This is a genomic window from Micromonospora sp. NPDC006766, assembly GCF_040636055.1.
Lineage (GTDB): Bacteria > Actinomycetota > Actinomycetes > Mycobacteriales > Micromonosporaceae > Micromonospora.
Map to the genome: position 1 here is coordinate 226,445 of NZ_JBEYIX010000002.1, position 54,641 is coordinate 281,085.

61 protein-coding genes (2 of these 61 running past the window's edge) are annotated in these 54,641 nt (G+C 72.0%); 36 read left to right on the forward strand and 25 right to left on the reverse strand.

What is annotated here, in order from left to right:
- Window positions 1-239, reverse strand: partial view of a hypothetical protein gene (locus tag ABZ671_RS04800; protein WP_357851253.1) — the 5' portion only. The gene continues 34 nt to the left of window position 1, outside the view; the window shows 239 of its 273 coding nt (coding positions 1-239); the start codon lies at window positions 237-239; the stop codon falls past the left edge of the window.
- Between the two features lie 176 nt (window positions 240-415).
- On the opposite strand from ABZ671_RS04800, the gene ABZ671_RS04805 reads away from it, so the two are divergent.
- Together ABZ671_RS04805 and ABZ671_RS04810 are read left to right on the forward strand one after the other, a co-directional pair.
- Complete coding sequence (locus ABZ671_RS04805; protein WP_357851256.1) at window positions 416-1,453, forward strand: sensor histidine kinase; 1,038 nt, start codon at window positions 416-418, stop codon at window positions 1,451-1,453.
- The gene (locus tag ABZ671_RS04810) at window positions 1,450-2,112 is read left to right on the forward strand and encodes a response regulator transcription factor (RefSeq protein WP_357851259.1); all 663 of its coding nucleotides are present in this window, start codon (window positions 1,450-1,452) and stop codon (window positions 2,110-2,112) included. Before ABZ671_RS04805 ends, ABZ671_RS04810 begins: the two co-directional genes overlap by 4 nt.
- Window positions 2,113-2,118: 6 nt before the next feature.
- Here the strand turns inward: ABZ671_RS04810 and ABZ671_RS04815 are convergent, their stop codons facing one another.
- From ABZ671_RS04815 to ABZ671_RS04830, 4 genes are all read right to left on the reverse strand, one after another.
- The gene (locus tag ABZ671_RS04815) at window positions 2,119-2,727 is read right to left on the reverse strand and encodes an FHA domain-containing protein (RefSeq protein ID WP_357851262.1); all 609 of its coding nucleotides are present in this window, start codon (window positions 2,725-2,727) and stop codon (window positions 2,119-2,121) included.
- Window positions 2,724-4,541, reverse strand: coding sequence for a protein kinase (locus ABZ671_RS04820; protein ID WP_357851265.1), 1,818 nt, complete (start codon window positions 4,539-4,541; stop codon window positions 2,724-2,726). Before ABZ671_RS04820 ends, ABZ671_RS04815 begins: the two co-directional genes overlap by 4 nt.
- A gap of 167 nt (window positions 4,542-4,708) precedes the next feature.
- A complete protein-coding gene (locus ABZ671_RS04825) occupies window positions 4,709-5,185 on the reverse strand; it encodes a hypothetical protein (RefSeq protein ID WP_357851268.1) in 477 nt (158 codons plus the stop codon).
- Window positions 5,186-5,210: 25 nt separating this feature from the next.
- On the reverse strand, window positions 5,211-5,639 hold the full coding sequence (locus ABZ671_RS04830) for a hypothetical protein (protein WP_357851271.1): 429 nt from the start codon (window positions 5,637-5,639) through the stop codon (window positions 5,211-5,213).
- A 186-nt stretch (window positions 5,640-5,825) separates the two neighbouring features.
- On the opposite strand from ABZ671_RS04830, the gene ABZ671_RS04835 reads away from it, so the two are divergent.
- Complete coding sequence (locus ABZ671_RS04835) at window positions 5,826-7,052, forward strand: hypothetical protein (RefSeq protein ID WP_357851274.1); 1,227 nt, start codon at window positions 5,826-5,828, stop codon at window positions 7,050-7,052.
- Window positions 7,053-7,140: 88 nt separating this feature from the next.
- Here the strand turns inward: ABZ671_RS04835 and ABZ671_RS04840 are convergent, their stop codons facing one another.
- Genes ABZ671_RS04840 through ABZ671_RS04855 form a run of 4 tightly spaced genes read right to left on the reverse strand, consistent with a single transcriptional unit; the run spans window position 7,141 to window position 10,659 of the window.
- Window positions 7,141-8,340, reverse strand: coding sequence for an ABC transporter permease (locus ABZ671_RS04840; RefSeq protein WP_357851277.1), 1,200 nt, complete (start codon window positions 8,338-8,340; stop codon window positions 7,141-7,143).
- Window positions 8,337-9,017, reverse strand: coding sequence for an ABC transporter ATP-binding protein (locus ABZ671_RS04845; protein WP_357851736.1), 681 nt, complete (start codon window positions 9,015-9,017; stop codon window positions 8,337-8,339). The genes ABZ671_RS04840 and ABZ671_RS04845 overlap by 4 nt, the downstream gene beginning before the upstream one ends.
- A gap of 11 nt (window positions 9,018-9,028) precedes the next feature.
- Window positions 9,029-10,099 carry a peptidoglycan-binding domain-containing protein gene (locus ABZ671_RS04850; protein ID WP_357851280.1) on the reverse strand — a complete coding sequence of 357 codons (1,071 nt, stop codon included), beginning with the start codon at window positions 10,097-10,099 and terminating at the stop codon, window positions 9,029-9,031.
- Window positions 10,100-10,101: 2 nt separating this feature from the next.
- Window positions 10,102-10,659, reverse strand: coding sequence for a hypothetical protein (locus tag ABZ671_RS04855; RefSeq protein ID WP_357851283.1), 558 nt, complete (start codon window positions 10,657-10,659; stop codon window positions 10,102-10,104).
- A 131-nt stretch (window positions 10,660-10,790) separates the two neighbouring features.
- Here ABZ671_RS04855 and ABZ671_RS04860 point away from each other — a divergent pair, with 131 nt between their 5' ends.
- The 6 genes from ABZ671_RS04860 (at window position 10,791) to ABZ671_RS04885 (ending at window position 14,467) form a co-directional block, all read left to right on the forward strand.
- Window positions 10,791-11,447 (forward strand): response regulator transcription factor, encoded by a 657-nt coding sequence (locus ABZ671_RS04860; protein WP_357851286.1) that lies wholly within the window; start codon window positions 10,791-10,793, stop codon window positions 11,445-11,447.
- Entirely contained in the window at window positions 11,444-12,658 is a 1,215-nt protein-coding gene (locus tag ABZ671_RS04865; protein ID WP_357851289.1) for a HAMP domain-containing sensor histidine kinase, read from the forward strand. Before ABZ671_RS04860 ends, ABZ671_RS04865 begins: the two co-directional genes overlap by 4 nt.
- A gap of 137 nt (window positions 12,659-12,795) precedes the next feature.
- Window positions 12,796-13,503 (forward strand): hypothetical protein, encoded by a 708-nt coding sequence (locus tag ABZ671_RS04870; protein ID WP_357851292.1) that lies wholly within the window; start codon window positions 12,796-12,798, stop codon window positions 13,501-13,503.
- Window positions 13,504-13,516: 13 nt separating this feature from the next.
- The gene (locus ABZ671_RS04875; RefSeq protein WP_357851295.1) at window positions 13,517-13,774 is read left to right on the forward strand and encodes a hypothetical protein; all 258 of its coding nucleotides are present in this window, start codon (window positions 13,517-13,519) and stop codon (window positions 13,772-13,774) included.
- Window positions 13,771-14,178, forward strand: a complete 408-nt coding sequence (locus ABZ671_RS04880; protein ID WP_357851298.1) for a hypothetical protein — start codon at window positions 13,771-13,773, stop codon at window positions 14,176-14,178. The genes ABZ671_RS04875 and ABZ671_RS04880 overlap by 4 nt, the downstream gene beginning before the upstream one ends.
- 97 nt (window positions 14,179-14,275) lie before the next feature.
- Window positions 14,276-14,467, forward strand: a complete 192-nt coding sequence (locus ABZ671_RS04885; RefSeq protein WP_357851301.1) for a hypothetical protein — start codon at window positions 14,276-14,278, stop codon at window positions 14,465-14,467.
- 103 nt (window positions 14,468-14,570) lie between these two features.
- Here ABZ671_RS04885 and ABZ671_RS04890 read toward each other — a convergent pair whose 3' ends face one another.
- The 3 genes from ABZ671_RS04890 to ABZ671_RS04900 all read right to left on the reverse strand — a co-directional run bounded on the left by ABZ671_RS04890 (window position 14,571) and on the right by ABZ671_RS04900 (window position 17,989).
- Window positions 14,571-17,345, reverse strand: a complete 2,775-nt coding sequence (locus ABZ671_RS04890; RefSeq protein WP_357851304.1) for a BTAD domain-containing putative transcriptional regulator — start codon at window positions 17,343-17,345, stop codon at window positions 14,571-14,573.
- Between the two features lie 69 nt (window positions 17,346-17,414).
- Window positions 17,415-17,735, reverse strand: coding sequence for a GYD domain-containing protein (locus ABZ671_RS04895; RefSeq protein ID WP_357851307.1), 321 nt, complete (start codon window positions 17,733-17,735; stop codon window positions 17,415-17,417).
- A gap of 32 nt (window positions 17,736-17,767) precedes the next feature.
- Window positions 17,768-17,989 (reverse strand): hypothetical protein, encoded by a 222-nt coding sequence (locus tag ABZ671_RS04900; RefSeq protein ID WP_357851310.1) that lies wholly within the window; start codon window positions 17,987-17,989, stop codon window positions 17,768-17,770.
- Between the two features lie 570 nt (window positions 17,990-18,559).
- On the opposite strand from ABZ671_RS04900, the gene ABZ671_RS04905 reads away from it, so the two are divergent.
- Window positions 18,560-18,868 (forward strand): hypothetical protein, encoded by a 309-nt coding sequence (locus ABZ671_RS04905; protein WP_357851313.1) that lies wholly within the window; start codon window positions 18,560-18,562, stop codon window positions 18,866-18,868.
- A gap of 6 nt (window positions 18,869-18,874) precedes the next feature.
- Here the strand turns inward: ABZ671_RS04905 and ABZ671_RS04910 are convergent, their stop codons facing one another.
- Window positions 18,875-19,705, reverse strand: coding sequence for an aldo/keto reductase (locus ABZ671_RS04910; RefSeq protein ID WP_357851316.1), 831 nt, complete (start codon window positions 19,703-19,705; stop codon window positions 18,875-18,877).
- Between the two features lie 294 nt (window positions 19,706-19,999).
- Between ABZ671_RS04910 and ABZ671_RS04915 the strand changes: the two genes are divergently transcribed.
- From ABZ671_RS04915 to ABZ671_RS04930, 4 genes are read left to right on the forward strand one after another with little or no spacing between them, the layout of a single operon-like run.
- Window positions 20,000-21,598: a vWA domain-containing protein gene (locus ABZ671_RS04915; protein WP_357851319.1), complete on the forward strand. Its 1,599-nt coding sequence runs from the start codon at window positions 20,000-20,002 to the stop codon at window positions 21,596-21,598.
- Window positions 21,595-22,194 carry a hypothetical protein gene (locus ABZ671_RS04920; protein ID WP_357851322.1) on the forward strand — a complete coding sequence of 200 codons (600 nt, stop codon included), beginning with the start codon at window positions 21,595-21,597 and terminating at the stop codon, window positions 22,192-22,194. The genes ABZ671_RS04915 and ABZ671_RS04920 overlap by 4 nt, the downstream gene beginning before the upstream one ends.
- A gap of 9 nt (window positions 22,195-22,203) precedes the next feature.
- Window positions 22,204-23,346, forward strand: a complete 1,143-nt coding sequence (locus ABZ671_RS04925) for a hypothetical protein (RefSeq protein ID WP_357851325.1) — start codon at window positions 22,204-22,206, stop codon at window positions 23,344-23,346.
- Between the two features lie 13 nt (window positions 23,347-23,359).
- Window positions 23,360-24,667, forward strand: coding sequence for a toxic anion resistance protein (locus tag ABZ671_RS04930; protein ID WP_357851328.1), 1,308 nt, complete (start codon window positions 23,360-23,362; stop codon window positions 24,665-24,667).
- Window positions 24,668-24,692: 25 nt separating this feature from the next.
- Here the strand turns inward: ABZ671_RS04930 and ABZ671_RS04935 are convergent, their stop codons facing one another.
- Entirely contained in the window at window positions 24,693-25,430 is a 738-nt protein-coding gene (locus tag ABZ671_RS04935; RefSeq protein ID WP_357851331.1) for a LysR family substrate-binding domain-containing protein, read from the reverse strand.
- 197 nt (window positions 25,431-25,627) lie between these two features.
- Here ABZ671_RS04935 and ABZ671_RS04940 point away from each other — a divergent pair, with 197 nt between their 5' ends.
- On the forward strand, window positions 25,628-26,449 hold the full coding sequence (locus ABZ671_RS04940; protein ID WP_357851333.1) for a serine hydrolase: 822 nt from the start codon (window positions 25,628-25,630) through the stop codon (window positions 26,447-26,449).
- A gap of 154 nt (window positions 26,450-26,603) precedes the next feature.
- On the forward strand, window positions 26,604-27,614 hold the full coding sequence (locus tag ABZ671_RS04945; RefSeq protein ID WP_357851336.1) for an MBL fold metallo-hydrolase: 1,011 nt from the start codon (window positions 26,604-26,606) through the stop codon (window positions 27,612-27,614).
- Between the two features lie 19 nt (window positions 27,615-27,633).
- Here the strand turns inward: ABZ671_RS04945 and ABZ671_RS04950 are convergent, their stop codons facing one another.
- Window positions 27,634-28,173: a DUF1697 domain-containing protein gene (locus tag ABZ671_RS04950; protein ID WP_357851339.1), complete on the reverse strand. Its 540-nt coding sequence runs from the start codon at window positions 28,171-28,173 to the stop codon at window positions 27,634-27,636.
- A 131-nt stretch (window positions 28,174-28,304) separates the two neighbouring features.
- Here ABZ671_RS04950 and ABZ671_RS04955 point away from each other — a divergent pair, with 131 nt between their 5' ends.
- Genes ABZ671_RS04955 through ABZ671_RS04975 form a run of 5 tightly spaced genes read left to right on the forward strand, consistent with a single transcriptional unit; the run spans window position 28,305 to window position 32,075 of the window.
- On the forward strand, window positions 28,305-29,924 hold the full coding sequence (locus ABZ671_RS04955; protein ID WP_357851342.1) for an AAA family ATPase: 1,620 nt from the start codon (window positions 28,305-28,307) through the stop codon (window positions 29,922-29,924).
- A gap of 26 nt (window positions 29,925-29,950) precedes the next feature.
- Complete coding sequence (locus tag ABZ671_RS04960; RefSeq protein ID WP_357851345.1) at window positions 29,951-30,403, forward strand: hypothetical protein; 453 nt, start codon at window positions 29,951-29,953, stop codon at window positions 30,401-30,403.
- A complete protein-coding gene (locus ABZ671_RS04965; RefSeq protein WP_357851348.1) occupies window positions 30,400-30,612 on the forward strand; it encodes a DUF2997 domain-containing protein in 213 nt (70 codons plus the stop codon). The genes ABZ671_RS04960 and ABZ671_RS04965 overlap by 4 nt, the downstream gene beginning before the upstream one ends.
- Entirely contained in the window at window positions 30,596-31,411 is an 816-nt protein-coding gene (locus ABZ671_RS04970; RefSeq protein WP_357851351.1) for a helix-hairpin-helix domain-containing protein, read from the forward strand. The genes ABZ671_RS04965 and ABZ671_RS04970 overlap by 17 nt, the downstream gene beginning before the upstream one ends.
- Window positions 31,389-32,075 carry a 4Fe-4S single cluster domain-containing protein gene (locus ABZ671_RS04975; RefSeq protein ID WP_357851354.1) on the forward strand — a complete coding sequence of 229 codons (687 nt, stop codon included), beginning with the start codon at window positions 31,389-31,391 and terminating at the stop codon, window positions 32,073-32,075. Before ABZ671_RS04970 ends, ABZ671_RS04975 begins: the two co-directional genes overlap by 23 nt.
- Here the strand turns inward: ABZ671_RS04975 and ABZ671_RS04980 are convergent.
- The 3 genes from ABZ671_RS04980 to ABZ671_RS04990 are packed head-to-tail and all read right to left on the reverse strand — an operon-like array spanning window position 32,072 to window position 34,445.
- A complete protein-coding gene (locus tag ABZ671_RS04980; protein ID WP_357851357.1) occupies window positions 32,072-32,764 on the reverse strand; it encodes a hypothetical protein in 693 nt (230 codons plus the stop codon). The two genes, ABZ671_RS04975 and ABZ671_RS04980, sit on opposite strands and share 4 nt — an antisense overlap.
- A 2-nt stretch (window positions 32,765-32,766) precedes the next feature.
- Window positions 32,767-33,552: an ABC transporter permease gene (locus tag ABZ671_RS04985; RefSeq protein ID WP_357851359.1), complete on the reverse strand. Its 786-nt coding sequence runs from the start codon at window positions 33,550-33,552 to the stop codon at window positions 32,767-32,769.
- The gene (locus tag ABZ671_RS04990; RefSeq protein ID WP_357851362.1) at window positions 33,549-34,445 is read right to left on the reverse strand and encodes an ATP-binding cassette domain-containing protein; all 897 of its coding nucleotides are present in this window, start codon (window positions 34,443-34,445) and stop codon (window positions 33,549-33,551) included. The genes ABZ671_RS04985 and ABZ671_RS04990 overlap by 4 nt, the downstream gene beginning before the upstream one ends.
- 132 nt (window positions 34,446-34,577) lie before the next feature.
- On the opposite strand from ABZ671_RS04990, the gene ABZ671_RS04995 reads away from it, so the two are divergent.
- The 6 genes from ABZ671_RS04995 (at window position 34,578) to ABZ671_RS05020 (ending at window position 38,646) form a co-directional block, all read left to right on the forward strand.
- On the forward strand, window positions 34,578-35,825 hold the full coding sequence (locus ABZ671_RS04995; protein WP_357851365.1) for a histidine kinase: 1,248 nt from the start codon (window positions 34,578-34,580) through the stop codon (window positions 35,823-35,825).
- Entirely contained in the window at window positions 35,822-36,502 is a 681-nt protein-coding gene (locus ABZ671_RS05000; RefSeq protein WP_357851367.1) for a response regulator transcription factor, read from the forward strand. The genes ABZ671_RS04995 and ABZ671_RS05000 overlap by 4 nt, the downstream gene beginning before the upstream one ends.
- Before the next feature lie 63 nt (window positions 36,503-36,565).
- The gene (locus tag ABZ671_RS05005) at window positions 36,566-36,688 is read left to right on the forward strand and encodes a hypothetical protein (protein ID WP_357851370.1); all 123 of its coding nucleotides are present in this window, start codon (window positions 36,566-36,568) and stop codon (window positions 36,686-36,688) included.
- A gap of 143 nt (window positions 36,689-36,831) precedes the next feature.
- Entirely contained in the window at window positions 36,832-37,473 is a 642-nt protein-coding gene (locus ABZ671_RS05010) for a hypothetical protein (protein WP_357851373.1), read from the forward strand.
- Window positions 37,474-37,910: 437 nt separating this feature from the next.
- Window positions 37,911-38,135, forward strand: coding sequence for a winged helix-turn-helix domain-containing protein (locus tag ABZ671_RS05015; protein ID WP_357851376.1), 225 nt, complete (start codon window positions 37,911-37,913; stop codon window positions 38,133-38,135).
- Window positions 38,136-38,181: 46 nt separating this feature from the next.
- Window positions 38,182-38,646, forward strand: a complete 465-nt coding sequence (locus ABZ671_RS05020; RefSeq protein WP_357851379.1) for a PPOX class F420-dependent oxidoreductase — start codon at window positions 38,182-38,184, stop codon at window positions 38,644-38,646.
- A gap of 18 nt (window positions 38,647-38,664) precedes the next feature.
- Here ABZ671_RS05020 and ABZ671_RS05025 read toward each other — a convergent pair whose 3' ends face one another.
- Together ABZ671_RS05025 and ABZ671_RS05030 are read right to left on the reverse strand one after the other, a co-directional pair.
- The gene (locus tag ABZ671_RS05025; RefSeq protein ID WP_357851382.1) at window positions 38,665-39,306 is read right to left on the reverse strand and encodes an NAD(P)H-binding protein; all 642 of its coding nucleotides are present in this window, start codon (window positions 39,304-39,306) and stop codon (window positions 38,665-38,667) included.
- Between the two features lie 70 nt (window positions 39,307-39,376).
- Entirely contained in the window at window positions 39,377-40,609 is a 1,233-nt protein-coding gene (locus ABZ671_RS05030) for a serine hydrolase domain-containing protein (protein WP_357851385.1), read from the reverse strand.
- A gap of 65 nt (window positions 40,610-40,674) precedes the next feature.
- On the opposite strand from ABZ671_RS05030, the gene ABZ671_RS05035 reads away from it, so the two are divergent.
- The 3 genes from ABZ671_RS05035 to ABZ671_RS05045 all read left to right on the forward strand — a co-directional run bounded on the left by ABZ671_RS05035 (window position 40,675) and on the right by ABZ671_RS05045 (window position 42,117).
- Window positions 40,675-41,268, forward strand: coding sequence for a pentapeptide repeat-containing protein (locus ABZ671_RS05035; protein WP_357851388.1), 594 nt, complete (start codon window positions 40,675-40,677; stop codon window positions 41,266-41,268).
- Between the two features lie 106 nt (window positions 41,269-41,374).
- Window positions 41,375-41,683, forward strand: coding sequence for a hypothetical protein (locus ABZ671_RS05040; RefSeq protein ID WP_357851391.1), 309 nt, complete (start codon window positions 41,375-41,377; stop codon window positions 41,681-41,683).
- Window positions 41,684-41,835: 152 nt separating this feature from the next.
- Window positions 41,836-42,117: an adhesin gene (locus ABZ671_RS05045; protein ID WP_357851394.1), complete on the forward strand. Its 282-nt coding sequence runs from the start codon at window positions 41,836-41,838 to the stop codon at window positions 42,115-42,117.
- Here ABZ671_RS05045 and ABZ671_RS05050 read toward each other — a convergent pair.
- Window positions 42,106-42,804, reverse strand: coding sequence for a hypothetical protein (locus ABZ671_RS05050; RefSeq protein ID WP_357851397.1), 699 nt, complete (start codon window positions 42,802-42,804; stop codon window positions 42,106-42,108). The two genes, ABZ671_RS05045 and ABZ671_RS05050, sit on opposite strands and share 12 nt — an antisense overlap.
- Between ABZ671_RS05050 and ABZ671_RS05055 the strand changes: the two genes are divergently transcribed.
- The 4 genes from ABZ671_RS05055 (at window position 42,803) to ABZ671_RS05070 (ending at window position 47,483) form a co-directional block, all read left to right on the forward strand.
- Window positions 42,803-44,131, forward strand: a complete 1,329-nt coding sequence (locus tag ABZ671_RS05055) for a cellulose binding domain-containing protein (protein WP_357851400.1) — start codon at window positions 42,803-42,805, stop codon at window positions 44,129-44,131. The two genes, ABZ671_RS05050 and ABZ671_RS05055, sit on opposite strands and share 2 nt — an antisense overlap.
- 248 nt (window positions 44,132-44,379) lie before the next feature.
- Window positions 44,380-44,772, forward strand: coding sequence for a cupin domain-containing protein (locus ABZ671_RS05060; RefSeq protein ID WP_357851403.1), 393 nt, complete (start codon window positions 44,380-44,382; stop codon window positions 44,770-44,772).
- Between the two features lie 42 nt (window positions 44,773-44,814).
- Window positions 44,815-46,599: a glycoside hydrolase family 15 protein gene (locus ABZ671_RS05065; protein ID WP_357851406.1), complete on the forward strand. Its 1,785-nt coding sequence runs from the start codon at window positions 44,815-44,817 to the stop codon at window positions 46,597-46,599.
- A gap of 98 nt (window positions 46,600-46,697) precedes the next feature.
- Window positions 46,698-47,483, forward strand: coding sequence for an aldo/keto reductase (locus ABZ671_RS05070; RefSeq protein WP_357851409.1), 786 nt, complete (start codon window positions 46,698-46,700; stop codon window positions 47,481-47,483).
- A gap of 91 nt (window positions 47,484-47,574) precedes the next feature.
- Here the strand turns inward: ABZ671_RS05070 and ABZ671_RS05075 are convergent, their stop codons facing one another.
- A complete protein-coding gene (locus ABZ671_RS05075) occupies window positions 47,575-48,708 on the reverse strand; it encodes a cellulose binding domain-containing protein (RefSeq protein ID WP_357851412.1) in 1,134 nt (377 codons plus the stop codon).
- A gap of 245 nt (window positions 48,709-48,953) precedes the next feature.
- On the opposite strand from ABZ671_RS05075, the gene ABZ671_RS05080 reads away from it, so the two are divergent.
- Together ABZ671_RS05080 and ctaD are read left to right on the forward strand one after the other, a co-directional pair.
- The gene (locus tag ABZ671_RS05080) at window positions 48,954-50,060 is read left to right on the forward strand and encodes an FAD-dependent monooxygenase (RefSeq protein ID WP_357851415.1); all 1,107 of its coding nucleotides are present in this window, start codon (window positions 48,954-48,956) and stop codon (window positions 50,058-50,060) included.
- Window positions 50,061-50,202: 142 nt separating this feature from the next.
- A complete protein-coding gene (gene ctaD / locus ABZ671_RS05085; protein WP_357851418.1) occupies window positions 50,203-51,963 on the forward strand; it encodes a cytochrome c oxidase subunit I in 1,761 nt (586 codons plus the stop codon).
- Window positions 51,964-52,042: 79 nt separating this feature from the next.
- On the opposite strand, the gene ABZ671_RS05090 is transcribed toward ctaD, so the two are convergent.
- The 3 genes from ABZ671_RS05090 to ABZ671_RS05100 all read right to left on the reverse strand — a co-directional run.
- Window positions 52,043-52,810, reverse strand: coding sequence for an alpha/beta hydrolase (locus ABZ671_RS05090; protein ID WP_357851421.1), 768 nt, complete (start codon window positions 52,808-52,810; stop codon window positions 52,043-52,045).
- 76 nt (window positions 52,811-52,886) lie between these two features.
- Complete coding sequence (locus ABZ671_RS05095) at window positions 52,887-54,200, reverse strand: MFS transporter (protein WP_357851425.1); 1,314 nt, start codon at window positions 54,198-54,200, stop codon at window positions 52,887-52,889.
- Window positions 54,201-54,240: 40 nt separating this feature from the next.
- Window positions 54,241-54,641, reverse strand: the 3' portion of a protein-coding gene (locus tag ABZ671_RS05100) for an isochorismatase family protein (protein ID WP_357851428.1). The gene runs 181 nt beyond the window's last position; the window shows 401 of its 582 coding nt (coding positions 182-582); the start codon falls outside the window, past its right edge; its stop codon occupies window positions 54,241-54,243.

The window sequence follows — 54,641 nt, forward strand, 5'->3', positions numbered from 1 at the left end:
CGTTCCAGGCTCGCCAGCCGGTCGGCCACCGAGGCGCTCTGCAGCACCGCGGCGACCTCGTCGGCCTCGTCAAGGTCCAGTTCGATGCGGTCGACCGGTACGTCCGGATCACCCGCCCCGTAACGGAGCAGCGATCGTCGGCCGGTCTGATACACCAGTACGCCGAAGCGCTGCCCACCCCGGGTCAGGAAGTGGTTGACGACGCCGACGCCGGAAACGCTGGTTCGGGTGATCTCCACTGGGGTCTCCTTCGGGTAGGGGCGGCTGGTCCCCATCAACGTTTCGGGAATCCGGCCGGCCCGACCATGGGGTCCGACACCCATCTCGACCGGGGCGGAACATGCAGGTGAACGGGGGTGTGAATGGGTGCTCGACCGGATGGACAAACCGGCCGCTCCCGGGCGAGGCTGGCCCGGTGACCAACACCGCTGACCGGGCAGCCCGCCCCGATCCTGGCCGCCGGGCGGAGCCCGGACGCCGGACGCCGGCCCAGGCGTTGTTCCGCCGGCTGGTCCTGCTGAACGGCCTGGTCTTCACGATCGGCACGCTCGTGCTCGCGCTCTCGCCGGCCACCGTCTCGTCGCTGGTACGGCTGGCCGAGATCCCGGTGCTGGCCGTCGGGCTGGCGCTCATCCTGACGGTGAACGCCCTGCTGCTGCGGGCCAGCCTGGCCCCGCTCGCCGCGCTGACCGCGCTGATGCGCCGGGTGGACCTGCTGCGCGGCGGAGACCGGCTGGTGGACTCCGGCAACGGCGACCTGGCGGACCTGATCGCGACGTTCAACGCGATGCTGGACCGGCTGGAGGCGGAACGCAGCGCCAGCAGCGCGGACGCGCTCGCCGCCCAGGAGGGGGAGCGGCAGCGGATCGCCCGGGAACTGCACGACGAGATCGGGCAGAGCCTCACGGTCGTGTTGCTCGGCCTCAAACGGGCCGTGGACCGGGCCCCGGACGAACTGCGCGACGAGCTGCACGCCGTACAGGAGACGCTGCGATCCAGCATCGACGACGTGGGACGGGTGGCCCGCCGGCTCCGGCCGGACGTGCTGGAGGATCTCGGGCTGCTCAGCGCGATGAACGCGCTGGCGACGGACTTCTCCCAGCTCAGTGGGGTGCCGGTGGTGCGACGGGCAAAGCCGGACCTGCCACCGCTGAGCCCGGAGAAGGAACTGGTGATCTACCGGATCGCCCAGGAGAGCCTGACCAACGTGGCCCGGCACGCCCGGGCCGGCCGGGTCGAGCTGTCGCTGCGGTCCGAGGCCGACGCGGTGGTGCTGCGGGTCGCCGACGACGGCCTCGGCGAGGTGAGCCGGGAGGGGGCCGGCATCCGAGGAATGCGGGAACGCGCAATGCTGATCGGGGCCCGGCTGTCCATAACCGCCGTGCCCGGCACCGGCACCGAGGTCCGGCTGACCGTTCCCGTCGACTCGGCGATGGAGAGAAAACGGGGGTGAGCGTGTCCACGACCAAGACCCGGATCATGCTGGCGGACGACCACGCACTGGTCCGGCGGGGGCTGCGCCTGATACTCGACGCCGAGCCCGACATGACGGTGGTCGCCGAGGCCGCCGACGGGGCGGAAGCGGTGGAGGAGGTCCGCCGGACCGAGATCGACCTGGCCATTCTGGACATCGCCATGCCGCGGATGACCGGCCTGCAGGCGGCCCGGGAGATTTCCCGACGAACCCCCGGCGTACGCATCCTGATGCTCTCGATGCACGACAACGAGCAGTACTTCTTCGAGGCGCTGCGGGCCGGTGCCTCCGGCTACGTGCTCAAGTCGGTTGCCGACCGGGACCTGCTGGAGGCGGTCCGGGCGGCGATGCGCGGCGAGCCGTTCCTCTATCCCGGCGCGATCACCGCGCTGATCCGGGACTACCTGCACCGGGCCCGGCAGGGCGAGAAGCTGCCGGAGAGCATCCTGACACCCCGGGAGGAGGAAATCATCAAGCTGATCGCCGAGGGGAATTCGGCGAAGGAGATCGCCGAGGCGCTGGTGATCAGCGTGAAGACGGTCGACCGGCACCGGGCCAACATCCTCCAGAAGCTCGGCATGCGGGACCGGATCGACCTCACCCGGTACGCGATCCGGGCCGGCCTGGTCGAGCCCTGAGCGGGCTCAGGTTGCCGTGCCGGCGTGGGGTCGCCCCGCCACGCCCCGGCGGACGGCCTCGGCGGCCAGCTGCGAACGGCGCCGGTCGTCGTTCGTGACCAGGCCGAACTTGTCGTAGAGGCGGGTCAGATGCTTCTTGACCGCGCTTTCGCTGACGCCCAGCGTGGTGGCCAGGCAACGCAGGGCCGGCGGCTCGGGGAAGGCGCTGCCACCGGCCAGATACGGATGGCAGAGCGCGTCCAGCACCTCCCGCTCCCGCCTGGTCAGCGCCGGGGGCGCGGGCGGCGGCTCGACGCCCACCGTCCGGGTGTCGGTGAGCTGCGCGGGGGCGTGGAACACCAGCCGGGCCGGGCCGATCTCCACCCGGTCACCGTCGCGCAGCGTGCGGGCCTCCCGCAGCGGCACCCCGTTGAGCGTCGTGCCGTTGGTGCTGCCCAGGTCGCGGATGACCCAGCCGGACGGGAACCGCTCGACCAGCGCGTGCAGGCGGGAGACGGTTCGGCTGTCGACCGGCAGATCGTTGTCGGGCGCCCGGCCGATGGTCAGCGTGTCCACCTGGAGCGGCACGAGTCGTACCGCACCCGTGCCGTGCACCTCGAAGTAGCCACCGGTCACCGGTCGCACCACGGCTCGGTGGTCGCGCCGGTCACCGCACCCGAGCGGGCCGCGGTCACCGTCGCCGAGGCGGTGACGCACTGCCCGGCCGACCGGTACGGCTCGGTCCACAGCTCGTACGGCTGCCCGGCCGCCCGCTGCCGGGTGCCGGGCCCGCCGGCTCGCAACGACACGTCGATCGTCCAGGTGCCGCCGTCGGTCGCCACGTTGTCCCGGTACTGCTTCCACACCCACACGTACGCCATGCTCGCGCGGCAGCTCGGCGACCAGTACTGCTTGACCGAGATGGCCCGCAGGCCGCCCGCGTACCCGTAGGCGGAGGAGCCGATTTGGTAGGCGTCGGCGTAGCAGGGCCCGGGCGGGGCGTCGTCCTGGCTGGCTCTGCGGGGCACCGCCGTGCCGGCGATCGCGGTGGTGAGCCGCCGGTCGGCCACGGTCAGTTCCAGCACACCCCGGACCGGCCCGATCGTCCTCGGGACGACCACGAGCCGCACCTCGCACCGGCCACCCGGACCGAGCCGGTGGTTTCCGCACCCGTCCGCGACGATCCGCAGCTCGTCCCGGGACCGCCGCTGCACCGACACCGTCCCCAACGAAACCGGGTGGTCGGTGCGGTTGCGGACGGTCACCACCTGCACCGCCGATTCGGAGTGCAGCGTCAGGTCACCCAGGACCAGCCGATGGGGCAGTGTGACCGGAGTGGACGCCGGCAGGGCCTGCGAGTATCCGGTGGCGAGCACCGCCGCCACGGTGGGCAGCAGCCCGACCGATCGGCGCAGCCCGTGCCGGCGTACGCCGGAAGGCTGCTCGACGGTCGCGGACAACGCGAGGGCCGCGCGCCGCCGCGCGGACAGTGACAGCGCCGGCGTGACCTCCCGGGCCGGCGGCGCGGCGACGTCCTTCGGCGCGGCCACGTCGCCGAGCACGAACGGGGTCATCGGCACCCCGGCCGCCGCCTGCGCCGCCCGCAGCTCCGCGGCGAACCCGGCCGCCGAATCCGGGCGGCGCGCCGGGTCCTTGGCCATCGCGCGCTCCAGCGCGGCGCACACCTCGTCCGGCACGCCAAGCGGGCGGAGGTCCGGCACCGGGTCGGCGGCGATCCGGCGCAGCAGTGCCGCGGGCTCCTCGTTCGCGGGGGCGAAGGCGGGTGCGCCGCGGATCCAGTGCAGCATCGTCGAGGCCAGCGCGTAAACGTCGGCGGCCACGGAGGCCGGCTCGCCCCGCAGCACCTCCGGCGCCGCGTGCAGCACGCTCGCGGTGACCGAGGCCCGCATCGTCGGCTGATCCGTCCGAGGCCGAGCCTGGCCGAAGTCGGCCAGCTTCACCTGCCCGTACCCGGAGATGAGGATGTTCTCCGGCTTCACGTCGCGGTGCAGGAGGCCCGCCCGGTGCGCGGTCTCCAGGGCACCGGCCACGGCGATCCCCCCGGCGACGGCCTCCCGCCAGTCACCCGCCGTGCCGCCGCGCAGCCGGTCGGCGAGAGAGCCGCCCTCCTCGTACGCCATCAGCAGGTACGGGTTGCCGGCGGCGGTGCGGCCGGCCTGGTGCAGGGTCACGATGTGCGGGTGGTCGGAAAGCCGCCCCAGCGTCTGCAACTCCCGCTCGAATCGGGCGCGGGACGGGCCCGCCCAGTCGGCGGCGAGCACCTTGACCGCGACCCAGCGGGAGTAGTCGGTCTGCCAGGCCCGGTAGACCACACCGAATCCGCCCCGCCCGACCTCGACCGCGTCGGTGCACCCGTCGACCCCGAGGGCGACGTCCGGGCCGGCGCCGGGATCCGGGCGGCTTGTCACGAACTGCTCACTGTGGACCATCGCCGTCGAATGCTACCGATAGGCCGCGACGTGATCATGTCCTGCGTCCGCCACCGCCACCGCGCAGGTAGCCGACATGGCGGCGGCCCGCGCCTTGAACAGGGCACGGACCGCCGCCACCATCAGGTCTTGTGGGCGGTTGATCGCCCGCTACCGTTTCGTCTGGCTCAGCCGCAGTGGACGCGGTCGTAGCCGGAGGATCCGCCGCCGCCGGACGTGTCGAAGGCGCCGTAGATGTCGATGCAGGTGTGCGGGGCGTAGATGTAGAGCGGCCCCGCGTACTGGGTGAAGTGCTGGCCCGGCTTGTGGCCGTCGCTCTGCCAGGTGCCGCCGCTCGGGCGGGCCGCGACGTAGATGTCCCAGGCGCTGCTGATGACGCTGTCGTTCGCGCGGCTCATCACGCAGTTGTAGCCGTTGGAGCTGTTGTAGTAGACGTCGATGTAGCCCCCGGTCCGGGTCCGCCAGTCGATGGGCCATGACTTCAGGAACGCGTAGGAGCTGCCGCAGACGTTCGTCCGCGGGATGGCGTTGGCCGGGCCGGCCGAGAGACCGACCAGGCCACTGGCGGCCAGCGCGACCGCGCCGAGCAGCGCGGCGGCGCGGGTACGGACGGTGCCGGCAGAGGTGCGGCTCAAGCTGGGCATGGGAGGTCCTTTCCCCTGGTTGAGGTCAGCAGACGGTGCTGGTCGAACCGCCCGTCCCGTTCAGGTAGCCGGTGACGTGGGTGCAGTGCATCCAGGTCGGGGCCGGAGCGCCCCACAGCTCGGCACGGGTGGTCTTCTTCAGCTCGCCGACCCCGTAGTCCGAGCCGCTGTTGGAGTGGTCGATGACGTGAACGTAGAGGTCCCAGTTCGAGTGGGTGTTGCGGTACTGCTCCCACACGTAGATGTAGGCGTAGTTGGCGCTGCAGCCGTAGTACTGCTTGACCGAGGCCGCCTCCATCCCGCCAACCGTCAGCACTCGGGTCGTGCCGATCTGACGGACGCTGGAGCAGCTCGCCGGCGTGCTGGCCAGCGCCGGGGACGCGTTGACCAGCACGGCGGCGCCGGCGGCGGCGACCGCGGTTGCGGTGGCGAGGGTACGGCGAAGCTTCGACATCAGGGGTCCTGCTTTCTCTGGTGATCCCGTCGCCACCGAGGAAACCAGGGCCGGAACGCGGTCGAAAGGTGACGAAGCGGGGAGGGTTTGGTCCCCGCCGACGCTGTTCTTGACGGAGCAGGTCGGCCCGTACAACCGTTTCCGTCCGGCGGCCGTCGGTAGGGGGGAAGTGACGGAGGTAACCGGATGCCCGACGTATCGGAACACTTCGCCGGACTGCTGCGCCAGCTCGACGACAACCCCGACCGGCCGTCCCGGGTGGACCTGGCCACGGCGATGCGCGAGGCGCGCCGTCGCCGGCGCAACCGGCGGACGATCACCGCCTCGGTCGCCGGCGTCGCGGCGGTGGCGGTGGCGGCGGTGCCGCTGGCCGTACGGGCCGATCGGCTGGCCGAGCAGGGTCCGCCGACGGCGGCGGGGACGTCGGCCAGCGCCAGCCTCTCGCCGACATCGTCCGGGCCGACCACCTGCACGGCGGAGCTGCTGCCCATCCCCCGGGGGGCCCGCATGAGCGAGGTCACCGGCGGCGACCCGACCGGCCGGTATCTGCTCGGCCGCTCCTACCAGAAACACGAGAACAGGAGCATCCCGTACACGATGATCATCTGGGACGGCGACCAGGCCCGCGAGGTGCGACTGCCCGGCACCGACCAGCTGCTGGCCGACATCAACCCGTCCGGCGTCGCCGTCGGTGTGGCGTACGCCGGCGACCGGCCGCAGCCGTACGTGGTGCGATCGGGCAAGGCCACCCGGCTGCCCGGGGTGGCGGCGGGCGCGGCCAAGGCGATCAGTGACGACGGCCGGATCGTCGGGGCTCGGCAGGATGGCGATCGGCAGCTGCCGGTGCTGTGGCCTGACCCGGACAAGCCCGCCGTCGACCTGCCGTTGCCCGGCCCGAAGTGGCAAGGGATCGCCATCGGCGTCGACACCGACGGCACGGTCGTCGGCCGGATCCAGGAAGGTTTCCAGGGCGCGATGCGGGCGGTCGTCTGGCGGTCCGGCGGGCAGCCCGAGCTGCTGCCGCTGCCGTCGGTCACCGGCGGTACGGCGATCGAGTTCCATCCGCAATCGTTTCAGGGCGGTTGGATCACCGGCACGGCGTGGCGGCCCGAGGGCGACGGGTCCGTACACGCGGTCCGCTACCAACTGGCCCGCGGCGAGTACGCGCCGGTGCCAGCCGATCTCATGACGTCCGCCGGCAACGGTCAAGGATGGATGGTCGGCCTGGTCGCCCCCAGGGACGCCGGACTGATCACCGACGAGGGGCTGGTGCGGCTGCCCGACCTCGGCCGGTTCGGCCCGGGCGCGGTGAGTGTCAGCGATGACGGGCAGGTGATCGGCGGCACGCTCGGCTCGGATTTTGACCGGAGCGGCATCGACGACCTGAGCGCGGTCCGCTGGCGCTGCCACTGACCGGCGCTCCGGTGCCCGGGGTGACACCCGCTTGGCGGGTTGTGGCCGGTGGTTGACCACAACCCGCCAGTCCATCCGGACGGCCCCGCTACGGGGCGGCGAGCGCCTCGGTCGGGGCGAGGCGGGCGGCGCGGATGGCCGGGTAGAGCCCGGCGAGCGCACCGATCAGCAGGGTGGCGGCCACCCCGCCGCCCACCGCCCACGCCGGCACCACCGTCGGCCACGACTGCGAGTACGCGTACCCGGCGGTCACCCCGCTGCCCAGCAGCACCCCGCCCAGCCCGCCGAGCGCGGACAGCAGCAGCGACTCCGCCAGGAACTGGATGCGCACCTGGCCACGGGTCGCGCCGAGCGAACGGCGCAGGCCGATCTCCGGGCGGCGTTCCAGCACCGAGATGACCATCGTGTTCGCCACCCCGACACCACCCACCAGCAGGGCGACCGCACCGAGGCCGAGCAGCAGCCCGGTGAACGCCTCGTCGGTGGCCTGCTTCGCGGCGAGCGCGTCGGAGGGCCGGGACACCTTCACCTCGTTCGGCGCCTCCGGGTTCGCCGTCGCGCCGAGCACCGCACGTACCGCCTCGACCGCCGTGTCGGCGGTGCGGGCGTACACGGTGGTCGGATGCCCGTCGAAGCCGAGATATGCCGCCGCCGCGTCCCAGCCCACCAGCGCGGACAGGTCCAGCTCCGGGGCCAGCGGCACGGGTGCCAGGATCCCCACCACGGTGAACCAGCGCGGGCCGAGCTGGACCTGCACGTCCGTCCCGGCGGCGCCGATGCCGAGCCGCCGCGCGGTGGTGGCGCCGAGCACCACCGCCGGGTAGCGGGCCGTGGCGGCGTTCAGCCAGGTGCCGCTGGTCAGCTCTAACCCGACGGTGTCGCGCAGCTCCAGGCTGGTCGCCCGGGCGGCGATCCCCCCGCTCTCGCCTCGGGAGATCAGATCCGACCGGTACACCCGCGCGTCGCTCAGCAGCCCGGTCGCGGCGACCGTCCGCACCGGCCCGATCCGCCCGATCATCGCCACCGACTCGGTCGGCAGTTGGGCGTCGCCGCCGAAGAGCCCGCTGCCCGGGGCGACGGTGAGCAGGTTGGTGCCGAGCGCGGCGAGCGTGCGGTCCAGCTCCGCCCGGGACGACGCGGAGATCCCGACCACCGAGACCATGGCGGCGATCCCGATCGCGATGCCCAGCGCGGACAGCACGGCCCGCAATGGTCGGGTACGCAGCCCGACCCCGCCGACCCGCAGGACGTCCCGTGGCCGCAGCCGGGCGGGTACCAGTCTGGTCATGCCGGCACCCCCACGGAACGCTGGTCGGCCACGATCCGGCCGTCACGCATCTGCACCCGCCGGGGCAGCTGGGCCGCGATCTCCAGATCGTGGGTGATCACCACGATGGTGGTCCCGGCCGCGTGCAGCTCGCGCAGCAGCGCCAGCACCCCGGCACCGGAGGCCGAGTCCAGGTTGCCGGTCGGTTCGTCCGCCAGCAGCAGCGCGGGCGCGCCGACGACCGCGCGGGCGATCGCCACCCGCTGCCGCTCGCCGCCGGACAGTTCGTGCGGCCGGTGGTCGAGCCGGTGTCCCAGCCCGACCCGGACCAGCGCGGCCTCCGCGCGCCGCCGCCGCTCCCGCAGGGGTACGCCCGCGTAGAGCAGCCCGTCGGCCACGTTGTCCCGGATCGGCACGTTCGCGGCGAGGTGGAACTGCTGGAAGACGAAGCCGATCCGGGAGGACCGGAGCGCGGAGAGCTGCCGGTCACCGAGCTTCGCCACGTCGTACCCGTCGATGCGTACCCGCCCGGTCGAGGGCCGGTCCAGGGTGCCGATCAGGTGCAGCATGGTCGACTTGCCCGACCCGGACGGGCCGACGATCGCGACCAGCTCGCCGTGCCCGATGGTCAGCGACACCCCGTCGAGGGCCCGTACGCCACCGGGGTAGACCTTGCTCACCTCGGCCAGCTCGACCACCGCGTCGCCGGTCACGTGGGCATCCCCACTGTCGCCCCCTCGGCGAGCCCCGCACCGGTGACCTCCACCCGGCCGGCGGCGAACAGCCCGGTCTCGACCGCGATGATCCGGGTGGTGTCGCCCTCGACCAGCTGCACGCCGTAGCCGCCCTCGGCCAACGCCAGCAGCGCGGCGACCGGCACGGTGAGCACGTCCCGACGCTCGGCGGCGGTGAAGGCCACCTTGGCCGAGGCCTGGTCGAAGCCGGTCAGCGCCTTCGGGTCGGCCACGGTCACGGTGACCTCGATCTTGGTCTCCGGGTCGCTGCCGCCGCCCGGCCCGCCGCCGCTGCCGGTCTCGATCACCGTCTCCGTTTCGGTGATCGTGCCGGGCACCTCCTTGCCGTTGGGCAGCGTGACGCTCACCTTGGCGCCCTGCTTCGCCAGCCGCTCGTCGTCGACCTTGAGGGAGACGGTCACCACCCGCGCGGTGCCCGTGTACGTGAGTACCGCCTGGCCGGGCTGCGCTGGGTCGCCGACGTCCGCCTGCTGGCTGTTCACCCGGACCGCGTTGTCGGCGTAGATCACCCGGCCCAGCTCGACCCGGCCGGTCTCGGGCAGGCCGAGGTCCTTCTGCCAGTGCCGCACCGCCGTCGCGGTGGCCGAGGTGTACTCGTTGTCGACGGTGAAGCCGGTGTAGCCGAGCGCCTCGAGGTTCCGTTCGAGCTGCCGCACGTCGGCGCCGGACATGCCGGGACCCAACGTCCGATACGCCGGCAGCCGCCCGTACAGCAGCACCACCTTTTCGTTGTCGACGCTGAACAGCGGCTTGCCCCGGCTGACCTGACTGCCGGTGGCGGCCAGCGAGGTGATCGTGCCGGGCACCCGCGCCGTCGCGGTGCGCGCGGCGCCGTAGCCGAGGGTCCCGTCGAAGCTCTCCGTGTCGACCAGGGTCTGGCGGGTGACCTGCGCGGTCGCCGGCGGCAGGCCGCCGCTGGCCGCCGTACCCACGGTGCGACCGTCGGCTCCGACGGCGACCGCGACGCCCGCGGCGGCGGCGACCACCACCGCGACGGCGACCACCAGCGGGGTACGTTTCCTCACGCTCACTGGGTCCTCTTCATCATCAGCGGGGTGTCGCCCTGTCGGCACTTCTCCAGCGCGGCCTGCCCGGTCGGGCTCTGCGGGTCGAAGCCGGCGTCGCCCTTGAGTTCGAGGGCCCCGTCCGGGCCCGGGTCCGGGAAGTTCGGCACCCCGTTCTCCCGCATGCACCGGGCGAGCGCGCGCACCTTCTCCACCTGCTCCGGGTCGAGCTTCATCGGCTTGCCCCCGTTGGGCATCAGGCTGCGGCACTTCTCCATGGCCGCCTGCGCCTTCTCCCGGTCCTGCTGCCCGCCCGGGATGCGGATGCGGAACCCGCCGCCCTCGCCGGGCTCCGGGTCCGGGAAGTCCGGCATCCCGTTCTCCCGCATGCACTTGGCGAACTCGCGCTGCCGGTCCTCGTCGTTGACCTGTGGGACGCTGGCGCTGGGCGAGGCGGCGGTCGCACCGCCACCAGCCGTGGCCACCTGGTTCCCGTCCTGGTCGGCGCGGGCGCAGCCAGCGGTCGCCAGCCCGAGCAGCAGGGGCAGGACGAGCAGTGTGCCCGACATTCGTCGGCGCATGGCACAACTCCTTCCTCGTGGCCGGCGCGGCTCGCCGGCCAATACGGACGAGTTGACCCCGGCGGCGGTATCCGGGGCGTAACCGTCGGCGTTAACGGCGGCGTTACCAGCGACCGCGTCACCATGGGGCGGTGCGAGTACTTGTGGTCGAGGACGAGACGCTGCTGGCCGACTCCATCGCCGAGTGGCTGCGCCGGGAGGCGTTCGCGGTGGACGTCGCGTACGACGGGGACGCGGCGCTGGAACGCCTCGGCGTCACCGACTACGACGTGGTGGTGCTCGACCGGGACCTGCCGGTGGTGCACGGCGACGACGTCTGCCGGGCGGTGATGGACAGCGGCGGCGAGACGCGGGTGCTGATGCTGACCGCCGCCGCGGCCGTCCGTGACCGGGTGGCCGGCCTGGCCCTGGGCGCCGACGACTACCTGGTGAAACCGTTCGCGCTGGTCGAGCTCTCCGCGCGGGTGCACGCGCTGGGCCGCCGGGCCCGGCCGGCCGCTCCGCCGAAGCTGAGCCGGGCCGGGATCGTCGTCGAACCGGCCCGCCGGGAGGTCCACCGCGACGGCCGGTACGTCGCGCTGTCCCGCAAGGAGTTCGCGGTGCTGGTCGAGCTGATCCGGGCCGGCGGGGCGGTGGTCTCCGCCGAGGAACTGCTGGAGCGTGCCTGGGACGAGCACATCGACCCGTTCACCAACGTGGTACGGGTGACGATGATGAAGCTGCGCCGCAAACTCGGCGACCCGCAGGTGATCGAGACGGTGCCGGGAGTGGGGTATCAGATTCCGTGAAGCGACTGACCATTCGCGCCCGCCTGACCCTGGTGCACGGCGGCCTCCTGCTGCTCGCCGGCCTGATCCTGCTCGGCGTGACCTACGTGTTGGTCGACCAGCGGATGCGGGAGCCGCTGACCGGCGTCTTCGCCCGCGCCCAGGTCATCCAGACCGGGCCGGTCAGCAAGCTGACCGGCCCGACAGGCGCGGCCGAGCAGGTGCGGATCCTGCTCCAGGAAGCCCAGGACGAGGCGAAGCGCACCGCGTTGGAGTCCCTGCTTACCCAGGGCGGGTTCGCGCTGCTGTTGATCTCGGCGGTCGCCCTCGGCTTCGGCTGGCTGATCGCCGGGCGGGCGTTGCAGCCGCTGCACCAGATCACCGGCACCGCCCGCCGGATCGCCGCCGGCGCGGCCGGGCGGGGCCTGCACGAGCGGATCGCGCTGCGGGGCCCCCGGGACGAGGTGAAGGAGTTGGCCGACACGTTCGACCTGATGCTGGAACGACTCGACCGGTCTTTCGACGGGCAGCGCCGGTTCGTGGCGAACGCGTCGCACGAGCTGCGTACGCCGCTGGCGCTCAACCGGTCGCTGCTGGAGGTGGCGATGTCCCGGCCGGGCGCCCCCGCCGAGCTGCGGCAGCTCGGCGAGACCCTGCTGGCGGTCAACGAACGCCACGAACGGCTCATCGACGGGCTGCTCACCCTGGCCGACTCCGAGCAGCAGGTCGTCGACCGTACCCCGGTGGACCTCGCCGAGATCGCCGGTCACGTCCTCGACCAGGCGGCCGGCGCGGTGGAGTTGGCCGTACGCCGGCGGCTCGCGCCCGCCCCCACGGCCGGCGACCCGGTGCTGCTGGAACGGCTGACGCACAACCTGGTGGAGAACGCCGTCCGGCACAACCTGCCGACCGGCGGCGAGATCGAGGTCAGCACCGGCGCCTTCGACGGCCGCGCCACCCTGGTGGTCGTCAACACCGGCCCCGTGGTGCCCAGCTACGACATCGAGACGATCTTCCAGCCGTTCCGTCGGCTACGCCACGAGCGGGTGGCCGCCCGCCGACCCGACGACCGGGCCGGGGCCGCGCGCGGCTTCGGGCTCGGCCTGTCGATCGTGCGGGCGGTGGCCCAGGCGCACGGTGGTGCCGTGCACGCCCAACCTCGCAACGGTGGTGGACTCGTCGTGACGGTGACCCTGCCAGCCCTGGGTGCGATGCGGCCTCGGCGAGCATGAGTGACCAGCACGTGAGCGCCCGCTCACGCCACCGTTGATCACCGGCATTTCTGTCCGACTCCCGTCAGGTAGCGGGTATCAATTGATCGGGTTCTGTCGATAGCGTCAGGTCACTGGCCGTCGACGAAAGGCCGACGATGAACCACAACGGACACCCGTTCTCGCGCCGGCGACTTCTCGCCGGGGCGGCGGCGGCCTCGGCGGTCACCGTGACCGGCGTGGCTGCCACCTCGACCGCCGCCGCGGCGAGCCCCACCCACGCCCCCACCCCGCTGGTCACCCAGGGCCGGATCGGCTCCGCCGTGCTCCACGCGCCGGGTGGCGGTCCGACCGCCGCCCGCTTCCAGGCCGACTTCCACGACCGGCTCGTCTCCTGGCTCGCCTTCTGGTCGGCGAACTCACCCGCCGCCTGGAGCACCCCGGTCCAGATCGAGGCCCGGGTGGACCGGTCCGGCGACACGCTCACCCTGCACGCCATCCGCTACCGGCGCAACGACGAACTGCACGACGGGTTCGCCGCCGGCCGGGTGGACGGCAGCCACTGGGCGGCCCTGGCGAGCCTGCACCACCACTTCCCGGTCGTGACCCCGCTGGCCGGCGGCGCGATCCAGGTCGGCGACGGGGTCGCCGGCTTCACCGGATCACCCACACAGGTGGCCTTCGCGGTCGCCGCGTGCCGACAGCTCTGGGGCGACCCCGCGGCCACCGCCGCCGGCTGGCACGAGCACGCCGGCCGTGCGCTCGCTCGGGCCGGGCAGCGGGCCGACGTCGCCTCCCGCGCCGGCTGGGCGACCTTCACCCGTTCCAGCCTGCGCCGCGGGCTGGGCACCGATTCGTACGAATGACCGGAGGTAACACATGTCCCGAAGCGAATTCCGGTTCGTGGTCGATGGCATCGAGTTGAACGACGAGCAGCAGAGTCTCATCGCCCGCGAGATCCAGAAGGCCGGCCTGGCCGCCCTCGGCGCCGCCAACGCCAAGGTGAGCGGCCTGCTCACCGTCGGCCACGGCATCCCCGAGCTCCGCCCCGAGTGGTACGGCCTCTGGGCGATCGGCGGCCCCAACGCCAAGGAGCTCGGCCAGAAGATCAACGACATCGGGTTCTGGATGCGATGACCGACGCTGCCCGTCGGGCCGACCTGCCGGAGCGGATGTGCCCGAGCACGCCCGTGGCCAACGCCACGGTCTTCCTCGGCATGATCACTCCGGCGGGCCGGGTCGCCTACGTCACGCCGTCAACGCCGGCCGACGTCGCCCTCGCCGCGGTCGACGCCGACTCCGACGCCCCGATCGAATCCCGCTACCGGCTCGCCGGACCCTGCGTCACCTCGTCCTGCGGGTTCTGGACCGGCGACCACTGTGGGCTGGGCGCCCGGCTGACCGAGTCGTACCGGGAGGCCGTCGACCCGGCCGAGGTGGAGCTGCCGAAGTGCGCGATCCGGCGTACCTGCCGGTGGTTCGCCGAACAGGGCCCGGCGGCCTGCCCGGCCTGTTCGCACGTGGTCACCGACTCCCGCTGACCCGGCTGGTGTCCGCCGCGCCCACTTTCCACAGCGCTTCCACAGGCTTCCGACACGCTGGGCGCAGTCGATCTCGAACTCGGCCGGGGATGGGCGGATGATCAAGCTCAGCACCGTGCGGCAGGGGGGCCGGGCGACCCTCTGCGTGGGCGGCCACAACGTCAGCTACCGGTCGCTGTACCAGCACGACGACCGTGTCCTGGCGCGGCGCGACCACCTGCTCAGCGGGCTGCCGCAGCGAACGTTCGACGCCGAGGTGAGCCCGTCGCGGCGACGGTGGTCAGCGTGACATCGAACGAGGTCGACGAGGAGGACGCGGACCGAGCGTACGCGACGTCCAGCCTGACGGTGCCGCACCTTGAGACGGGGGGGTGCGGCGCCCCGGAAGGTCCTCACAGATCCTCGCTGAGCAGGGCACGAACCCGTGCGGCGTCCGGATGCTCGATCTCGGTGAGGATGTCCAACGACCGCCGCCAGGATCGCCCGGCGGCAGCACTGTCACCGGCCGCGTGCTGGGTCTCACCCAGATAGCGCAGCGTGATCGCTTCGTTGGGGCGGTCGCCGAGTCGCTGATAGAGCGCCAACGCCTCCCGATAGCAGGAGATCGCCTGCCGAAGGTCGAGGTGCCGATAGGCGTAGCCGAGACTGTCCCACGCCCCGGCCATGCCGACCGGATCGCCGAGCCGTTCCAACAGGGCCAGCGACCGCCGGCAGTGCACGATCGCCTGGTCGTGGTCACCCAGCAGCGCGTGACACCAACCCACCGAATTGAGCGTGCTCGCCACCCCCCGCTCATGCTCGGCGCGTTGGAACAGCTCCAGGGCACGTTGATCCTGGCGCAACGCCTCGCCGATAGCGCCCTGTTGCTCGCACAACCAGCCCAGGCTGCGGTACGTGTACCCCTGCCCGACCAGATCGCCGAGCTGCGCGAACAGCTCCAGCGCCTGCTGATAATGGTGCCGGGCGGCGTCGAACCCGTGCAGCCGGACGTACGCGCCACCCACGATCCGGTGTGCCTCCGCCTCGGCGGCGCGGTCACCCTGCCGCCGCGCGGCGGCCACCCCGGCCTGCCCGGCCCGCACCCAGTCCGACCAGTGCCCCCGACGGGCGAAAAAGTTGGTGACCGTCCACGCCAGCGGCCACACATGCCCGTCGAGCCCGCAGCGCGCCGCCAGGTCCAGGCCGGCGAGCAGCACCGCGTGCTCGGCGTCGAACCACGCGAGCGCCGCGGCCTGGTCGGCGAACCCCTCGGCGGTGACCCCGGCGATGGCCGGCGGCACCGCCAGCGGGTCACGATGCGGCCAGAGCATCCGGTCGGCGGCCAGCGCGGTGTGCAGGTGGTGTTCCAGCGCCCGCTGCCGCGCCGCCGGCAACTCCGCGTCGTCGCGGCCCAGCTCGGCGGCGTACATCCGAAGCAGGTCGTGCAGCAACAACCGGCCGGGTACGTGTTCCACCACCAGATGCGACGCCGCCAGTTCCCGCAGCGCCGGCCGGACCCGGTCGGCGGGCTCGCCGGCGAGACTGGCCGCGGCGGCAAGGGTGAAGTCCGGGCCGGGATGCGCGGCCAGCAACCGGAACAGCCGGGCCGCCGCCGGGGTGAGACCGTGGTACGACCAGGAGAAGACCGCCCGCACGTCGGTGCTGGTGTCGCCACCGGTGAACGCGTCGAGCCCGCCGCCGGGCGGCAGCTCCTCAGCGAGCGCCGAGAGGGTGAACTCGGGGTGGGCGGCGGCCCGGGCGGCCACGATGGCCAGGGCCAACGGCAGCCGACCGCACGCCTCGATGATCGTCTCCACTGCTGCCGGCTCGCCGGCCAGCCGCGCGGCCCCCAACCGGCGGGCGAACAGCTCGCGGCACTCGGCACCGGTCAGCGGTGCGAGGCGCAGCGGACGGGCACCCTCGGCGACCACCAGACCGGGCAGCTGGTTGCGGCTGACGACCACCGTGGCGCAGCCGGGCGCGCCGGGCAGCAGGGGGCGGACCTGCTCCGCGTCACGGACGTTGTCGAGCACCACCAGCACCCGCCGGTCGGCCAGCAGACTGCGGTAGAGCCCGGCCTGCGCCTCCAACGTGGCCGGCACCCGATCGGGCGGCACACCGAGCGCGTCGAGGAAGCCGCGCAGCGCCTCACCGGCCGTGACCGGCGTCCCCGTCGGGTCGAAGCCGCGCATGGTGACGAACAACTGCCCGTCTAGAAAGTCGTCCAGGACCGTGTGCGCCAGCCGTACCGCGAAGAGGGTTTTACCGACCCCGGCCGGTCCGCCGACGAGCACGACGGGGGAGCCGTCCGCAGTGGAGCGCAGCAGCTCGCGGCCACGCTCGAGGTCGTCGGCGCGGCCCACGAACTGCGGTGGGTCGGGCGGCAGCAGGCCGGGCCGGGGCGTCTTGCCGCGCTCGGCCGGCGGCAGCAGTGGCAGCCGCCGCCGCAGAATGTCCCGCTGCAGCTCGTGCAGCTCGGGCGCGTCGAGCCCGCGCTCCCGCAGCAGCACCAGGCCTTCGCGGCACACCTCGGCAGCCTCGTCCACCCGTTGCTCGGCGTAGAGCGCCAGGGCGAGCAACCGCCGCACGGCCTCGTCGTACGGATCGTCGACCAGGGCGCCGGAAAGCTGGGCGATCGCCTCGGCGTGCCGGCCGAGCGTGCCGAGCGCCTCCGCGTACCCGCGCCGTGCCGCGCGCCGCGTCGCCTCGAGTTGGGCGACCTTCGGCAACACGAACGACCGGTCCGCCACATCGGCGAAGGCCGGGCCACGCCACAACGCCAGCGCCCGATCGAGCAGCGCGGCGGCGCGTTCCGTCAGCTCCGGCTCGCCCGCGTCGAGCAACCGGCGGCCCTCCGCGCACCAACGCTCGAACCGCTGGTGGTCGATGACGTCCGGTGCCACGTCGAGCCGGTACGCCGCGTTGACGCCCGAACCGACCGTCACCACGACCGGCTCGTCGGACGCACCCAGCGCGCGGCGTAGATGCGACACGTGACTGCGCAGCGTGACCCGCGCGCCGGGCGGCGGCGCCTCATCCCACAACAGCCCGACGACGCGGGACGCCGGCACCGCCGAACCCGCCTCGACCAGCAGGACCGCCAGCAGCTCCACCAGTTTCGGGCCGAGCCGGACGGGCTGCTGGTCGCGCGTGACCTGCACGGGACCGAGCACGCCGATGCGCAACAACCAGGCTCACGCTCCCCACTCGGTCAGCCGTTCCGACCACCGTAGTGGATCGAGGAACGACCCGAGTGATCACTTACCGGGGGCCTGGTACGTCAACTTCGTCTGGGTCGCCTCGTCGACCTCCTCCGGGGTCAGCATCGGGGTGATCCGCGTGTGCACCCCGCCCGCCGCCCGGATGGCGATGACCAGCGCGGCCGCCGTCTTGTGGTCCGGCAGTTCGCACACCACATAGGTGTCGTACTTGCCGAACGAGAAGTGCACGGACTCCGTCCGCCCGCCGATGGCCGCCACCGCCTGGTGGATCACCTCGGCGCGCTTGGAACCACCATCGTTGACCAGCCCTCTGACCCCGTCGATGGTGAAGGTCGACTCCAACAGGAACTTCGGCACTTCGTCATCACCTCCTGCCGGTCCGGAACGGGTCAGCGCGTCCCCTGGCGTTGGATCCGCCCGCCCCGCTCGACCTTGGCCCGGCCGTGGTCACGCTCGGAGCCCGAGGTGCCGGTCGCGGCCCGCAGGTGCCGCCGGTCCGGCGAGCGTTCGACCTCGGAGCCCTGCCGGCCCCGAGCCCCGCTGCCGGGATTTCGTCCCGCACGAGCCGATTCACCACCGGGGTCGTGCTTGTTCGCCTTGTGACTACCCATGCGCTGGGCGTACCCGCCACACCGGCGGCTAGTCATCCACGGTTTCCATGGACCGTCGGGACGAATCCATCCGCGCGCCGATGGCCCCAGCGCTCCGCGCTGCGACGTCCAGCTCGCCCCCTTGGTGCAGCGGCGGCTGCTGGACGCGCTGGCCACGAAGGCACCCGCCGGAGTGGCGGCCGCGCCGCCGACACCGGACGACGGGCCCGGGTGGAGTGAGCCTTTCGATAACTGTGGGTGATAATCCCCGCCTGAGGGCTCGGTGTCACCCAGTGTGATGGCGTCGGGTGCGCTCCATCTTGTCGCTGCTGCCGTCACAACCGTGTGACCAGCGAAAACCCGTCAGGCGCGGCTAGCGCTGTACCCCCCCTCGCCTGCCTTTGCTTTGCAGCCATATACGCACCAGAAACCATGTGTGACCGTTGCGTCCGTGGCTGCAGAGCAAAGGCGGGACGGAAGGGTGACGCCGGGGCGACCGTCCTCACTCAGTGTGATTGAGATCAGTGCGCTCCCCGACGAGCAGGTCGTGTCCCGCAGGCCCTCCGTACACCTCGCGCAGGGTGGCGAGGGGTGGTCTCGCTGGGCAGCGCCGACCCGTCCGCGCGGATGATGCCGGCGTTGTTGACCAACACGTTCAGCCGGCCGTACTCGCGCTCGACCAGTCCGGCCGCGGTTCGCCGCGCTGTGGCCGAGCACGAGGTGGGGGAGCGCCGCCCCACCGTCAAACGAGTCGACCATCCGAAGTTGAGTCTGCTGGAGTTCGAGTGCCGAGTGCTGCACGTGCCCGAGACCGACCAGCGGTTGATCGTCTACGTGCCCGAGCCGGGCTCGCCAACCCAAACGCCTTTCGACGGGCCGGCGAGCACGTCCGCTCCCTGACCGCGGTCAGCCCGGCACGTAGTCGAAGGTGTCCGGGTTCGGGCCCTGTCGGCCGGCCTCGCCCCGGTTCAGGCTGGTGATCCGGTCCATGACCGCGTCGTCCAATTCGAAGTCGAAGATCTGGAAGTTCTCCTCGATCCGCTTCGGGGTGGTCGACTTCGGGAAGACGATGTCGCCGCGCTGCACGTGCCAGCGCAGCACGACCTGGGCCGGGGTGCGGCCGAGCTCCTCGGCGACGTCGACGATCGTCGGGTCGCCGAGCACCCTGCCCTGCGCGATCGGTGACCACGCCTCGGTGAGGATGTTGTGTGCCGCGCCGTAATCGCGCACCTCCTCGTTGCCGAAGTACGGGTGCGCCTCCACCTGGTTGACCGCCGGTGTCACCTCCGCCTCGGCGGCCAGCCGCTCCAGGTGCGGCACCTGGAAGTTCGACACGCCAATCGACTTCGCCCGGCCGTCGCGCTGCAACTCCTCCAGCACCTGCCAGGTCGAGACGAAGTCGCCGTCGTACAGCGTCGGCAGTGGCCAGTGGATGAGGAACAGGTCGAGGTAGTCGAACTGCAACGCCTGCAACGTCGAGTCGAACGCCTTGCGGGCGTCGTCGGGGCGGTGGAAGCCGTTGTTCAGCTTGCTGGTGACGAAGACCTCGGCGCGATCCAGCCCGGCGGCGCGGATCGCCTGCCCCACCTCGGCCTCGTTGCCGTACATCTGCGCGGTGTCGATGTGCCGGTAGCCGACCTCGAGGGCCTTGCCGACGGCCCGAGCGGTGTCCTTCGGCTCGATCTGGAACACCCCGAAGCCGAGCTGCGGGATCATGTTGCCGTCGTTCAGCGCCATCTTGGAAACGGTGTTCACGGCCACCGAGCCTCATCTCCCATCGTCGGCGGTGTCGGGAGCGCTTCCACTCGGTCGCCCGCCACCTGCTGCCACCACCTCGTCATACCCGCTCCGGCTCATTCCTCACGCAACCAGCGAGGTGAGCCACGCCAGCTCGATCATGACACCTGAAGTTCACCGAAGGTTGGCCGCTGCGTTGGTTCACCCCTGCTACCAAGACCTCGATCCGGATGCAGTCCATCCCAGGACAGGAACGAGGTGCAGGTGCGGGCCAGGAAATTTGCGGCGCTCATCATGGCAGCGCTGGTGCTGCTGACCGGCTGCACGAACACCGAGCCGACCACCGAGCAGACCGGCGGGCCGGCCACCGGCACCCTGCGAATGGTCGCCGGCAGCGAGCAGCAGAGCGTCGTCGAGACAGTCGTCAAGCCCTGGTGCGCCAGCCGGCACTATCGCTGCGACATCACCTTCAAAGGTTCGGTGGACCAGGCGCGGCTGCTCGCCACCGGCAGCACCGACTACGACGCGTACTGGTTTGCCTCCAGCGTCTTTCTCCAGCTGGGCGACCGGTCCAACACGCTGCGCGACGTCCAGCCCATGTTCCTCACCCCCGTGGTCTTCGCCGCCTGGCGCTCCGAGATGGACAAGCTCGGCTTCGCCGGCCGTTCCGACGTCCCGATCGCCGACATCCTGCGCGCGGTCGAGTCCGGCCGGACCAAGGTGTGGATCACCAACCCCACCCAGTCCAACTCCGGCGCCACCGTGCTGTTCGGCTTCCTCAACTACTTCGCCGGCAACGGCCCCGGGACCCCGCTGACCCAGCAACAGCTCGACTCACCCGCCGTCGAGCAGGGCGTCAGCCGGTTCGTCAAGGCGATGGACCAGACCCCGCCCTCCACCGGCACCCTGATGACCGAGTGCCTGGCCCACCCGGACCAGTGCCGGGCCATGTTCACCTACGAGGACCTGGTCATCGAAAACAACGCCGAGCTGGTCAAGGCCGGCAAGGAACCGCTGCTGGTGGCCTACCCCCGCGGATCCCTCGCGGTCAGCGACGCCCCACTGGGCTTCCTGCCACAGGCCGGCAACGACAACGCCCACCAGATCTTCACCGAACTGCAGAACCACCTGCTCAAGGACGCGGACGCGCAGGCCGCGCTGCTCAAGCTGGGCCGCCGACCGGCCACCGGCGTCGGACTCACCCTCGACCGGCCCGACCCGAACGTCTTCAACCCGGCCTGGGGCATCCAGGCCACCATCAACGAGCAGGCCATCCAGTTCCCGGCCGCGCCGGTCATCCAGGCGACCCTGGACCGCTACCAGACCCGCTACCGCCGCCCGGTCGCCGTCCACTACTGCCTCGACGGTAGCGGCTCGATGGGCGACAACGACGGCTGGAAGGGCGTCCAGGCCGCAGCCGGGCAGATCTTCGACCCCGACCAGGCGGCCCTGAACTTCCTGCAGACCCACCCGCAGGACAGCACCACCGTCAGCATCTTCAACGGCGACATCACCGGCGGCAGCCCGTGGACAGTCCACGGCAACGACCCGGCCGCGCTGCGCGACCTGACCCGCAAGGTCACCGCCTACCGCCCCGGCGGCGGCACCGACATGTACGCCTGCCTGCTCCGTGCCGCCGAAGAACTCGCCCGCCCCCAGCCCGACGACCGCAAGCGGCTGGTCGTGCTGATGACCGACGGGCAGTCCGACACCAGGCGCCGCGAATCCGCCGTCGCCGCGCTCCGATCGGCCGGCGTACCGGTGGTCGCGATCGCCTTCGGACGCGACGCCGACCCGACCCAGCTCAATGAGGTGGCCGAGGCCACCAACGGCACCTTCGTCCGCCAGGACGACCTGGTGGCCGCCCTGCGGCAGGCGGCGGGATACAAGTGAGGCACCGCCTGGCCGCACCGGTCGCGCTGGCGGCCGCCGTCGGCGCCTTCACGCTGGTCTTCACGCTCACCGACAGCCTGCTCTGGTCGCCGCTGCTCGCCGCCGCCACCGCGCTCGGGCTCTACCTGATGGTCGACGACCGCACCGCCATCCGCGCTCAACAGGACACCTACGCCGACGAGGCTCGGGACCGGGTCGACGAGGCTCTGCGGGTGCTCCGCGGAATCGAGCGGCTCGCCCGCGACGTCCGCCAGCCGGAGGCCCGCCGCGCCCTGGAGGACGCCTGCCGGTACGTCCCGGAACTGTTCGACCGCGTCCGCGACCGCTCACCGGACAGCCTCTACTCCACGGCCGCGCGAATGGGCGGGCACCTGCACAGCCTCGACGGCGCGGTGCGGCAGTACCTCGACATCCAGCGCCAGCCGGTGCTCTACCAGGACCCGGAAACCCTGCGTCGCAACGGCGAGCAGGCGTTCCGGCGTTTCGCCGACTTCGCTCTGAACAGCGTCCGGCTGGTCAACCAGGGCGACATCGCGCAGTACCGCGCCAATCTGGACACCGTCGCCCCACCCAGCCTGCCCGACCTGGGCCGATAAGGAGTCACGTTGAGACTGCCCAGTACCCGATTCCTGATCGGGCTGGTCATGGTGATCGTCGTCTGCGTCGCCGCCGCGGTGCTCTGGCGCCGCTCCTCGGACACCCCGGCCCCCGCCGCCCAGACCACCACCGTCACCTGCGTGGGCGGCTCCGAGAAGTCCGAGCTGATGGCCGACGACGAGGTCAAGCGGATCCTGCGCGAGGACTACCGGCTGGAGGTCGCCTTCCAGCCCCTGGGCTCCTACGACCAGGTGCAGCTGAGCACCGACGAAATCAAGGCCCGCAAGCTGGACTGCCTCTGGCCGTCCAGCGCCAGCGCCCTGAGCGTTTTCGAGGCCCAGCACGCCGGGGCGTTCCCGGACTACCGGGCGGAGAATCTGCTCCAGTCGCCCGAGGTCATCTACGCCGGCCCGCGCGGCACCGAGGCGCTCGTCCGCAAGGGCATCGTGCAGCGACGCGGCGACCGGTACTTCCTCGTCGACATGAAGGGCCTGCTGCTCAACCACGTCGTGAAGCGCGGCACCTGGGAGGCGCTCGGCGCCGCCGACCTGCGCGGCCCGGTCACCGTGGCCAGCACCGATCCCGCCAAGTCCAACAGCGGATTCACCCTGGCCCAGCTCGAGCTCAACATCATCGCCACCACCGACGGGTTCTCCGCCCCGAGCCTCGCCCAGGCGCGCCAGGCGCTGCCCACCATGCGCGCGCTGCACGACGCGCAGGGCCTGCAGTCCCGCAGCTCCGACTCAGGGTTCCGGGAATGGCTCACCCAGGGCGGCGAGTTCAAGGCCCCGTTGTACGCCGGCTACGAGAACCAGATCATCCAGCAGGTGGTGCAGAGCGGTGACAACAGCGCCAGCCTGCTGCGCAACGTCAGGGTGCTCTACCCCGACCCGACCATCTACAGCGACCATCCGGTGCTCGCCCTCGACCCGGCCGCCGGCCGGCTGATCGACGCGCTCAAGGACCCGAAGATCCAGACCATCGCCTGGCAGCGGTACGGCTTCCGCTCGGCCGTGCGGGTCGGCGCGAACGACGTCGCCGACTTCCCGAACATCGGGCTCGCCGACCAGGTGCGGGCGGCTCCTGCGCCCGCCGCCGACGTGACGCTCGCGCTGCTCAGCTGCATGAAGGACGCGACCACCTGCAAGTGAAGGGACCTATCCCATGACCGAGGGACTCCAGATCGATTTCGGCAGCATCGTCGGCGGTCCGGCCGAACCGCCCGCCGGCACCGCCGACACGGCCATCAGCGCCGTGCTGGCCACCGCCGAGCCGAAGACCTTTTCCTGTACGGCGCTGCTCACCCCGGCCCAGCGGGAGCAGGCCGAGCAGGCAGCCCGCCAGCTCTACCCGACGATGTTGGCCAACACCGACGCCCTGGCGAACTTCGGCAACCAAGCGCTAGACCAGGTCAACGCGCAGGTCAGCCGGATCTTCCGGGAGGTCGGCCGGGTCGACATCCCGGAGCTGACCAGCATCATGCACGAGATCAACGACCGGATGCGCAGCTTCCGCCGCAAGTACGACCCCAGCGACCCCAAGGTCCGGGAGACCTTCACCAAGTTCTCCGACGCCATCCGGGGCCTGTTCCGTAAGGGCCGGGACCTGCTGGAGATGCTCTTCGAGGAAGCCCGCAGCGTCGAGCAGCAGCTCGACCGGGTCGCCGGGCAGCTCAGCGACAAGCAGATGGAACTGCGCCGGAACGTGGTGCTCTGCGACGAGCTGTACAAGGCCAACGAAACGGCCATCGGGCAACTCGTCGGCGCCATCGCGGTGATGGAGCTGGTCCGCGACGTGGCGCTGGCGGACGCCCGGTCCATCACCGTCACCCCGGGCGCACCCGACGAACGCGATCAGCAGGAACGGCTCTCCCTGGTCACCGAGTTCGCGCAGGCGTTGGAAGTGCGGATCAACGAGTTCCAGCAGCGCCTCTTCGTCGCCTGGTCCACCTCGCCGCAGGTCCGCAACATCCGCACCCTCAACTACGGTCTCGGCCAGCGCCTCGCCCTGCTGATGAACCTCACCATCCCGACCATGAAGCTCACCATCGCCCAATGGGCGCTGCTGTTGCAGGCCAACCAGGCCGCCGACATGCAGCAGGCGGTCGCCGACGGCGCCAACGACGTGCTGTCGGCGTACGCGGCGGCGTCGAAGACAGCCGTGCCGCAGATCGCCCGCGTGATCCAGACCCCCACCATCCGCCCGGAGACCATCCTCGAGGTGGCCGAGTCGATCGACGCGCAGGCCAGGGGCATCGAGGAAGCCGTCCGCTACGGCCAGCAGCGGCGGGCCGAGGTCGTCGGCGCGATCGTCACCGCCAACCAGTCCATGTCAGAGTCGTCGCAGCGGCTCAGCCGTACCGTGGTCGACCTGGTCACCCGCGCCCAGCAGCCGGTGGCCCTACCGGCCGGACCGCAACTGCCGGCCGCGGTGCTGGAGCAGGCCCCGGCGGTCGTCCCCGCCCCGCGCTGACGGGTCGCCGCCACGCCCCGGCCGGTCAGCCGGTCGGGGTCTGGTCGGCCTCGAAGAGCACCGGCCACGGCCGGGCCGCCGGCGCGATCGCCGGGGCGGGTGCCGGCTCGTCGACGGCCAGCACCTCGGCCGCGAGCTGCCCGAACATCGGGGCGGCCGGGTGCGGCGAGCGGTCCGGCCAGGCCGCCGAGGTCCGCTTGATCAGCGGCGTACCCACGATCGGCCGCCAGGCGAGCCGGGGCTCCCGGCGGGCCACGGCCTCCGGCTCGACGGCCACCGCCCCACCGGCGAGCAGCAGACCGAAGAGAAACTCGGGATTGCGGGCGTGCCGCACCCGGGTCGGCACGAAGCCCTGCCGCCGGCACACCGCCAGCAGGTGCTCGTGCCAGCCGGGGGCGGTGGCCGGGGGAGCGGTGACCAGGTCCAGGCCGGCCAGGCCAGCCAGGTCGACCTCCCGGGCCCGGACCAGCGGCGACGTGCGGGGCAGCAGCACCCCCAGGGGTACGTCCACCGGCGGTCCCGTCCGCAGCCCGGCGGTCTCGACCGGATGGTGCAGCAGGCCGACGTCGAGCCGTCCCTCGGTGAGCATTCGCCGCTGCTCCGCGCTGGTCAGCTCGTGCAGGTCGACATCGAGCCCGGGCGCGCGGGAGGCGAGCCCGTCGAGCAGCGCGCGTAGGGTCACCGCCGGGGTCTCCGCAGCCCGCCCGAAGTGCAGCTCCCGAGCCACCACCACAAAATGCCGCAGCCGTCGCAGCAAACCCACAACCCCGCACCCTACGCCCCACCCCACCTCCCCGGCGATCTTGCACTTGTTGCCCGGCATGCCGGGGCAAAAGCCGCCGGATGTAGGCCGCAACTGCAAGATCGGCGGGGCGGGGGGTGGGTTGGGGACGGGGTTAGCGTGTGGGGGTGGGTGTGGGGGAGATTCTGGGGCGAGCGGGGATCAGCGGGTGTGTGCATGTGGTTGACGTGGATGATGCGGGGCGGGAGGTCGGGGTTCGGGCGGACGAGCAGGTGGTGATCGCCTCCGTCTTCAAGATCCTGCTGGTGCTGGAGTTCGCCCGGCAGGTCGTCGCCGGCCAGCTCGACCCGACCGAACGGGTGCTCGTGCGGGCCGCGGACCGGCTCGGCGGCTGGGGCATCGCCGGCTGCGCCGACGACGTCGAGGTGTCCCTACGCGACCTCGCGTACTTCGCCATGTCGGTCAGCGACAACACCGCCGCCGACCTGCTGCTGCACCGGGTCGGCCCGGACGTGCTGCCGATGCTCGCCACCGAGCTGGAGCTGCCGCGTACCCGGATCGTCGGCGGCCCCCGGCAGTTGATGGAGATGATGCTCGCCGACGTCGGCGCCCGCACCGAGGCCGACTTCGCGCGGATCTTCCCCGCCCTCAGCGCCGAGCAGGTCCGGGCGATGCGGGTCTTCGACCCGCAACACACCACCTCGAGCACCGCCCGGGAGATCACCCGACTGCTCACCCTGATCTGGCGCGATGAGGCCGGGCCGCCGGCCGCCTGCGCGATGGTCCGCGAGCTGATGGGCCGGCAGCTGTTCTGGACCCGGCTCGCCTCCGGCTTCCCGCCCGGCGTCCGGGTCGCCGGAAAGACCGGCACCCTGCCCGGCCTGCACATCGAGGCCGGAGTCGCCGAATATCCCGATGGGGGCCGCTACGCCATCGCGGTCTTCGCCCGCACCGAGCGGCTGAGCACCCGGCGCATCGACGTGGACCTGGCGATGGGCGAGGCGGCCCGCACCGCCGTCGAAACGTTGCGGGCGGGCTGAGATCCGGCACCCGCCGCCGCCCGCTCCGCCGCCCGTGAGCTGCTCTGATATCCCGTCGAATATCGACCGTTCCGCTGTTCGATCTTGGACATTCGGGCCCGGCCGGTGATGGGGTGGGCGTACCGATCACCCAACCGGACGGGGGAGCACACCCATGCCCGAGAACCGCTCGTACGACCGACGTCGATTCCTGCGCGACGCCGCGATCGGCACCGCCGCCGTCTCGGCCGGCGGGCTCGCCGCCGGCGCGCTGGCCGAGACGGCCCAGGCCACACCAGCCCCGGCCAAACCGGCCCCCACCGCGCCGGGCACCGCCGCCAGCGCCCGGCGCGCCGCCCCGGTCAGCTTCCGCTGGTGGGGTACGTCCGGTTGGCGCATCGACATCGGCGACCGCACGCTGCTGGTCGACCCGTATCTCAGCCGCTACGACACCGGCCTGTTCCGGGGCGCGTTCGACCAGACCACACCGCTGGAGGTGGACACCGCCGTCATCGACCCGCTCGTAGACCGGGCCGAGAACATCCTGGTCACCCACACCCACTGGGACCACTTCAACGACGTGCCGTACATCGCCGCGCGCACCGGCGCCCGGGTCTTCGGCACACTGACCGCCTACCACCTCGGGCTGGCGTATGGGCTGCCCGCCGGGAAACTCGCCCCCGTCAAGGGCGGCGAAGTGCTGGACTTCGGCACCTACACGGTCGAGGTGGTCAGCTCCCTGCACAGCCGCAACGCGTCGTGGTCGATGGCCTTCCCCGGCGTACGGCTCAGCCAGCCGTCGAAGCCGGAGACCATCGCCGACCTGCCCGAGGGGGACACCCTGGCGTACCAGATCCGGATCGTTGGCGGTCCGGCGGTGTTCTTCATGGGCGCGAGCGACTTCGACGAGCGCAACCTGATCGGGCTCGCCCCCGACGTGGCGATGGTGGCGAGCGCGTCGACCACCTCGACCGCCGAGTACGTGCCGCGGCTGATGGCGGCGCTGAACCACCCGAAGGTCGTGGTGCCGGTGCACTGGGACAACTTCGAGACGCCGCTGACCAACCCGCCGGCGGTCGACAAGAGCGACCGTGAGCGCCTCGACGACCTGATCGCCGCAGTGCGCCGGGTGTCGCCGCGCAGCCGGGTGCTGGTGCCCGAATACCACACCGCCTACCGGTTCTAAGCCGTCGACGCTCTCGTGGTCAGCCCGCCGCCAGGTCCCGCAGGGCGAGCACCGACTTCCAGTTACGGGTCGTCGCCACCACGCCCAACCGCTTCTCCAGGTACGCGTTGGTGAACTTCGTTCGGCCGTACCCGCCGGCCGGGAAGTGCAGATGCACCTCCCGGCCGGCAACGGCGTACTCCAGATTCTCCCCGGCCGGCACGGTCAGTGTGGCGACCCGCGCCGCGGTGGGCGCGGCCGACAGGAAGGCCACCAGCAGCCGCGTCGGATCGTCCTGCTTCCCGGCGTACGGGCTGGCGTCGGCGACCGCCGCCAACTCGGTGCCGCTGCGGACCAGCACCGGCACGGCCAGCCCCAGCTCGGCGGTGATCACCCGCTCGATCTCCTCGGCGAGGATCTCCACCCTCGTCGGCGGGCTGGTGAAGACCATGTTGCCGCTCTGCAGATAGGTCTTCACGTCCTCGTGCCCGAGGCCGCTGACCAGGCGACGCAGGTCCGCCATCGCCATCCGAATGGTGCCGACGTTGACCCCGCGCAGCAGGGCGACATACCGCTCCACGGCCTCCTCCTCGCCCCGGCCTCACCCGACTGCTCAGCGTAGGCCCATCGTCGGCCGGCGACCGGGCAGCAACCCGGATCGCCGGTGCTACAGTGCCGGCTCGCGGGCTGCTCGGAGGGGGGACACCCGGCATGGCCACGTTCCGCGACACGTTGTCGCAACTGCTGAAGGCGCGGATCCCGGTGCTGCTCGTCGAGTCGTACGAGGAGCAGCGGGTGCTCGCCGAGATCGCCACGGTGGCGCAGGACGCGTACCGGGTGCGTACCCCCCGCGGGCTCTGGACCTGGTCGGCCACCCGCGGGCTGGTCGCCCCGGACGGCGGCGCCCGGCAGGGCACCACCGCCGCCGAGGCGGCCCTGGACGCCGCCCAGCGGATCGACGAACCCGCCGTCATCGTCTTCGTGGACCTGCACCCCGCCCTCGGCGGAGGCGGCCGGCCGGCCGAACCCGGCGTGGTACGCCGGCTGCGCGACCTCGCCGCCGCCTTCCGCTCGGGGCCCGTGCCCCGCACCCTCGTCCTGGTCTCCCCGGTGCCGCACCTACCCGAGGAACTGGCCAAGGACGTCACCGTGGTGGACTTTCCGCTGCCCACCGAGGCGGAGATCCGGGCGGTGCTGGACGCCATGATCGCAGCGAACATCGACGGCGGGCGGATCCGGATCGACGTGGACGAGAGCGGCCGGGAACGGCTGGCCAAGGCAGCCCTCGGACTGACCCTCAACGAGGCGGAAAACGCCTTCGCCCGAGCCATGGTCGACGACGGTGTGCTCGACGCCCGCGACGTCAGCGTGGTGCACGAGGAGAAGCGGCAGGCGGTCCGCCGCACCGGGCTGCTGGAGTTCGTCGACGACAGCGTGCCGCTCAGCGACGTCGGCGGGCTGGAGAACCTGAAGCGCTGGCTGGCCAAGCGGGACGGATCCTGGCTGGCCGAGGCCGCCACGTACGGGCTGCCCGCGCCCCGGGGCGTGCTCATCACCGGTGTGCCGGGCTGCGGCAAGTCGCTGACCGCGAAGGCGGTCGCCGCCGCCTGGGAGTTGCCGCTGCTGCGGCTGGACATCGGCAAGGTCTTCGCCGGGCTGGTCGGTTCCAGCGAGCAGAACATGCGCGCCGCCATCCGTACCGCGGAGGCCGTGTCCCCGTGCGTGCTCTGGCTCGACGAGATCGAGAAGGGCTTCGCCGGCGGCAGCGGCGACTCCGGCACCTCCGCCCGGGTGTTCGGCTCCTTCCTCACCTGGATGCAGGAGAAAAGCCAGCCGGTGTTCGTCATCGCCACCGCCAACGACTTCGCCGGACTGCCCCCGGAACTGCTGCGCAAGGGACGCTTCGACGAGATCTTCTTCGTGGACCTGCCGACCCGCGCGGAACGCGTCGCCATCTGGCAGCTGCACATCGCCCGCCGGCTGCGTCACCCGGCCGTGGCGGGCGACCTCGCCCTCGACCACGCCCTGCTCACCGAGCTGTCCCAGCTCAGCGAGGGCTACTCCGGCGCCGAGATCGAACAGGCCGTCGTCGCCGGGCTCGTCGACGCGTACGCCGAGCGCCGCCCGCTGCGCCGCGACGACCTGCTGCGGGCGTTGATGAACATGGTCCCGCTGAGCGTCACCCAGGCCGAGCGGTTGAACGCCGTCCGGGCCTGGGCGGAAAATCGCGCGGTTGCCGCGACCGCCGCGGAGGACTGGGACCTGGACAACCGATCCGCCGGATCCGGCCACGCGGCCGGTCCAAACGGCGGCCGGCGCGTGGAATTCTAATTCGTTCACCCTCCGAGGGGAGCCCCGTGAGCATCTCTTTGTTACTGCTACCCCTGGCGGTGGCGTCCGTGGCCGCCGTGCACGCCGCCACCGACCGCGACGCCGAGGGGCGGACCATCTGCCAGGTACGGACCCGGATGCGCGACGAGACGCTGCTGGCCGCCGCGCTGCGGGACACCGGCGCGGTGGTCGGCGTCGAGGGTCAGACGCTCGCCGCGACCTGGGCCGGGGTACGCGCCGACTTCCAGCGCGGCGCCGACGACATCTGGACGGCGCACCTCACCGGCGATGTGGACGACGCCCGCGCGGCGGCCATCGTGCAGGCGGTCGACGCCGCCTACGGACGCCAGGTGCAGCGGGCGGTGCTCGACCGGTTACGCGCGCAGGCCCCCGCCGCCGGGCTGCGCCTGGAGTCCGAGCAGGTCACCGAGGACGATTCGGTCCGTCTCGTCTTCGCCGTCGAGGGGCGGACGGCGTGAGCGGGCGGCCCCGGGTCGAGGTGACCGTGCACCCCGATGGTTCGGTGACCGCGCAGACCCACGACGTCCTCGGCGAACGCTGCCTGGACTACGTGGCCGTGCTGGAGGACCTGCTCGCCGCGCGGGCGGTCGACAGCGCGTACACCGCCGACCTCACCCGTACCGAGGTGCCCGTCCGACAGGAGAACCGCGATGTCGACTGGGCCTGACGGCGGCTGGCCGACGTACCCGGCGGGACCGCCGCCCACGGCCTACGGCCCGGGCGGGCCGGCGACGCCGATCGCCGGCACGAACCCGGCCGGCAACTGGCGGTGGCGGCTGCTGCACAGTTGGTGGCTGCTGCTGCCCGCCCTGGGCTGCGGCTGCCTGGGCGGCTTCGGCTTCATCTATGTGGGAATCCGGGCCCGCCGGCCGGCCTGGTGGATCTCCGGTATCGGGTACGCGCTGCTCGGCTGGGCCGCGTTCGCGATCGTCGGATCGATCGAGGAAAAGTCCGTGCTGAGCCAGGTGGCGGTCGCGGCCACCCTGTTGATCTGGATCGGGGGCGTCGTGCACGCACTCCTGATCAACTCGGCCTGGCTGCGCTGGCAGGCCAACCACCGGCCGTGGTACCAGCAGCCGGCCGGCTGGTCCGCCACCGGGTATCCGTCCGAGCCGATCGCCCCGCCGCCCGCCGCGCCGTGGGAGGCGCCGCCGGCCCCGCCCGCCGTGCCGTGGGACGCGCCGCCGCCCCTGCCGCTGGCTTCGCCGCCAGCGCAGTCCACCGTGGACGTGAACACCGCCACTGCGGCGCAGCTCGCCGCGCTGCCCGGCTTCGATTCGGCCCGGGTGCACCGGGTGCTCGCCGAACGGGACAGCCGCCGAGGGTTCGGCAGCGTCGCCGAGTTCGTCGCCGCCGCCGACCTGGCCCCGCACGAGTACGCCCGGCTGCGGGACATGCTCACCTGCGTACCGCCGACAGATCTCCCACCACCCGGTCAGCCGCGTGGACGCGTACTCGATTTCTGAGGCCGGCCCGGGACGGCAGCCGGTGGGCCGGGCCGACCGGGTACGGGTGGCCCGGTTCCTGGCCGCCACCCGCGCCGAGGGGCCGGGAAAGCGCACCGCCGTCTGGGTGCAGGGCTGCGCCGTACGCTGCCCCGGCTGCTTCAACCCGGGGATGTGGAGTTTTCGGGGCGGCGTCGAGGTCAGCCCGGGGGACCTGCTCCGGCGGGTGCTCGACGCCGGCACCGACGGGCTGACCCTGCTCGGCGGCGAGCCGTTCGACCAGGCCGCCGCGCTGGCCGAGGTGGCCGCCGGGGTACGCCGGGCCGGCCGCTCGGTGATGACGTTCACCGGCTACACCCGGGCCGGCGTCGACCGGGCGATCGAGGCCGGCCGGGACGACGTGGCGCGACTGCTGGCCGAGACGGACCTGCTGGTCGCTGGACCGTTCCGGGCCGACCTGATCGACACCGTACGACCCTGGGTGGGTTCCACGAACCAGGAGTTCGTGCTGCTCAGCGACCGGTTCCCGGACCTGCTCGACGAACTGCCCCGGACCCCCGACCGGGTGGAGATCGTGGTCGACCCCGCCGGCCGGGTCGAGGTCAACGGCTGGGCGGAGCTGGACGCGCTGGACGACCTGCTCGCCGGGACACAGCTGCGGCGGGCCGGGGCCGGCCGCGACTAGCGCTGGCCCGGGACCAGCCGCCAGTACTGCCGCTTTCGCTCGTCCCGGACCACCACCCCGAGCCGCGCCAGCTCGCCGTGCAACTCCCCGGCCTCCCGGCCCCGGCCGTCGTCGAGCGCTTTCTGCCGGGCCCGCAACAGCGCGTTCGCCCCGGCCGGCAGCCCCGGCAGCCCGTCCACCCACCGCCGGTACGCGGCCCGGTGCGGATCCTGCTCCAGCCACGGCCAGCCCTGCCCGGTGAACGCCGCGCGCAGCTTCTCCGGGTCCAGATCTGATTTCTCCCGCGCCAGTTCCCCGCCGTCGGCGTCGAGCAGCACCAGCGCCGTGCCGTCGAGGAAGACCCCGGACACCGCGGCGCGCGCGATGTCCCGGCCGTGGCCGTCGCGGTGCAGCCGTACGTCGGTCCGGCCCACGGTCACGGTCAACCGCTCCCGCGCGCCGACCCACGCGACGACCAGCCCGACCAGCGCCAGCACCGCCGCCCCGCCCGGGTACGCCCGCTCGTCGGGCAGCCGGTCCAGCAGCTTGAGCCAGCCCTGGAACGGGAACCACGGCAGGTCGGCCAGCCAGCCGGACCCGGCCGTGAGCGCCGCACCCAGCCCGGCCCCGAGCAGCGGGAACCCTACCCACATCAGCACCAGTTCCCCGGCGCCGCCCCTGACCACCGTGCTGCCGCCGTACCCCCGCATGGTCAGGACACCTCCCGGCGCAGCGTCCGGACCAGCCCGGCGGCCAGCGGTACGGCCATCCACACCAGCAGCGACACCACCAGCCGTCCCCACTGCCCGGCGGTCACGTCGGGCCCGAACAACGGCTCCATCGTCGCCCCGGTGTCCAACCAGCGAGCCGGCCCGCGCAGCGCCGGGACCAGCCCGCCGACGATGGTCCAGAGGGTGGGCAGCAACAGATAGGTGACGATCGCCAGCGGCGTGTTGAGCAGCAGCAGCCCGAACGCCGCGCCCATCAGCACGTTGGCGACCTGCAGGACGGCCGCGTGCAGCAGCAGGGACGCCTCGAACGACCAGGCGCCCGCACCGCCGGTGGCCCGCGCGAGCAGGGTCCCGACGGCGGCCACGGCGAGGCTGACCAGCACCGACGCCAGCGCGGCCAGCACCATCGCGGCGAGCTTCGCGACGATCACCCGCTCCCGCTTCGGCACCAGCGTGAACGTGGTCAGCGCGGTTCGCTGCGACCACTCGGCGGTGATCGACAGGATGCCCAGCACCGGCAGCAGCAGTCCGACCGGCAGCAGCGACGGGACGAAGAAGTCGGTGAAGTTCTGTCCCCCGTCGTCGAGGACGAAGAGCTGCACGGTGACGATGGCCGCGGCGACCAGACCGATGGTGATCAGCAGCCAGTATCCGGCCCGGGTGTCGGCGAGCTTGCGCAGCTCCACGCCGGTCAGCCGGACCAGGGACGGCCGGTGCCGCTCAACCCGGTGGGCGACGGCGGGCGGGGCGGGTGCGCTGGTGGTCATCGGACGTTCTCCCTGCTCGACGCCGCGGAGGTGAGGGTGAGGAAGAGTTGTTCGAGGCCGGCACCGCTGGCCGGGCGCAGTTCGGTCAGCGCGAGGCCCGCGTCGGCGGCGGCCTGTCCGATCGCCTCGGCCTCGGCCCGCACCAGCAGGCCGCCGGTGACCGGGGTGGCGTCGAGCCCGGCCCGGTCCAACGCGACGCGCAACGCGTCTTCGTCGCGGGCCCGGACCAGAGTGCCGGCGCCGGCGAGCAGCTCGTCCTTGCCGTCCTGGGCCACCAGCCGGCCGCCGGCGATCACGACCAGCCGGTCGGCTACGGCCTCCACCTCGCGGAGCAGGTGCGAGGAGAGCAGCACGGTGCCGCCCCGGTCGGCGAAGTCGCGCAGCAGGCCGCGCATCCAGACGATGCCCTCCGGGTCGAGGCCGTTGGCCGGCTCGTCGAGGATCAGCACCCGGGGGTCACCCAGCAGGGTCAGTGCCAGGCCGAGTCGCTGCCGCATCCCCAGGGAGTACGCCCGGACCCGGCGCTTCGCCGCGGCCTCGTTCAGCCCGACCAGGTCGAGCTTCGTGGCGACCTCCCGCCGGTCGACCCCCATGGTCCGGGCGGCCACGGTCAGCACCTCCCGGCCGGTGCGCCCGGCGTGCTGCGCCGACGCGTCCAGCAGGACACCGACCTCCCGACCGGGGTTGACCAGCTGCCGGTAGGGCAGCCCGGCGACGAGGGCGTTGCCCGACGTCGGCGGGGTCAGCCCACAGATCATCCGCATGGTGGTGGACTTGCCGGCACCGTTCGGGCCGAGGAAGCCGGTCACCGTGCCCGGCTCGCAGCGGAACGAGACATCGTCGACGGCCGGGTGGGCGCCGTACCGCTTGGTGAGGTGTTCGACGTCGATCATGCGGATCAGCCTGCCCGCGCCGCCCGGCCATTCGCTGCGGCCGACGGTCGACACGGGGCCTACCTCGGTCTACGGTCAAGTCGCGACTTTGGTAGCTGTCGGTGCCGCCGTACGTCTCCATAGCATGGTGGGATGACCAGCGCGGCCGTATCGGAGTATCCCTGGCTGCTGCCGGGGGCCCTCGCCTCGCCGACGAAGGTGGCGCGCCGGACGACCCGGGACTGGCTGGTGGACAGCGTCTGTTTTCTGCTCGCCGTCGGCTGGCTGTTGTTCGCCGTCGCTGACGCCCGTCGGCCCGCACCCGAGATCGCGTTGAACACCGGACCGGCCTGGCTCATCCCGGTCGACACGATGCTGGGCGTGCTGGCCTGCGTATCGCTCTGGTTCCGGCGACGCTGGCCGGTCGGCCTGGCCGTGGCCATGCTGCCGCTGGCTCTCTTCTCGGCCACCGCGGCGGCGGCCCTGCTGATCGTCGTGTTCAACGTCGTGGTGCACCGGCCGTTCCCGATCGCCGCCGGGTTGGTCGGTGCACACCTGCTTACCACCGCCGCCGTCTTCAACCAGTTCCGTCCGGACCCGAGCATGCCGTTCTGGCTGGCGACGATCTGGACCGTGGTGTTCATCGGCCTGGTCATGGCCTGGGGGATGTTCGTCCGGGCGCGTCGCCAGCTCGTGCTCTCCCTGCGGGATCGCGCCGAACGGGCCGAGGCCGAGCAGCAGTTGCGGATGGCGCAGGCCCGGCAGTTGGAGCGCACCCGGATCGCCCGGGAGATGCACGACGTCCTCGCGCACCGGATCTCGCTGCTCAGCCTGCACGCCGGCGCGCTGGAGTTCCGTCCGGACGCGCCGCCGGAGGAGATCGCCCGGGCGGCCGGGGTGATCCGCGGCAGCGCGCACAGCGTCCTGCAGGACCTGCGTGAGGTGATCGGCGTGCTGCGTACGGACAGCGGCGGCGGGGAGTCGAGCGTCCCCGAACGCCCGCAGCCGACCCTGGCCGACGTGCCGGCGCTGATCGAGGAGTCCCGGGCGGCCGGGATGCGGATCACCGTCGCTGATCTGGTCTCCGCGCCGGAGACGGTGCCCGCGGCGGTCGGGCGCAGCGCGTACCGGATCGTGCAGGAGGGGTTGACCAACGCCCGCAAGCACGCCGCGGGCACCGCGGTCGCCGTCCACCTGGCCGGCGCCCCGGGTGAGGGCCTCACCGTCGAGATCCGCAACCGGTGGCCGGTCGGCGACATCCCCGGGCCGGGGATTCCTGGCACCGGGACCGGCCTGGTCGGCATCGGCGAGCGGGTCAGCCTGGCCGGCGGCCGCCTGGAGTACGGGCGCGACGACTCGGGCGACTTCCGGCTCGTTGCCTGGCTGCCGTGGCCGGCGTGAACGGCGATGTCGGGGCGCCGGTGCGGGTGCTGATCGTCGACGACGACGCGCTGGTCCGGGCCGGCCTGTCGATGATCCTCGGCGGGGTGCCCGACGTCCGGGTCGTCGGCGAGGCCACCGACGGAGCCGAGGTGCCGGCCGCCGTCGAGGCGTACGCGCCGGACGTGGTGCTGATGGACATCCGGATGCCCCGGGTCGACGGGCTGACCGCCACGGAGATACTGCGGGCGTTGCCCCGGCCACCCGAGGTGCTGGTGCTTACCACGTTCGACGCCGACGACCAGGTGCTGCGGGCGCTGCGCGCCGGTGCCGCCGGCTTCCTGCTCAAGGACACGCCGCCGGCCGAGATCGTCCAGGCGATCCGCCGGGTCGCGGCGGGGGAGGCGACCCTGTCGCCGGCCGTAACCCGCAAACTCATCACGCACGTGACCGCCCCCGCCCCCGTCGCGCGGGACCCTCGCCGCGACCGGGCGCTGCGGCTGCTGGACGGGCTCAGCGACCGGGAACGGGAGGTCGCGGTGGCGCTCGGGCAGGGCCGGACCAACGCCGAGATCGCCGCGGAGTTGTTCATGAGCGTGGCGACGGTGAAGGCGTACGTGTCGCGCCTGCTGACCAAGCTCGACCTGAACAACCGGGTGCAGGTTGCTCTGCTCGTCCACGACGCCGGCCTGGCCTGAGCGGTCAGGAAGGATCCACTCAGACCTGATAGTTTCATTTTTGGTTGCATCAAGGGAGAGTGCATGGACGGCTTCGTTGGGCGGACGAGGGAACTTGCCCTCGTCGCCGTCTCACGCACCGGCCGGTCGGTCGACGGCGTCACCACGCTCACCCCGGAGGATCTCCTGACGGCCTGGGAGGATTGAACCGCGCGTGCCCCTGCCGGTACGGCGTTTGACGTGCTTACTGGCCAAGGGCGTGATGTTGCGGAGTGCCGCTGGGCCGGTAATCTGCGCCGGGGAGGCGGAGACGACTCCCTGTCGACCTGCGCGGGCGGGGGAGGTGGGCGGTGGCGCGTGGCGGCGTCTTCTGCGTCGAAGGGCAGTGGCACCGGGACCTCAACGAGCGCGGCTCTGTCCTGCCCACCCTCGAACTGCTCGAACGGCTGGGCCGGATCCGCTTCATCCACAAGGACGCCGCCACCCGCGACGAGCTCTTCTACTTCATCGACCGCTGGCTGCTCAAGCAGTACGCCGACTACCGGGTCGGCTTCTTCGCCATGCACGGCGAGCCCAGCCGGCTCTGCCTCACCGACTGGGACTCGGTGGAGCTGACCGACGTCGCCGAGCGGATGGCCGGCCGCTGCGAGGGCCGCCGCCTCTACTTCGGCAGCTGTTCCGTGCTGCGCGCCTCCGACGCCGCGTTGCGGGACTTCCTCGACGTGACCGGGGCGGCGCTGGTCTGCGGCTTCACCCGGGAGGTCGACTGGGTCGAGTCGGCCGCGTTCGAGACCGTGCTGCTGGACGTGCTGGCCAACGGGCAGCGGCACAACGCCGCCGAGCTGCGGATGGGCTCCGCGCACTGGGCGCCCCTCGCTGCGTACCTCGGGTTCCGGGTGATCTACGCCAACGGCCGCGCCTGGCGGCCGGCGGCCAAGCCCCGGGTGCCGGCCCAGGCGTCCCCGGGTCGGGCCGCCGCCCGCCCCCGCTGACCCCGCGCCCGCTGCCCGACGTCTGCCCATCGCGAGGTGCGGCATATGGGGGCATCAGCCCAGGGCGGGCGGATTCGGGCCTACGTCCATGCGCCAGAGGCCGAGCTGCGCCTGGATCACCTCATCGCCCCGGACTGCGGCACCGATGAGACGAGACAGGTGCAGATCATTCGAGCCCTCGCATTCGGGGCCGCGCTGACACCAGGGTGGATGTCTGCTGGGTAGATTGCTCATGGCCGGGGCTCCTTCCCGGTCATGGCCCGGGGCGCGGGTGCAACCTCACCCCGGGCCGCCCTTTGCGTCGGTGCCCACCCGGTTGCGAGCCAGGGCGAGCAGGCAGAGCTTATCGCTGCCTGTCGACATTGTCGACAGTGTCGACGTTATAGACGCTGTCGATTTCCGGTGATCTACTTGGCCCTGCGAGCCAGGGAGACATCGTGAACAGACCCAAGTACGAGCAGGTGGCCTCCGCCATCCGCGACCAGATCGAGGCGGGGACCTTGAAACCCGGGGATCAGCTGCCGACGACGCAGGGACTCATCGAGATGTACGGCGTGTCGTACGGCTCGGTCCGAACCGCCTTGCTGATTCTCAAGGCCGAAGGGCTGATCGAAGGCCGACAGGGCGAAGGCGTCTACGTGCGGAAGCGGGACGGCCAGTAGTCTCGGCCGCTGCCTGGCGTTGAGCCGGGCCTGGTAGAACCGACGCATGGCACGCACGATCGCGACCAACACCCGGGTCGACCGCGACGCTCTGCTGGAGTTTCTCCGTTCCCGGCACCGGGTCATCCTGATGACGACCCGCGCCGACGGCCGGCCGCAGTCCTCGCCGGTAGCCGGCGGGGTCGACACCGAGGGCCGCCTGGTGATCTCCACCTACCCGGAACGGGCCAAGGTGGCCAACATCCGCCGCGACCCCCGGGTCTCCGTCTGCGTGCTCTCCGACGACTGGAACGGGCCCTGGGTGCAGGCCGACGGCACGGCCGAGGTGCTCGACCTGCCCGACGCCCTCGAACCGCTGGTCGAATACTTCCGCAGCATCTCCGGTGAGCACCCGGACTGGGACGAGTATCGCCAGGCCATGGTGAAGCAGGGCAAGTCGCTGATCCGGGTCACCATCGACACCTGGGGCCCGATCGCCACCGGCGGTTTCCCCGCCCGGCTGGCCGACTGAGCGGCCAAGCCCTGCGGCTCAGTACGCCGCGGTGAAGCGCGCGTTGCCGAACCGGGCGTTCTCGATCTCGTCGACGATCGCCACCGCCAGGTCCTCGTAGGTGAGCACCGACCGGCCCTGATCATCGGTCACTGGATGGTCGGCACCGGTGCGGTAGTGGCCGGTCCGCTCGCCGGGGTGAAACTCCAGCGGGGGCGGGGAGACGTACGTCCAGGTCACCCCGTCGGCCGAGGAGCGGTAGACGGCCAACGCATCGGCCTGGCCCAACGCCGCGTCCCGGTACTCGTCGGGGAAGTCCGGCTCGTCCAGGTACGGGGTGCCCTTCGGCGTCAGCAGCGTCGCCCCGCCGCCGACGTGGATCACCCGGGGCGGGTCGGGTAGCTCCCGCAGGGTGTCGACCAGGGTCCGGGCGGCGTCGCGCCACAGCTCCCGCTCGCCGCCGCCGATCGCCACCACGAACACGTCGGCGTCCTCGGCCAACTCCCGCACGCTGCGCGCCGAGGTCGCGTCGCCGGTCACCGTGCGTACCCCGGCCGGCAGGTAGCTGGTCGCCTCCGGGCGACGCACCGCCGCGGTGACCCGGTGCCCCCGCTCGACAGCTTCGGCGGCGATCCGCGAGCCCGCGGTCCCGCCGGCGCCGAACACGACGATGCTGCTCATGCCCCTCAGGTTAGGGAGCCGGGAACCCGGCCGGTGCCGTAACGGCGATCCGGGCCGGGCAACGAGCCCGTCAGTCGATCAGCGCGGAGTAGACGAGCTGGCGCAGCTGTGAGCGCAGCGGGTGCGTGCTGGAGGGCATGAGCTGGGTGAACAGCAGGGCGGTGACCTCCTCGACCGGGTCCACCCAGAACGCGGTGCTGGCCAGCCCACCCCAGTAATATTCGCCCACGCTGCTCGGCACCCGGGACGGCACCGGGTCCAGCACCACCGCGAAACCGAGGCCGAAGCCGATGCCGTCGAGCTGCGTCTCGGCGGAGCCCTCCGGCTCGAACGAGGCCAGGTCGCGCCCGCCGGGCAGGTGATTACGGGTCATGAAGCGCACCGTCCGGGGCCCCAGCAGGCGTACCCCGTCCAGCTCGCCGCCGCGCAGCAGGAACTGGGTGAACCGGTGGTAGTCGGCGGCCGTGGAGATCAGCCCGCCGCCGCCGGAGAACCAGCCCGGCTCGGTCAGCGCCATCCGGCCGATGCCGTCGTGGCGCGTCGCCTGCCCGGTGCTCGGGTGCGGGGCGTAGAGCGCGGCCAGTCGCTTGGCGTCCGCCTCGTCCACCCACCAGCGGGTGTCGGTCATTCCCAGCGGGCGCAGGACCCGTTCGGCGAGGAACACGTCCAGCCGCTGTCCGGAGATCACCTCGACCAGCCGGCCCAGCAGGTCCGTGGAGACTCCGTAGTTCCAGCTCGTGCCCGGCTGGAAGAGCAGCGGCAGCCGGGCCAGGCCGGCGGAGGCCGCTGCCAGGTCCATGCCCGGCGGCACGCTCAGGTCGAACCCCGCCGCCCGGTACAGGCCGTCGACCACGGTGCTCTGCGCGAAGCCGTACGTCAGGCCGGCGGTGTGGGTGAGCAGATGCCAGACCCGGATCGGCTCGACCGCCGGCACCGTGTACGGCTTGAGCACTGACCCCTTGTCGTAGACCCGGACGTCGGCGAACTCCGGCAGCCAGCGGCTGATCGGATCGTTGAGCTCGAACCGGCCCTCCTCCCACAGCAGCATCGCCGCGACCGAGGTGATCGGCTTGGTCATGGAGTAGATGCGCCACAGGGTGTCCGCCTCGACGGGCGTGCCGGCCTCCCGGTCCCGCAGCCCGTAGGTGGCGGAGTGGGCGATCTCGCCCCGGCGGGTCACCACGATCTGCCAGCCGGCGAGCCGGCCGTCGTCGACGTACCCGCCGAAATGCTCGTCGATCCGCGCGAGCCGGGCGGGGTCGAAGCCGATACGGGCCGGGTCGGTGCTCACTGCGATGTTCACGCCGCCGAACCTACTGATCGGTACGTCGGCCGGGAAGTGTCGGGGGTCACCACTAATCTGACGTGATGCCGGAGCCGACAGAGGACGTCACCTACCGTCACGAGGATTGGTACGCCGAGGAGCTGGGCGACCGCCACTTCGTCCGCTGCTCGTTCTTCGACGTCGACCTGACCGAGGCGACCAGCCAGGGCGCGGTCTTCACCGAGTGCGTCTTCGGCAACGTCGCCTTCAACGCCTCCCGGCACACCGACACGGCCTTCACCCGCTGCACCTTCAAGCGGTGCAACTTCTTCGAGGCCGAGTTCACCGGCTGCAAGCTGGTCGGCAGCGGCTTCGAGCAGTGCGACCTGCGCCCGCTACGGGTCAGCGGCGGCGACTGGTCCTTCGTCGCGCTGCCCGGCGCCGACCTGCGCGGGGTGCAGTTCACCGGCGTACGCATGCGCGAGGCCGACCTGACCGGCGCCGACCTGACCGGCGCCACCGTCACCGGGGTCGACCTCTCCGGCGCGCAGCTGCACGCCGCGAAGCTGGCCCGCGCCGACCTGCGCGGCAGTGACCTGACCGCGCTCGACCCGACCACCGTCGAGCGGGCCGGGGCGATCATCGACGCCGAGCAGGCGATCGTGCTGGCCCAGGCGCTCGGCTTCGAGCTTCACTGACCGCTCCAGCGACGGTCGCCGGGACAGTTTGTCCGTCGTGGGTACGGCACGCCGACGTACCTTTCCGGGTGTCCCGGCCCGACCATCCCTTGTGGAGGCCCTTCCCATGAGCAGCAGTGTGTCCACCGCCCGACCCGTCGCCCCGGCCGGCGAGGTGCTGCGGGAAATCCCGCTGCCGCCGTACGTGACCGGCGAGGACGCCCAGTTCGCGGTGCGGGCGGTGGTGGTGCACGCGCCCCAGAACTGGTCGGGCGGGACGATCTGCCGCAACGACGCCAGCCCCCACCCGTGCCGGCTGCACCGGTGGGGGCGGCGGGTGCTCACGCTGCGTGGGCTGCGGCCCGCCGAGATCGACGCGCTGATCGAGCGCGGCGACCCCGCCGCCGATCCACGCCCGCATCGTCCGGGCGCCTGAGCGCGGCCCGTCTCTTCGCGGGGACGGGTTTCGCTGCACTCCGTGCGGGGTAACGAGGGTGGTAGGCCGACGCGAACGCCGCGATCAACTCGAGCGGTGAGCGAACCATCCGAACCGCTCAGCAATGAGCAACGAGTAGGAGCAGTCCCGCGATGCTGACCATGACCGACAACGCCGTTCTGGTGATCCGCGATCTGAGCGAACAGCAGGACGTCGCCGAGGCGGGCGGGCTGCGCATCGCCGCCGACGCCGCGGCCGGTTCGCTCTCCATCGAGCTGGTGCCGCAGCCCGTGCAGGGCGACCAGGTGGTCGACAACCAGGGTGCCCGGATCTTCCTCGACGCCGACGCCGCCCAACTGCTCAACGACACCTCCGTCGACGCGGTCGTCGACGAGGAGGGCATCGTGCAGTTCGGCTTCACCTCAAAGGAGTGATTCACCCGGCTCGGTGTCCCGGCCCGCCGCCGGGCGGCCGCCCGGAACGCTTCCGCTCCGGCGAGCCCTGAAGTGCCACGGGCCGCCGTCCTGCTCTTCGTCGGGGTGTCGCAGCGCGGCCAGCACTTGCGCCAGATGGTGTGACGTGCTCCAGGCGAGCCAGTTCGACGGCGAGCCGGTGCCGGCACCCCGCCGGGCCCGCCGCAGGATCTCGTGATCGCCCCAGGAGAAACCGGCCCCGGCGGTCGGCCAGTGCGGGGCCGACACCAGCATGCGGCACAGGTCGGCGAGTCGCTCGTCGCCCCGGCCACCCCGGCGCGCCCAGCGGTAGATCCACCACGCCTCGTCGGAGGTGTACCGCAGCGTCGGCAGTCGGTCGGCCGGGTCGTCCGAGCCCGGCACCGCGCAGTCGACGCCGTAGTCGCCGTACCCCACGCCGAGGTCGGACAGCCGCTGCCAGAGCTGCCAGTCGAAGCGATCGAGGCGTACCGGTTGAGGACAGGGCGGTAGACCGGTTCTGCCGCCCGGCCGACGTGGGCGGACACCATCCCTCAAATCTACGCCGTTGACAGCCGGCGACGGGGGTGCTGGCATTAGCGGGCGGGCACCGCCGGGCATGGATGGGCATTCATGGCATCCCTTGAGTCGGCCCTGCCTCGGGCCGACCCGCCCGGAAGGTTCCCCCATGTCGACCTCGCGCCCCCGCCTACGGCTCGTGGCGGCCCTGGCCGCCGCCGTGACCGCGCTGCTCGCCGCCGGCCAGCTGCCCGCCCTCGCCGTCGGTGACCCGCCCGCCCCGGTGACCGGCAACGCCACCCACTTCGACGGCCTTGGCTCCCCGTACGGGGGCTGCGGCCTGCCTCAGTCCGAACTGGACTCGTCGGACTTCGTCGCCCTCAACGTCTACCGATTGCCGGGCGACTACTCGTCCTTCCCGGCCCGGCCACTGCCGCCGTCCCAGGCGGACCGGATCGGGCTCTGGAACAACGGCCTCAACTGCGGCCGGTACGTCAAGGTGACCATCGGCGACCGCTGCACCGGCGTCAACGACGGCGCACCCGGCCAGCCGTTCTGCCGCAACGGCTCCTGGGTCGCCGACGGCTACAACGGGGCCACCCTCACCATGCTGGTCGCCGACTCCTGCGGCGACGGCAACGCCTGGTGCCGGGACGACCCGTACCACCTGGACCTGGCCACCGCGTCGCTGAACCGCTTCGCCCGCAACGGCGCGCCGGTCAGCGACCTGTACCCGAACCACTGGAACAACCGGCACGTCACCTGGTCCTTCGTGCCCGCGCCGAGCTACACCGGGGACATTCGGATCGGCTTCCTCAGGGGCGCGCAGCGGTACTGGCCGGCGATCGCGGTGTCCCACCTGGCCAACGGCATCCACGGCGTGGACTACCTGGCCGACGGGGTATGGAAGGCCGCCACGATGAACAGCGACATGGGCCAGTCGTACGTCATCGGGGCGACCACCTCGGGCGGCACCGACTTCCAGATCCGCGTCCGTGACGTCGCCGACACGTTGGTCAACAACGGCCGGGTGTACAAGTTCTCCCTGCCCGGCTCCTGCGGCGGCACCTGCTCCGCCGCGTACACGCCGGTCAGCTACACGACCTCGTCCGGCGGTGGCCCGACGGCATCGCCGACGGTGACGCCGGCGTCGCCCACCGCCACGCCGACGGTGACGCCGACGAGCCCGCCACCTGCGGGCGGCTGCGCGGCCGACTACCGGGTGACCGGGACGTGGAACGGCGGTTTCCAGGCCGAGGTGAACGTCCGCAACACCGGCACGACCCCGATAGCCGGCTGGACCACCACCTTCAGCTTCCCGGGCTCCCAACATCTGTCCAGCGCCTGGAACGCCACCGCGAGCCAGTCCGGCCAGCAGGTGACCGCGACCAACGCCGACTGGAACGGCAGTCTCCCGGCCGGCGGCACCGCCAGCTGGGGGTTCCTGGCGACCGGTGACAGCCAACCCCCGACCGGGCTGCGCTGCACCACGCGCTGACCCAAGGGCGGAAACGAGCGCACGGCGCCGCCCGACCGGGGTCGTAACGTCGCCGCGCTCTGGCCGTCTCCCACCACCGCAGCCGTACGGCGGTACGTCAGCGGGGACTTGGCTCGACCGGCCGGTTGTGCACCGGTCCTGGCGCACCTGATCCCCGTCCAGGAGCGGTCCAAACCACGGGCGGTAACAAAATTCCACGATTCGCCGCTCCCGGCGTGGCTGGCGCGTGGGCCGGGTATGTCCGCGTCATGGAGCACTTCACGATCGCGACCGTCGCCGAGAAGAGCCCGGACTTCCGCCGGGTGCTGTGGACCGGAGGGCACACCCAGTTGGTGATCATGACGATCCCGCCGGGCGGGGAGATCGGCGAGGAGGTCCACGAGGGCATCGACCAGATCCTCACCTTCGTCAGCGGCACCGGCGAGGCCCGGGTGGCCGGGGAGAAGAAGGAGGTCGTCGCCGGTGACCTGGTGGTCGTTCCCGCCGGCACGAAGCACAACTTCGTCAACACCGGCCCCAACCCGCTCGTCCTCTACACCGTCTACGGCCCACCCGACCACGCCGATGGGGCGGTGCACCGGACCAAGGCGGAGGCAGAGGCGGCCGAGGCGGCCGGCCGGGACGAGCCGCCAACCGCCTGACCCGCGTGGGGTGAACGCGACGGGCCCGGGTAAGCGGAGCGGGTGCACCAGCCGACGATCTCCGACTACGGATTTCTCTCCGACTGCCGCTCCGGGGCCCTGGTCGGCCGGGACGGGTCGATCGACTGGTGGTGCCCGGACCGGTTCGACGCGCCGTCGGTCTTCGCCCGCCTGCTCGACCCGGCCGGCGGGCACTGGCGGATCGCCCCGCTGGCCCCCGGCCGGGTCGACCGCGCCTACCGGCCGGACACGCTGGTGCTGCGCACCGTCCACCACACCCCGGAGGGCAGCGTGGCGGTCACCGACGCGCTCGCCGCCGAGCTGGGCGCCCGCGGGCACCAGCTGGGCATGAACTCGCCCGGGGTGCTGCTGCGCGTGGTGGAGGGGCTGTCCGGGCGGGTGCGGATGCGGCTCGACTTCGCCCCGCGACCCGAGTACGGGCTGCTCACTCCGTACCTGCATGAGCAGCCGGATGGTGGGGTGCTGGCCACCGCTGGGCCGGTGACGCTCATGCTGCGTGGCACCGGCCCGACGCTGCGTCCCGACGGCGACCGGGTCACGCACACCTTCGAGATATCCGCCGGTCAGCGGGTCGGCTTCGACCTCGCGTACGCCCCGGTCTACGGAAACCCGCCGGCCCGGCTCGACCCGGTCGCCATGATCGACGAGACGGCGCGGGCGTGGGAGGCGTACCGGGAGACCCACCGCTACCCCGGCCGCTACCCGGACCAGGTCCGCCACAGTGCGACCGTGCTGACCGGCCTGACGTACGCCCGCAGCGGCGCGGTGGCCGCGGCGCTGACCACGTCGCTGCCCGAACGCGTCGGGGGTGACCGCAACTACGACTACCGCTACTCCTGGCTGCGCGACTTCTCGATGACCATGCGCGCCCTCTGGGTGGCGGCCTGTCCGGACGAGGCGTCCCGCCTGTTCGCCTGGGTGGCCCGTTCCGTCGGGCGGGTCGGCGACCAGCCGGTGCCGGTGCTGTTCGGGCTGGAGGGGGAGCGCGACCTCTCCGAGCACGAGGTCGACCACCTGCGCGGGTACGCCGGCAGCCGGCCGGTGCGCGTCGGCAACGATGCCTGGCGGCAGTGGCAGCTGGATGTGCCCGGCGAGATCATCGGGGCGTTCTGGCAGCTGCACGACTATCTCGGCGCGACCCTGGACGAGGAACTCATGGAGCTGGTGGTCGGGCTGACCGAGCAGGTGGCCGCGACCTGGCGCCAGCCCGACCGGGGGATGTGGGAGACCCGGGACGTCGAGCGGCACTATCTGTCGTCCAAGGCGCTCTGCTGGTTGGCGCTGCACCGGGCGGTGCAGCTCGCGCCGCAGCTCGGCGGCCGGGCCGACCCGCGGCGCTGGGCGGCCATCCGGGACGAGATTCGCGAGACCGTGCTGCGCGAGGGCTGGCACGACCGGATCGGCGCGTACACCGGGGCGTTCGGTTCGGCCGAGCTGGACGCGTCGGCGTTGTTTCTGCCGGTGATGGGCTTCCTGCCCGCCACGGATCCGCGGATGCGTTCCACCATCGAGGTGATCGAGCGCGAGCTGGGCAACGACGACGGTCTCGTGCGGCGCTGGAGCACCGACCCGGCGGGCTTCGTGCTCTGCTCGTTCTGGCTGGTGGAGTGCCTGGTGCTGGCGGGCGAGACGAACCGGGCCCGGGTCCTGTTCGAGAAGATCCTCGGGTACGCCAACGACCTGGGCCTCTTCGCCGAGCAGATCGACCTCGACAGCGGCGCGCAGCTCGGGAACACGCCGCAGGCGCTGTCGCACATCGGCCTGATCAACGCTGCCTGGCGGCTGACCGACCCGACCGCCGACTGAGCAGTTGTTAACAAGGGGCCCCTGCTCTACCGCAGGCGTTAAGAAGGGGCCCTTCCTTACCGGGCATGGCGGCGGCGATCACGGGTAGGACAGGCGTCATGACCAGCCCTGTGCAGCCCACCGTTCTGCTCCCCGGCGAGGTCCGGATGCCGCTGCTCGGCTTCGGTACCTGGCAGGCCACCGGGCAGGCCGGGTACGAGGCGGTGCTCGCCGCCCTCGACGCCGGCTACCGGCACATCGACACCGCCACCATGTACGGCAATGAGCGGGAGGTCGGGCGGGCGGTCAAGGAGAGCGGGCTGCGCCGGGAGGATGTTTTCATCACCACGAAGCTGCCGCCCGAGCGGGTGGGCCGGGAGCGGGAAACGATCGAGGAGAGCCTGGCCGCCCTGGACCTTGACTATGTCGACCTGTGGCTGGTGCACTGGCCGCCGACCACGCCCGCCGAGGGCATCCCGGTCTGGCGGGAGATGCTCGCCGCCCGTGACGAGAACATGGCCCGGGCGGTCGGGGTGAGCAACCACAGCATCAGTCAGATCGACGAGCTTGTTCAAGCCACCGAGGAAAATCCGGCGGTCAACCAGATCCGGTGGAGCCCGTCCCTGTACGACCGGCAGGTGCACGCCGCGCACCGGGACCGCGGCGTGGTGCTGGAGGGCTACAGCCCGCTGCGGACCACCGACCTGGCCGATCCGGTGCTGGTCCGGATCGCCGCCGCGCACGATGTCTCGCCGGCGCAGGTGGTGCTCCGCTGGCACATCGATCACGAGATCGTGGTGATCCCGAAGTCGGTCACCCCGGAGCGGATCCGGGCCAACGCCGACGTCTTCCACTTCTCGCTCACCGCATCGGAGATGCGCGACATCGACGCTCTCGGCGGCTGAGCCGGCGAAGTGATCCGCGCACGTGCGGGGAAGTTGCTGCCTTCCGGTGCCGGGAGGCAGCAACCTCCCCGAGGTTGTGCGGCGTGAGTGCTCAGGAGCGGGCGCAGGTGGTGCCGTTGAGGGTGAAGGCGGTGGGGGAGGAGTATGTCCCCTTCAGCGTGCCCTGGTAGCCGAAGCTGGTCGAGCCGCCCGGTGTCAGCGTGCCGTTGTAGGAGACGTTCTTCGCGGTGACCGCGGACCCGCTCTGGGTCACGGTGGCGTTCCACGAGCTGGTGATCTGCTGTCCGGAGGGCAGGTTGTAGGCGAGCGTCCAGCCGTTGATGGTGCTGGACCCGGTGTTGGTGATCTGCACGTCGGCGGTGAAGCCGTCGTTCCAGGCGTTCGGGGTGTACTTCACCGAGCAGCCGCCGCCCGACGGCGGGGGCGTGGTCGGGGGCGCCGTGGTCGGCGGGGGGTTGCCGCCCCCGGTGTTGACGCTCTGGGAGAAGGAGTTGACCGCCAGGCCGACGCCGCCCTGCCAGGGCTCGAACCCGGCCTGGATGCTGGTCAGGTACCAGTCATTGGTGATCCCGCCGCGGCTGCGGGTGTCGTTGACGAACTCCATGACGTCGAAGCTCATGCTGGGGATCGCCGACGAGGCCACGTACGAGATGACGTTGTTCGACCCGTTGCTGCCCCGCCAGACCTGCCAGCTCCGACCGGCGAGGGTGGCGTTGCCCACCACCGAGCCGATCGGCTGGATCGGGCCCTGCCGGTTGAGCCAGATCATGATTTCCATCTGGTTCACCCCGTCCCGCTTCGGGCTGGGGTCGAGCCAGATGTCGTACGCGGCGTCGTAGGTCGCGCCGCTGATGTAGTTGTAGCTGATGCTCCCCGGGGCGCTGCTGATGTTCTTCACCTGGACCGGGAGGTTGGTGCCGGGTGAACAGTTTGTGTAGTGGCAGCCCAGGAAGATCGACGGGTACGAGACCGGCGCTCCGCTGGTGTTCCCCGTCCCGTCCTGCCGGGTGATGGAGAAGCCGGTGGAGGTGACGTTGATGCACTGCTGGGCGCTGGTGCCCCACCGGTTGTTCTGCACGACGTACCGGCCGCCGATGGTGGTGGACCCGTACTGGTCGCAGATCTGGGTGTCGGCGGAGGCGTTCCCCGCGCCGAGGACGATGGCGACGATCGAGCCGGCGGCCAGCAGGCCGGCCGCCGCGATCGCTCTCAGTGGACGCTTCATGTTTGCTCCTTGGCTTCGCAGCGGGGCGCCGGGTCGGTCGACGATGACACGGCCGGGAGCGCTCCCAAACTCAGCCAACACATTGACATGCTTGAAACCATCGCGCAACCGCACCGTCCGCTGGCCGGGAGCCGACGACCGGTGGTGAACACGCCAGAGCCGATGGGGCCTACCGCACATCGATCGTGGCGAGTAGTGTCTTGCCCCCAACGCATTCCGAACCCCTCCGGAGGCGTGACACCACGATGGGTGCTTCCTCCCTGCGCATCCTCGTCGTCGGCGCTGGCATCGCCGGTCTCGCTGTGGCGCGGGCGCTGCGGCTGGCGGGGTTCCGGCCCGACGTGACCGAGAAGCTGCCGCCCGCCGAGCGGACCGAGGTCGGCCTCTACCTTCCCGGCAACGCGGCGCGGGCGCTGCGCCGGCTCGACCTGGACGGCCCGTTGCGCCCGCTCGGCCAGGTCATCCATCGCCAGCGCTTCCTCGATGCCGCCGGGGTGCCGCTCTGCGAAGTCGACCTCGACGCCCTCTGGGCCGGGGTGGGGGAGTGCCGCGCGCTGCCCCGCTCCGAACTGCACCGGGTGCTGCTCACCGGGGCCGGCGGCGCGGTCCGGCACGGCGCCGAGATCAGCACCGTCGAACCGCTGCCCGGCGGCGTGGCGGTCGGCTTCGCCGACGGCACCGGCGGGGAGTACGACCTGGTCGTCGGCGCCGACGGGCCACGCTCGATGGTGCGCACCCTGGCCGGGCTCGGTGGCCCGCCCCGCGCCGGCGGTCAGGTGGTCTACCGGGCGGTGGTCCGGGGTGGCCCCCGGGTCCTGGAATGGACCGCCCTGCTCGGCGAGCGCGCCGGCTTCCTGGTGGTGCCGATTGGCGTCGGCCGGCTGCACTGCTACGCCGACGAGGCCGGTACCGGGCTGCCGGCCGATCCCCTGGCCCGGCTGCACGAGCTGTTCGGCGCCTACGGCGGCCCGGTTCCCGAGGTGCTCGCGGCGCTCGAACGGGTGCACGTCGAGCTCACCGAGGAGGTCGAGCTGGGGCGCTGGTACCACGGACGGGTGCTGCTCGTCGGTGACGCCGCGCACGCCACCGCGCCGACCCTCTCCCAGGGCGCCGCCATGGCCCTGGAGGACGCCGTGGTGCTCGCCGAGTCGTTGCGGGCCGCCGGCAGCGTGGAGGCCGCGCTGATCGCGTACGAGAGCCGCCGGCGACCGCGTACCCGATGGGTGCGGGACCGGACCCGGGACCGCAACCGGACCCGCGACGTGCCGCCGGCGCTGCGCGACCCGCTGCTGCGCGGACGCGGCGGGCGCATCTTCCAGGAGCACTACCGGCTCCTGGTGGACCCGCTCTAGCGCGCGCGGCTGGGCGGCGGTGATCGTAGCCGCCCACCCCCGGCGGCGTTGCCACCTGCCGGGGACTATCCTCCTTGCGGATGACGGCCGCGCAGATGACCAGCGTTCGCCGAGCAGGACAACCCAGAACCGGAGGCCACTCGTGACCACCGTCGCACCCAAGCCGGTCGTGACCCGGCCCTGGCCGGTCCGCGAGCCGGTCAAGGGGTCGACCATCGCGCGGCTGCTGCGCACCACGGACGCGAAGCAGATCGGGATCATGTATATGGTCACCGCGTTCGCGTTCTTCATGATCGGGGGCTTCATGGCCCTCCTCATGCGCGCTGAGCTGGCGCGGCCGGGCCTGCAGTTCCTGTCGCCCGAGCAGTTCAACCAGCTCTTCACCATGCACGGCACGATCATGCTGCTGTTCTTCGCGACGCCGATCGTGTTCGCCTTCGCGAACTACGTGGTGCCGTTGCAGATCGGCGCGCCGGACGTGTCGTTCCCCCGGCTGAACGCGTTCGCCTACTGGCTGTACCTGTTCGGTGCCACCCTGACGACCGCCGGGTTCATCGCGCCGGGCGGCGCGGCCGACTTCGGCTGGACGGCGTACGCGCCGCTGAGCACCGCGGATCACTCGCCGGGCGTCGGCGGGAACATGTGGGTGATGGGCCTGGTCATCTCCGGCCTGGGCAGCATCCTCGGCGCGGTCAACCTGATCACCACGATCCTGACCCTGCGCGCCCCCGGCATGACCATGTTCCGGATGCCGATCTTCACCTGGAACATGCTGGTCACCAGCCTGCTGGTGATCCTGGTCTTCCCGCTGCTGGCCGCCGCGCTGCTGGCGGTCGCTGCGGACCGCCTGATCGGCGCCCACGTGTACGACCCGGCCACCGGTGGCCCGATGCTCTACCAGCACCTGTTCTGGTTCTTCGGCCACCCCGAGGTCTACATCATCGCGCTGCCGTTCTTCGGCATCATCTCCGAGATCATCCCGGTCTTCTCCCGGAAGCCGATCTTCGGTTACAAGGGCCTCGTCGCCGCGACCATCGCCATCGCCGCCCTGTCGATGAGCGTGTGGGCGCACCACATGTTCGCCACCGGCCAGGTGCTGCTGCCGTTCTTCAGCTTCCTCAGCTACCTGATCGCCGTGCCGACCGGCATGAAGTTCTTCAACTGGCTCGGCACGATGTGGCGGGGTCAGATCACCTTCGAGACACCGATGCTCTTCGCCGTCGGCTTCCTGGTGACCTTCCTCTTCGGTGGTCTGACCGGTGTGCTGCTCGCCAGCCCGCCGCTCGACTTCCACCTGACCGACTCGTACTTCGTGGTGGCGCACTTCCACTACGTGCTCTTCGGCACGATCGTGTTCGCCGTGTTCGGCGGCATCTACTTCTGGTTCCCGAAGATGTTCGGCCGGATGCTCGACGAGCGGCTCGGCAAGATTCACTTCTGGCTCACCATGGTCGGTTTCCACACCACCTTCCTGGTGCAGCACTGGCTGGGCAACGAGGGCATGCCGCGGCGCTACGCCGACTACCTGCCCGGCGACGGCTTTACCATGCTGAACACGATCTCCACGATCGGCGCGTTCATCACCGGCATCTCGACCCTGCCGTTCATCTACAACTGCTGGAAGTCGTACAAGGCCGGTCCGGTGGTCGAGGTCGACGACCCGTGGGGCTACGGCAACTCCCTGGAGTGGGCCACCACCTCGCCGCCGCCACTGCGTAACTTCGACCGGATGCCGCGTATCCGCTCCGAGCGGCCGGCGTTCGACCTGAAGTTCCCGGAGCTGGCCGCCGGGGTGCAGACCCTGGCCGGCCCGCCGGAGGGCGGCGCCAAGCCGCTGACCAGCGAGGCCAACGGCGGTGCCAGCTACGTGGAGGACACCACCGGCAACCGCGACCAGCGCTGACCGAGCATCGACGAAGGGCCCCTTCTCCCGCTGGAGAAGGGGCCCTTCTCGTGCAGGACACCCCGATTGCGGCGGGCGCTCAGGCCGGCGGGGCGTAGGTGTCGAGGAACGTGGTCAACCCGTCGCGGATCTCGATGCTGCCGGTCTCCGGGTTGAGCAGAAACACCCCGTGCGCACTGGTGGGGGCCAGCACCAACTGCCGCTGCGTGGTCTGCGGAGTGGCGTCGTGGAGCTGCCGCGCCGACTCCGCGAAGCTCCCATCCATGTTCCCCGCGCCGTAGAAGACCGGGACGGTGATCTTCGGGGCTGCCGCGGCGGCGTCCGCGTCGTGGTAGGCGGTGGGCGGTGAGAGGGCGACGACCGCGGCCGGCGCCGGGCTGAGGGTCGGCGCGGCGGCCAGCACCGAGGCGCCGCCCATCGACGCGCCGACCAGCGCGATCTGGCTCGCGCCGTCGGCCCGCAACGCGTCGGCCGCCGCCTCGACCTGCCGGCCCAACAGCACCCCGTGGCCCAGCGAGACCCCGGACCCGGCGAAGTCGAAGGCGAGCACTCGATATCCCCGGTCGGCCAGCTGCTTCCCGTAGGGCAGCCACTGGCAGACGTCACCGCCGGCCATGTGCGCCAGCACCACACCGGTGCTCCCGGAGCCGAGGACGACCCCGCCCAGCTCGGCGTCGAGTTCGCTGCCGAACACGATCTGCCGGCCGCCGCCGGCCCATTCGGGGCAGGCCTCGCCCGCGTTGAGTCCGGTCGGCTTCGGCTTCGGCTCCGGCGGGGGGACGGGGCTGCAGGAGATCAGCCCCACGGACAGGGCCACGGCAACCAGACGTAGCGCGGCGAGCTTCATGGCGACTCCTCGATGACGGCGTGGAAGCGCTCCCATTGTGGCGATGGGTAGGCGCCTCGCGCGATCCCGCTCGCGCCTAACGTGTCGAAGCTGTTACCGCCGATCCGGTCGGATTCGGCCCGGCCGCCTCGTCCGCGCTGTGGCCAGAGCCGCCACGAACAGGATCAGCGGGTGCCTCGGCCGCTGACGGCCCGCCGGCTGCCCGCCGCTGACGCAGCTCCACGGGGAGCACCACCAGGGCCACCAACGCGCCGATCGCGCCGGTGACCGCGAAACCCCACGGTGGTGCCGAGGCGTCGATCACCGCCCCGGCGAGCGGCGCGCCGAGCGCGATGCCGACCGTGACGGCAGAGCCGTGCAGGCCCATCGCCTCACCGCGTACGCCGGCCGGAGCGAGCCGGCTGACCGCGTCGGCGGTCGAGGCGATCGTCGGCGCGCAGAGCGCACCGGCCGGGAGCAGCGCCAGGCAGAGCAGCCACCAGTGCGACCCGCCCAGCCCGACCGGGATCGTGGTGAGGCTGAGTGCCGCCACCAGGAGCAGCGGCGAGAAGGACCGGCTGACCGCCCCGTAGGCGAAGCCGCCCACCAGCGACACCGCCGCCCACACGGTCAGCACGGCACCGGTCCACCCGACCTCGCCGCCGGCCCGCAGCACCGCGACCACCGCCACATCGGTGCCGCCGAGCACCAGGGTGGCGGCCAGGCTCACCGCCAGCACGGCGAGCAGCCGGGGGGTCAGCCACTCGCGCCGGGGCACCTTCCGAGGCGGGCCCGCCGGTTCGTCCGCGCTGCGGGTGGGCGGGTTGAGCAGCCAGAAACCGATCCCGGAGGCGACGATCCCGGCGCCGACCGCCCACATGGTGATGCGGGGACTGATCGTGGTTGCCAGCGCCACGGCCAGCGCCGGGCCGACCATGAACGACAACTCCACCGACATCGAGTCCAGCGCGTACGCCGGGCGGCGCCGCGCGGCCGGCACCAGCGCGGCGACCGACTGGCGGACCACCGAGAAGACCGGCAGGGCCAGCAGCCCGGCCAGGAACGCGGCCGGCAGCAGCACCGGGTACGGCAGGGCCGGCGCGGCGGACCAAAAGATGCCCTCGGCGATCGTGGTCAGGATGAGCACCGGGCGCAACCCGCGCCGGTCGACGAGCCGCCCGAGCAGCGGGGAGCCGAGCGCGGCGCCGACGGTCGACGCGGCGCCGACCAGCCCGGCCGCGCCGTACCCCCGGCCGAGGTCGAGCACGACGTGAAAGGTGAGCGCCACCCCGGTCGCGGTGAGCGGGATGCGGGCCAGCACCGACACCAGCAGCAACGACCGGAGACCGGGCAGGGCGAGCGCCTCCCGGTAAGGTTTCAAGTTCACGACGGTCCGTACCTCCGGCGGCAATCCTCAGGCCGGGGTACGACAGCCGCAAGCGATTACCTGGTCAAGCGGTTTTGATCACAGGGGCGCCGACCAGGGTGACCCCGGCGCCCCGCATCGCGCGCAACGCCACGTCGAGCGTCTGCGGCGCGACCGCGGCGGTGAGGTCCAGCAGGACCGTGGTGTCGAAGCCCTCGCGGGCGGCGTCCAGGGCGGTCGCCCGCACGCAGTGGTCGGTCGCGATCCCGACCACCTCCACCCGGTCGACGTCGTGGCGGCGCAGCCAGTCGGCCAGGCGCTCGCCGCCGTCGGCATGCCCCTCGAAGCCGGAGTACGCGGCCGCGTACTCGCCCTTGTGGAAGATCGCCTCGATCCGGTCGGTCGCCAGGTCGGGATGGAACTCGGAGCCGGCGGTGCCGACCACGCAGTGGCGGGGCCAGGAGTCGACGAAGTTCGGCGGATCGC

Coding starts and splice junctions, on each gene's coding strand:
- ABZ671_RS04820 (WP_357851265.1), bottom strand. CDS start 4,541: ATGGTCCACAGTGAGCAGTTCGTGACAAGCCGCCCGGATCCCGGCGCC.
- ABZ671_RS04825 (WP_357851268.1), bottom strand. CDS start 5,185: ATGCCCAGCTTGAGCCGCACCTCTGCCGGCACCGTCCGTACCCGCGCC.
- ABZ671_RS04830 (WP_357851271.1), bottom strand. CDS start 5,639: ATGTCGAAGCTTCGCCGTACCCTCGCCACCGCAACCGCGGTCGCCGCC.
- ABZ671_RS04835 (WP_357851274.1), top strand. CDS start 5,826: ATGCCCGACGTATCGGAACACTTCGCCGGACTGCTGCGCCAGCTCGAC.
- ABZ671_RS04840 (WP_357851277.1), bottom strand. CDS start 8,340: ATGACCAGACTGGTACCCGCCCGGCTGCGGCCACGGGACGTCCTGCGG.
- ABZ671_RS04855 (WP_357851283.1), bottom strand. CDS start 10,659: ATGCGCCGACGAATGTCGGGCACACTGCTCGTCCTGCCCCTGCTGCTC.
- ABZ671_RS04870 (WP_357851292.1), top strand. CDS start 12,796: ATGAACCACAACGGACACCCGTTCTCGCGCCGGCGACTTCTCGCCGGG.
- ABZ671_RS04875 (WP_357851295.1), top strand. CDS start 13,517: ATGTCCCGAAGCGAATTCCGGTTCGTGGTCGATGGCATCGAGTTGAAC.
- ABZ671_RS04880 (WP_357851298.1), top strand. CDS start 13,771: ATGACCGACGCTGCCCGTCGGGCCGACCTGCCGGAGCGGATGTGCCCG.
- ABZ671_RS04885 (WP_357851301.1), top strand. CDS start 14,276: ATGATCAAGCTCAGCACCGTGCGGCAGGGGGGCCGGGCGACCCTCTGC.
- ABZ671_RS04900 (WP_357851310.1), bottom strand. CDS start 17,989: ATGGGTAGTCACAAGGCGAACAAGCACGACCCCGGTGGTGAATCGGCT.
- ABZ671_RS04910 (WP_357851316.1), bottom strand. CDS start 19,705: ATGGCGCTGAACGACGGCAACATGATCCCGCAGCTCGGCTTCGGGGTG.
- ABZ671_RS04915 (WP_357851319.1), top strand. CDS start 20,000: ATGGCAGCGCTGGTGCTGCTGACCGGCTGCACGAACACCGAGCCGACC.
- ABZ671_RS04930 (WP_357851328.1), top strand. CDS start 23,360: ATGACCGAGGGACTCCAGATCGATTTCGGCAGCATCGTCGGCGGTCCG.
- ABZ671_RS04945 (WP_357851336.1), top strand. CDS start 26,604: ATGCCCGAGAACCGCTCGTACGACCGACGTCGATTCCTGCGCGACGCC.
- ABZ671_RS04955 (WP_357851342.1), top strand. CDS start 28,305: ATGGCCACGTTCCGCGACACGTTGTCGCAACTGCTGAAGGCGCGGATC.
- ABZ671_RS04970 (WP_357851351.1), top strand. CDS start 30,596: ATGTCGACTGGGCCTGACGGCGGCTGGCCGACGTACCCGGCGGGACCG.
- ABZ671_RS04980 (WP_357851357.1), bottom strand. CDS start 32,764: ATGCGGGGGTACGGCGGCAGCACGGTGGTCAGGGGCGGCGCCGGGGAA.
- ABZ671_RS04985 (WP_357851359.1), bottom strand. CDS start 33,552: ATGACCACCAGCGCACCCGCCCCGCCCGCCGTCGCCCACCGGGTTGAG.
- ABZ671_RS04990 (WP_357851362.1), bottom strand. CDS start 34,445: ATGATCGACGTCGAACACCTCACCAAGCGGTACGGCGCCCACCCGGCC.
- ABZ671_RS04995 (WP_357851365.1), top strand. CDS start 34,578: ATGACCAGCGCGGCCGTATCGGAGTATCCCTGGCTGCTGCCGGGGGCC.
- ABZ671_RS05005 (WP_357851370.1), top strand. CDS start 36,566: ATGGACGGCTTCGTTGGGCGGACGAGGGAACTTGCCCTCGTCGCCGTC.
- ABZ671_RS05020 (WP_357851379.1), top strand. CDS start 38,182: ATGGCACGCACGATCGCGACCAACACCCGGGTCGACCGCGACGCTCTG.
- ABZ671_RS05025 (WP_357851382.1), bottom strand. CDS start 39,306: ATGAGCAGCATCGTCGTGTTCGGCGCCGGCGGGACCGCGGGCTCGCGG.
- ABZ671_RS05035 (WP_357851388.1), top strand. CDS start 40,675: ATGCCGGAGCCGACAGAGGACGTCACCTACCGTCACGAGGATTGGTAC.
- ABZ671_RS05040 (WP_357851391.1), top strand. CDS start 41,375: ATGAGCAGCAGTGTGTCCACCGCCCGACCCGTCGCCCCGGCCGGCGAG.
- ABZ671_RS05045 (WP_357851394.1), top strand. CDS start 41,836: ATGCTGACCATGACCGACAACGCCGTTCTGGTGATCCGCGATCTGAGC.
- ABZ671_RS05055 (WP_357851400.1), top strand. CDS start 42,803: ATGTCGACCTCGCGCCCCCGCCTACGGCTCGTGGCGGCCCTGGCCGCC.
- ABZ671_RS05050 (WP_357851397.1), bottom strand. CDS start 42,804: ATGGGGGAACCTTCCGGGCGGGTCGGCCCGAGGCAGGGCCGACTCAAG.
- ABZ671_RS05060 (WP_357851403.1), top strand. CDS start 44,380: ATGGAGCACTTCACGATCGCGACCGTCGCCGAGAAGAGCCCGGACTTC.
- ABZ671_RS05070 (WP_357851409.1), top strand. CDS start 46,698: ATGACCAGCCCTGTGCAGCCCACCGTTCTGCTCCCCGGCGAGGTCCGG.
- ABZ671_RS05075 (WP_357851412.1), bottom strand. CDS start 48,708: ATGAAGCGTCCACTGAGAGCGATCGCGGCGGCCGGCCTGCTGGCCGCC.
- ABZ671_RS05080 (WP_357851415.1), top strand. CDS start 48,954: ATGGGTGCTTCCTCCCTGCGCATCCTCGTCGTCGGCGCTGGCATCGCC.
- ABZ671_RS05090 (WP_357851421.1), bottom strand. CDS start 52,810: ATGAAGCTCGCCGCGCTACGTCTGGTTGCCGTGGCCCTGTCCGTGGGG.